The organism is Natrialba aegyptia DSM 13077, from assembly GCF_000337535.1.
GTDB classification, from domain to species: domain Archaea; phylum Halobacteriota; class Halobacteria; order Halobacteriales; family Natrialbaceae; genus Natrialba; species Natrialba aegyptia.
Window position 1 is genome coordinate 1 of record NZ_AOIP01000056.1, and the last position, 56,560, is coordinate 56,560.

At 52.5% G+C, this 56,560-nt stretch carries 56 protein-coding genes and 7 pseudogenes (1 of these 63 cut by a window edge); 35 read left to right on the forward strand and 28 right to left on the reverse strand.

Going from position 1 to position 56,560, the window contains the following annotated elements; translation table 11 throughout:
- Positions 1 to 686 precede the first annotated feature (686 nt).
- Entirely contained in the window at positions 687 to 851 is a 165-nt protein-coding gene (locus C480_RS23555; protein WP_161607025.1) for a hypothetical protein, read from the forward strand.
- A gap of 472 nt (positions 852 to 1,323) precedes the next feature.
- On the forward strand, positions 1,324 to 1,959 hold the full coding sequence (locus C480_RS19365) for an undecaprenyl-diphosphatase (protein ID WP_006667341.1): 636 nt from the start codon (positions 1,324 to 1,326) through the stop codon (positions 1,957 to 1,959).
- Between the two features lie 135 nt (positions 1,960 to 2,094).
- Here C480_RS19365 and C480_RS23275 read toward each other — a convergent pair whose 3' ends face one another.
- From C480_RS23275 to C480_RS19380, 3 genes and pseudogenes are all read right to left on the reverse strand, one after another.
- Entirely contained in the window at positions 2,095 to 2,910 is an 816-nt protein-coding gene (locus C480_RS23275; protein ID WP_152424110.1) for a helix-turn-helix transcriptional regulator, read from the reverse strand.
- A 216-nt stretch (positions 2,911 to 3,126) separates the two neighbouring features.
- A pseudogene (locus tag C480_RS19375) lies at positions 3,127 to 3,639 on the reverse strand (IS5 family transposase); the annotation flags it as partial.
- Positions 3,640 to 3,850: 211 nt separating this feature from the next.
- Positions 3,851 to 4,483: pseudogene (locus C480_RS19380) on the reverse strand (IS110 family RNA-guided transposase); the annotation flags it as partial.
- A 236-nt stretch (positions 4,484 to 4,719) separates the two neighbouring features.
- Between C480_RS19380 and C480_RS19385 the strand changes: the two are divergent.
- Positions 4,720 to 5,019, forward strand: a complete 300-nt coding sequence (locus C480_RS19385; protein WP_241433881.1) for a HalOD1 output domain-containing protein — start codon at positions 4,720 to 4,722, stop codon at positions 5,017 to 5,019.
- Between the two features lie 349 nt (positions 5,020 to 5,368).
- Here C480_RS19385 and C480_RS19390 read toward each other — a convergent pair whose 3' ends face one another.
- From C480_RS19390 to C480_RS19415, 7 genes and pseudogenes are all read right to left on the reverse strand, one after another.
- Positions 5,369 to 6,241: a hypothetical protein gene (locus tag C480_RS19390; RefSeq protein WP_006667346.1), complete on the reverse strand. Its 873-nt coding sequence runs from the start codon at positions 6,239 to 6,241 to the stop codon at positions 5,369 to 5,371.
- Positions 6,242 to 6,452: 211 nt separating this feature from the next.
- Positions 6,453 to 6,710 carry a hypothetical protein gene (locus tag C480_RS19395; protein WP_006667347.1) on the reverse strand — a complete coding sequence of 86 codons (258 nt, stop codon included), beginning with the start codon at positions 6,708 to 6,710 and terminating at the stop codon, positions 6,453 to 6,455.
- Positions 6,653 to 6,961, reverse strand: a pseudogene (locus C480_RS24825) (hypothetical protein); the annotation flags it as partial. The gene C480_RS19395 and the pseudogene C480_RS24825, both read right to left, overlap by 58 nt.
- Positions 6,962 to 7,078: 117 nt before the next feature.
- The gene (locus C480_RS19400; protein WP_006667348.1) at positions 7,079 to 7,651 is read right to left on the reverse strand and encodes a hypothetical protein; all 573 of its coding nucleotides are present in this window, start codon (positions 7,649 to 7,651) and stop codon (positions 7,079 to 7,081) included.
- Positions 7,648 to 8,028, reverse strand: a complete 381-nt coding sequence (locus C480_RS19405; RefSeq protein WP_006667349.1) for a hypothetical protein — start codon at positions 8,026 to 8,028, stop codon at positions 7,648 to 7,650. Before C480_RS19405 ends, C480_RS19400 begins: the two co-directional genes overlap by 4 nt.
- Before the next feature lie 202 nt (positions 8,029 to 8,230).
- Positions 8,231 to 8,515 carry a PadR family transcriptional regulator gene (locus tag C480_RS19410; RefSeq protein ID WP_006667350.1) on the reverse strand — a complete coding sequence of 95 codons (285 nt, stop codon included), beginning with the start codon at positions 8,513 to 8,515 and terminating at the stop codon, positions 8,231 to 8,233.
- A 95-nt stretch (positions 8,516 to 8,610) separates the two neighbouring features.
- A complete protein-coding gene (locus C480_RS19415; protein ID WP_006667351.1) occupies positions 8,611 to 8,874 on the reverse strand; it encodes a hypothetical protein in 264 nt (87 codons plus the stop codon).
- Between the two features lie 681 nt (positions 8,875 to 9,555).
- Between C480_RS19415 and C480_RS24685 the strand changes: the two are divergent.
- Positions 9,556 to 9,984 (forward strand): annotated as a pseudogene (locus C480_RS24685) (DUF6884 domain-containing protein).
- Positions 9,981 to 11,372, forward strand: a complete 1,392-nt coding sequence (locus C480_RS19425) for a GIY-YIG nuclease family protein (protein ID WP_006667353.1) — start codon at positions 9,981 to 9,983, stop codon at positions 11,370 to 11,372. Before C480_RS24685 ends, C480_RS19425 begins: the two are co-directional and overlap by 4 nt.
- A gap of 150 nt (positions 11,373 to 11,522) precedes the next feature.
- Here the strand turns inward: C480_RS19425 and C480_RS19430 are convergent, their stop codons facing one another.
- From C480_RS19430 to C480_RS22555, 4 genes are all read right to left on the reverse strand, one after another.
- A complete protein-coding gene (locus C480_RS19430; protein WP_006667354.1) occupies positions 11,523 to 12,005 on the reverse strand; it encodes a hypothetical protein in 483 nt (160 codons plus the stop codon).
- Positions 12,002 to 12,661: a nucleotidyltransferase domain-containing protein gene (locus tag C480_RS19435; protein WP_006667355.1), complete on the reverse strand. Its 660-nt coding sequence runs from the start codon at positions 12,659 to 12,661 to the stop codon at positions 12,002 to 12,004. Before C480_RS19435 ends, C480_RS19430 begins: the two co-directional genes overlap by 4 nt.
- A 203-nt stretch (positions 12,662 to 12,864) precedes the next feature.
- Complete coding sequence (locus C480_RS19440; protein WP_193787816.1) at positions 12,865 to 13,854, reverse strand: HNH endonuclease; 990 nt, start codon at positions 13,852 to 13,854, stop codon at positions 12,865 to 12,867.
- A gap of 269 nt (positions 13,855 to 14,123) precedes the next feature.
- The gene (locus C480_RS22555; protein ID WP_083873427.1) at positions 14,124 to 14,462 is read right to left on the reverse strand and encodes a hypothetical protein; all 339 of its coding nucleotides are present in this window, start codon (positions 14,460 to 14,462) and stop codon (positions 14,124 to 14,126) included.
- 308 nt (positions 14,463 to 14,770) lie between these two features.
- On the opposite strand from C480_RS22555, the gene C480_RS19445 reads away from it, so the two are divergent.
- Complete coding sequence (locus tag C480_RS19445) at positions 14,771 to 15,709, forward strand: ArdC-like ssDNA-binding domain-containing protein (protein ID WP_006667357.1); 939 nt, start codon at positions 14,771 to 14,773, stop codon at positions 15,707 to 15,709.
- Complete coding sequence (locus C480_RS19450; RefSeq protein WP_006667358.1) at positions 15,702 to 15,914, forward strand: HalOD1 output domain-containing protein; 213 nt, start codon at positions 15,702 to 15,704, stop codon at positions 15,912 to 15,914. The genes C480_RS19445 and C480_RS19450 overlap by 8 nt, the downstream gene beginning before the upstream one ends.
- 379 nt (positions 15,915 to 16,293) lie before the next feature.
- Here the strand turns inward: C480_RS19450 and C480_RS24355 are convergent, their stop codons facing one another.
- Positions 16,294 to 16,647, reverse strand: coding sequence for a hypothetical protein (locus C480_RS24355; protein WP_241433882.1), 354 nt, complete (start codon positions 16,645 to 16,647; stop codon positions 16,294 to 16,296).
- 389 nt (positions 16,648 to 17,036) lie between these two features.
- Between C480_RS24355 and C480_RS19455 the strand changes: the two genes are divergently transcribed.
- The 3 genes from C480_RS19455 to C480_RS19470 all read left to right on the forward strand — a co-directional run bounded on the left by C480_RS19455 (position 17,037) and on the right by C480_RS19470 (position 21,157).
- Complete coding sequence (locus C480_RS19455) at positions 17,037 to 18,227, forward strand: restriction endonuclease (protein ID WP_006667359.1); 1,191 nt, start codon at positions 17,037 to 17,039, stop codon at positions 18,225 to 18,227.
- Between the two features lie 297 nt (positions 18,228 to 18,524).
- Complete coding sequence (locus tag C480_RS19460; RefSeq protein WP_006667360.1) at positions 18,525 to 19,763, forward strand: hypothetical protein; 1,239 nt, start codon at positions 18,525 to 18,527, stop codon at positions 19,761 to 19,763.
- Entirely contained in the window at positions 19,760 to 21,157 is a 1,398-nt protein-coding gene (locus tag C480_RS19470; protein ID WP_152424113.1) for a hypothetical protein, read from the forward strand. The genes C480_RS19460 and C480_RS19470 overlap by 4 nt, the downstream gene beginning before the upstream one ends.
- Positions 21,158 to 21,887: 730 nt before the next feature.
- Here C480_RS19470 and C480_RS22565 read toward each other — a convergent pair.
- Positions 21,888 to 22,412 carry a GNAT family N-acetyltransferase gene (locus C480_RS22565; RefSeq protein WP_161607026.1) on the reverse strand — a complete coding sequence of 175 codons (525 nt, stop codon included), beginning with the start codon at positions 22,410 to 22,412 and terminating at the stop codon, positions 21,888 to 21,890.
- A gap of 128 nt (positions 22,413 to 22,540) precedes the next feature.
- Here C480_RS22565 and C480_RS24620 point away from each other — a divergent pair, with 128 nt between their 5' ends.
- The 3 genes from C480_RS24620 to C480_RS22570 all read left to right on the forward strand — a co-directional run bounded on the left by C480_RS24620 (position 22,541) and on the right by C480_RS22570 (position 24,709).
- A complete protein-coding gene (locus C480_RS24620) occupies positions 22,541 to 22,666 on the forward strand; it encodes a hypothetical protein (protein WP_275040291.1) in 126 nt (41 codons plus the stop codon).
- 38 nt (positions 22,667 to 22,704) lie between these two features.
- On the forward strand, positions 22,705 to 23,712 hold the full coding sequence (locus tag C480_RS19475; RefSeq protein WP_006667363.1) for an HEXXH motif domain-containing protein: 1,008 nt from the start codon (positions 22,705 to 22,707) through the stop codon (positions 23,710 to 23,712).
- A 208-nt stretch (positions 23,713 to 23,920) separates the two neighbouring features.
- Entirely contained in the window at positions 23,921 to 24,709 is a 789-nt protein-coding gene (locus C480_RS22570; RefSeq protein ID WP_161607027.1) for a YcaO-like family protein, read from the forward strand.
- 477 nt (positions 24,710 to 25,186) lie between these two features.
- On the opposite strand, the gene C480_RS19480 is transcribed toward C480_RS22570, so the two are convergent.
- Positions 25,187 to 26,428, reverse strand: a complete 1,242-nt coding sequence (locus C480_RS19480) for an MFS transporter (protein WP_161607028.1) — start codon at positions 26,426 to 26,428, stop codon at positions 25,187 to 25,189.
- Positions 26,429 to 26,510: 82 nt separating this feature from the next.
- Between C480_RS19480 and C480_RS22575 the strand changes: the two genes are divergently transcribed.
- The 3 genes from C480_RS22575 (at position 26,511) to C480_RS23560 (ending at position 29,499) form a co-directional block, all read left to right on the forward strand.
- Positions 26,511 to 27,380, forward strand: coding sequence for a phytanoyl-CoA dioxygenase family protein (locus tag C480_RS22575; protein ID WP_083873431.1), 870 nt, complete (start codon positions 26,511 to 26,513; stop codon positions 27,378 to 27,380).
- Between the two features lie 20 nt (positions 27,381 to 27,400).
- The gene (locus C480_RS22580) at positions 27,401 to 29,134 is read left to right on the forward strand and encodes a carbamoyltransferase family protein (RefSeq protein WP_083873432.1); all 1,734 of its coding nucleotides are present in this window, start codon (positions 27,401 to 27,403) and stop codon (positions 29,132 to 29,134) included.
- 215 nt (positions 29,135 to 29,349) lie between these two features.
- Complete coding sequence (locus C480_RS23560; RefSeq protein WP_161607030.1) at positions 29,350 to 29,499, forward strand: hypothetical protein; 150 nt, start codon at positions 29,350 to 29,352, stop codon at positions 29,497 to 29,499.
- Positions 29,500 to 29,767: 268 nt separating this feature from the next.
- Here the strand turns inward: C480_RS23560 and C480_RS24360 are convergent, their stop codons facing one another.
- The 3 genes and pseudogenes from C480_RS24360 to C480_RS24365 form a co-directional block, all read right to left on the reverse strand.
- Positions 29,768 to 31,348 carry a minichromosome maintenance protein MCM gene (locus C480_RS24360; RefSeq protein WP_006667369.1) on the reverse strand — a complete coding sequence of 527 codons (1,581 nt, stop codon included), beginning with the start codon at positions 31,346 to 31,348 and terminating at the stop codon, positions 29,768 to 29,770.
- 166 nt (positions 31,349 to 31,514) lie between these two features.
- Positions 31,515 to 31,751 (reverse strand): annotated as a pseudogene (locus C480_RS24020) (PadR family transcriptional regulator); the annotation flags it as partial.
- 93 nt (positions 31,752 to 31,844) lie between these two features.
- A pseudogene (locus tag C480_RS24365) lies at positions 31,845 to 32,094 on the reverse strand (hypothetical protein).
- A gap of 572 nt (positions 32,095 to 32,666) precedes the next feature.
- Between C480_RS24365 and C480_RS24025 the strand changes: the two are divergent.
- Complete coding sequence (locus C480_RS24025) at positions 32,667 to 33,077, forward strand: hypothetical protein (protein ID WP_161607031.1); 411 nt, start codon at positions 32,667 to 32,669, stop codon at positions 33,075 to 33,077.
- A 55-nt stretch (positions 33,078 to 33,132) separates the two neighbouring features.
- Here the strand turns inward: C480_RS24025 and C480_RS19515 are convergent, their stop codons facing one another.
- On the reverse strand, positions 33,133 to 34,167 hold the full coding sequence (locus C480_RS19515; RefSeq protein WP_193787817.1) for a hypothetical protein: 1,035 nt from the start codon (positions 34,165 to 34,167) through the stop codon (positions 33,133 to 33,135).
- A gap of 93 nt (positions 34,168 to 34,260) precedes the next feature.
- Positions 34,261 to 34,728 (reverse strand): response regulator, encoded by a 468-nt coding sequence (locus tag C480_RS22600; protein WP_006667374.1) that lies wholly within the window; start codon positions 34,726 to 34,728, stop codon positions 34,261 to 34,263.
- A gap of 394 nt (positions 34,729 to 35,122) precedes the next feature.
- On the opposite strand from C480_RS22600, the gene C480_RS23290 reads away from it, so the two are divergent.
- The 14 genes and pseudogenes from C480_RS23290 to C480_RS19575 all read left to right on the forward strand — a co-directional run bounded on the left by C480_RS23290 (position 35,123) and on the right by C480_RS19575 (position 45,084).
- Complete coding sequence (locus C480_RS23290) at positions 35,123 to 35,617, forward strand: hypothetical protein (RefSeq protein ID WP_152424114.1); 495 nt, start codon at positions 35,123 to 35,125, stop codon at positions 35,615 to 35,617.
- A gap of 55 nt (positions 35,618 to 35,672) precedes the next feature.
- Positions 35,673 to 36,095, forward strand: a complete 423-nt coding sequence (locus C480_RS19520; protein ID WP_006667375.1) for a universal stress protein — start codon at positions 35,673 to 35,675, stop codon at positions 36,093 to 36,095.
- A gap of 242 nt (positions 36,096 to 36,337) precedes the next feature.
- Positions 36,338 to 37,456, forward strand: coding sequence for a chloride channel protein (locus C480_RS22605; protein ID WP_161607032.1), 1,119 nt, complete (start codon positions 36,338 to 36,340; stop codon positions 37,454 to 37,456).
- Positions 37,457 to 38,100: 644 nt separating this feature from the next.
- On the forward strand, positions 38,101 to 38,301 hold the full coding sequence (locus C480_RS19525) for a hypothetical protein (protein ID WP_006667376.1): 201 nt from the start codon (positions 38,101 to 38,103) through the stop codon (positions 38,299 to 38,301).
- Positions 38,298 to 38,603, forward strand: a complete 306-nt coding sequence (locus tag C480_RS19530; RefSeq protein ID WP_006667377.1) for a hypothetical protein — start codon at positions 38,298 to 38,300, stop codon at positions 38,601 to 38,603. The genes C480_RS19525 and C480_RS19530 overlap by 4 nt, the downstream gene beginning before the upstream one ends.
- Before the next feature lie 12 nt (positions 38,604 to 38,615).
- A pseudogene (locus C480_RS24370) lies at positions 38,616 to 38,949 on the forward strand (DUF7558 family protein).
- 88 nt (positions 38,950 to 39,037) lie between these two features.
- A complete protein-coding gene (locus C480_RS19535) occupies positions 39,038 to 39,397 on the forward strand; it encodes a MarR family transcriptional regulator (protein WP_006667378.1) in 360 nt (119 codons plus the stop codon).
- Entirely contained in the window at positions 39,394 to 39,735 is a 342-nt protein-coding gene (locus C480_RS19540) for a type II toxin-antitoxin system PemK/MazF family toxin (protein ID WP_006667379.1), read from the forward strand. Before C480_RS19535 ends, C480_RS19540 begins: the two co-directional genes overlap by 4 nt.
- A 265-nt stretch (positions 39,736 to 40,000) precedes the next feature.
- Complete coding sequence (locus C480_RS19545) at positions 40,001 to 40,303, forward strand: hypothetical protein (RefSeq protein ID WP_006667380.1); 303 nt, start codon at positions 40,001 to 40,003, stop codon at positions 40,301 to 40,303.
- Entirely contained in the window at positions 40,304 to 40,816 is a 513-nt protein-coding gene (locus tag C480_RS19550; protein WP_006667381.1) for a PIN domain-containing protein, read from the forward strand.
- Between the two features lie 114 nt (positions 40,817 to 40,930).
- Positions 40,931 to 41,437, forward strand: a complete 507-nt coding sequence (locus tag C480_RS19555) for a hypothetical protein (protein ID WP_006667382.1) — start codon at positions 40,931 to 40,933, stop codon at positions 41,435 to 41,437.
- A 1,293-nt stretch (positions 41,438 to 42,730) separates the two neighbouring features.
- A complete protein-coding gene (locus C480_RS19565; protein WP_006667385.1) occupies positions 42,731 to 43,627 on the forward strand; it encodes a hypothetical protein in 897 nt (298 codons plus the stop codon).
- A gap of 170 nt (positions 43,628 to 43,797) precedes the next feature.
- Positions 43,798 to 44,799 carry a homing endonuclease associated repeat-containing protein gene (locus C480_RS19570; RefSeq protein ID WP_006667386.1) on the forward strand — a complete coding sequence of 334 codons (1,002 nt, stop codon included), beginning with the start codon at positions 43,798 to 43,800 and terminating at the stop codon, positions 44,797 to 44,799.
- A gap of 66 nt (positions 44,800 to 44,865) precedes the next feature.
- Entirely contained in the window at positions 44,866 to 45,084 is a 219-nt protein-coding gene (locus tag C480_RS19575; RefSeq protein WP_006667387.1) for a hypothetical protein, read from the forward strand.
- A 179-nt stretch (positions 45,085 to 45,263) separates the two neighbouring features.
- Here C480_RS19575 and C480_RS19585 read toward each other — a convergent pair whose 3' ends face one another.
- Positions 45,264 to 49,040, reverse strand: a complete 3,777-nt coding sequence (locus tag C480_RS19585; RefSeq protein WP_006667389.1) for a P-loop NTPase — start codon at positions 49,038 to 49,040, stop codon at positions 45,264 to 45,266.
- Between the two features lie 135 nt (positions 49,041 to 49,175).
- On the opposite strand from C480_RS19585, the gene C480_RS19590 reads away from it, so the two are divergent.
- Positions 49,176 to 50,102 (forward strand): transcription initiation factor IIB, encoded by a 927-nt coding sequence (locus tag C480_RS19590; RefSeq protein WP_006667390.1) that lies wholly within the window; start codon positions 49,176 to 49,178, stop codon positions 50,100 to 50,102.
- Here the strand turns inward: C480_RS19590 and C480_RS19595 are convergent.
- Positions 50,099 to 50,587, reverse strand: coding sequence for a hypothetical protein (locus C480_RS19595; protein WP_006667391.1), 489 nt, complete (start codon positions 50,585 to 50,587; stop codon positions 50,099 to 50,101). The two genes, C480_RS19590 and C480_RS19595, sit on opposite strands and share 4 nt — an antisense overlap.
- A 16-nt stretch (positions 50,588 to 50,603) precedes the next feature.
- Positions 50,604 to 51,155 carry a DUF7342 family protein gene (locus tag C480_RS19600; RefSeq protein WP_006667392.1) on the reverse strand — a complete coding sequence of 184 codons (552 nt, stop codon included), beginning with the start codon at positions 51,153 to 51,155 and terminating at the stop codon, positions 50,604 to 50,606.
- A gap of 136 nt (positions 51,156 to 51,291) precedes the next feature.
- Here C480_RS19600 and C480_RS19605 point away from each other — a divergent pair, with 136 nt between their 5' ends.
- A complete protein-coding gene (locus C480_RS19605; RefSeq protein WP_006667393.1) occupies positions 51,292 to 52,188 on the forward strand; it encodes a biosurfactant protein 1 in 897 nt (298 codons plus the stop codon).
- Positions 52,189 to 52,580: 392 nt separating this feature from the next.
- Here C480_RS19605 and C480_RS19610 read toward each other — a convergent pair whose 3' ends face one another.
- On the reverse strand, positions 52,581 to 53,615 hold the full coding sequence (locus tag C480_RS19610; protein WP_006667394.1) for a threonine ammonia-lyase: 1,035 nt from the start codon (positions 53,613 to 53,615) through the stop codon (positions 52,581 to 52,583).
- Positions 53,616 to 53,673: 58 nt separating this feature from the next.
- Positions 53,674 to 54,408: a helix-turn-helix domain-containing protein gene (locus C480_RS19615; RefSeq protein WP_161607033.1), complete on the reverse strand. Its 735-nt coding sequence runs from the start codon at positions 54,406 to 54,408 to the stop codon at positions 53,674 to 53,676.
- 390 nt (positions 54,409 to 54,798) lie between these two features.
- Here C480_RS19615 and C480_RS19620 point away from each other — a divergent pair, with 390 nt between their 5' ends.
- Together C480_RS19620 and C480_RS24830 are read left to right on the forward strand one after the other, a co-directional pair.
- Positions 54,799 to 55,731 (forward strand): DUF1152 domain-containing protein, encoded by a 933-nt coding sequence (locus C480_RS19620; protein ID WP_006667396.1) that lies wholly within the window; start codon positions 54,799 to 54,801, stop codon positions 55,729 to 55,731.
- A 26-nt stretch (positions 55,732 to 55,757) separates the two neighbouring features.
- The gene (locus C480_RS24830; RefSeq protein WP_161607034.1) at positions 55,758 to 56,276 is read left to right on the forward strand and encodes an MFS transporter; all 519 of its coding nucleotides are present in this window, start codon (positions 55,758 to 55,760) and stop codon (positions 56,274 to 56,276) included.
- Positions 56,277 to 56,419: 143 nt separating this feature from the next.
- Here C480_RS24830 and tnpA read toward each other — a convergent pair whose 3' ends face one another.
- Positions 56,420 to 56,560: the end of an IS200/IS605 family transposase gene (tnpA, locus tag C480_RS19630; RefSeq protein ID WP_049904059.1), read on the reverse strand. 267 nt of this gene lie beyond the right edge of the window; only the last 141 of its 408 coding nucleotides appear in the window; the start codon falls outside the window, past its right edge; the stop codon is at positions 56,420 to 56,422.

The following is a 56,560-nucleotide window of genomic DNA, read 5'->3' on the forward strand; positions in this document are numbered from 1 at the left end:
CGAAGGAGCATCTCGCAGGGTCGCTGAACACATCTACCTCAGTGTTCACCCTGCTCTCTGGTATGGTAACTGTTCTATGACGCCCTCATCAACAGGTAATTGACAGAGTGGACACTTTACCTTAATTGTTGAACAGTCAGTTACAATGTAGTTAATGCCCAGAGAGTGGGCATCTGCTTTCTATCTTGCATGCTCGGAATCCCGTGGTTTGGTGGCCAAACCGTGCATCACAGAATCCTGTTGGATCCAATTGTCGTCACGTGACGTCGAAAGCAATGCACCTGCGATGCGGTCGTCGAAGACCGGTTCGCGGCGAACAGTGAACACAGCGACTCGAGTGACTCTGTCTCGTCACCGCTGTAGAGCGGGTATCATCGGCGGTGTGATCACGCGGTGACCTCACCCATCTCGTGATCGTTTTCGCTCCCCGGCTACTGGAGACAGTCGGTTACTGTTTTCGTGCGTTCCCGTGGAGGACCGTGTTCGTGCCTGTCACAGTACCTCTCTCGATGCTCCTCGATGGTTTGTTCAATCGTTTTCGACAGTGGTGTGGAATCGTGCAACGGCGTTTCGTCCTCTCAAAGTGGGATACTCAGGGGTGAGACGCGCATCTCCAGATTGGCATTCCCTGACAAGACGTAGACGTACGCGTCTGTCACTCTGAACACGCCGGTGGCGACCCGTACGTGTTCCGGGATCCGTGCCACGAAGTCGACGACGACCGGAGCAGTCGCCTCGATCTCTCGTTCGAGGCCCGGGCGTTCGTTGCGGTCACCCTGTACGTGATCGACTCGGATATCATCCGCGAAGGGAGTTTCCTGCCGATCCCTGTCAGGAGAGTGACGTTGTAGTCGTGTGGGAGAAACTCTTTGGCTGTGTGTTGACCGATAAAACGCGTGTCGCCACTGAACAGTTCGGAACCCACCATCTCTATATAGAACGTTTTTCTCATTAATTCAGTTTTAATATATTGAAAAATAAATCTCCGAAGAATTCCTGTTAACAACCTCCGAAATATAGTGGCTTCGAAGGCTACTTACTCCGCGTGTCGGATTTGTCAGAGGGGCTAAGTCACGGACCGCGACAAGGGCGACAGACACAGGGCGAACAAACCGATAATATCGATTTTCGGCTTCTATAGAGAGCCCTGTAGCGTCCTATCGCGTCATTGAGCGTTGAGACCGGCGAATACAGCGCTACATTCTCACCGGACCCCGTACGCTACTGCGACGAGCAGATGGGACGCACATGATATATTTGTTAAAAACGATGTCCTGTTTTTAATAGCGGTTGTGAAGGATCTACGATCGCATGACATCACTAATGTCGGTTGACCTCGCACGGCATTACGAGGATATCTTCACGACCCACGTCGGAAACCCAGACCTTAATGTGGTAATGATATTTGCAGCCGAACACCTTGTCTATCTAGTCCCCCTCACGCTCCTTTATCTCTGGTTCGCTTCCGAAGGGAGCCGAACGAACTTCGAGTTCGGAATGCCGCTCACGTTATCCCGGTTCACGACCGAAGACGGAAAGATGAGATCGGTGTTCATTTTCACCACGATCGTCATAAGCGTCGCCATCTCGTACGCGATGGGGCAACTCTATAGCCACCCCGCACCGTACATGGTCGGGTACGACACGCTGTTGACCGAAGCACCAGAGAATTCCTTTCCGAGCCAGCACACGACAGTCGTATTCGCCTTCGTGTGGCCGTTGTTGTACCTACAGGACCGGCGGCGAACCGGACTCGTAGCATTAGTACTCGCCTCGCTAGTCGGCATTAGTCGCGTCTACGTCGGCGTCCACTATCCGATCGACATCGTTGGCGCAATTGGCGCATCTTTGTTCGGGTTCACACTGGTGTACGCCGCCAGAGGTCTTGTCATGGAGTTCGCGGGACTGTGTATCCGTATCGAAGACCGATTTCTTCGGATTGTGTCCCAAGTTCTCTGATACAACGATCCAGATCGTGTTACTCTAAACGAGTACGGGAGCAATCGTTTTGCGAAGATTGTATAGTTCTACCAATGACTGTTGCTCCCCAGGAGCTGTTGGTACTGTCGGTAGTTTGCGAGACCGAACCCAAGGCTACAGTGGGCCAGTAGATCGTCTCCTGTACTCCTCATACGTCGCTTTTCCCCATTGAACTAACTCTATACCGGTTTCCCTGATGAGGACCTCAATTCGACCGAACTCGTCATTGGCTGTGAAGATTACTTCTTCGTTATCTAATATGAAAAGGCTGAACGGGAGTTGGTCCTCATACCCTAATACTTCTAATTGACCATTCCCTAATGACTGCAGATACTCGTTGATGTCCTCAAAGTTACTGTAGTTTTGGATGTCGATCGCTTCTGTCGACACTATGTAACTACCGCTGTAATCGTTCGTGTCATGAATGCTCTGCAGATGACTGTAGAGGAAGGGAGACATGATCGACAAAAACCCGTGAATCTCTGAGGACGATTTTAACCGTTCAAGCAACTCGTTTACGAGACAGTATGGCTTGTCCGGTTCTGGTACTGAAACTTCTGGATTATCGAAGGCGCCTAGATCGATCGTATCCCATGATGTTATATTCTGGAGGAATGATGATATTTGATCGATGGTTTCTACTTTTTCAGCAGTTTCTGTGAATTCTTGAATAAGCAGTCTACCAGTCGGCGTAATTTTGTATCCGTGCTCTGTTTCTTTGATCCAACTACGTTGAACTAGCGTGTTGAGATTTCGTTGAAGAGTCGATCTAGGTATATCAGGTTTCCTGACCAGTTCTCTGAGATCAGCCTCCGTAGAGTCTAATTTGTTTAAAATCCGCACCCTACTCTGTGAACTACTCATATATTTAATTATCTCTATTCCGTCATTCATTCTTGCTATAGAAAGAACTCCAACTATAGTACCCATATATTTTTTGGTGGGCGGGTGGCATAATAAATTCGGTTGGAGGGATGCCTTGTTTTGCCGCCGAGTGACGACAGTCTCAGACGGTCTCACTGTAATATTCCGCCAGATTAACCGGGAAATGGACGCCGTCTGGCGATATGGCATCGCTCAGACGGCTAGCGTGGATGTGTCGAAAGCTTGGGGCCGTGGTGAATCGCCATACGGTGTTGGATTTGCCTAGCTCACAGCACGCTTGATATTGTAGACGATACACATCAGGACGATTTCACGGAACTCACGGTACCAACTTAGCGCACGCACGGCGTCGCCGAGCGTGCGCTTGATCACGGAGAAGACAGTCTCAGACAGCGCTCTCTGGCCGTAGAGAGTTCCACCGATCCGCGCGTTATGCGCGTGATCGATGGGACGAAACTCTCGATGCTTGATCAGCGGTCTTACGTCCTCTTCCCGGAGTTTATCACGTAATCGTTGCCAGTCGTAGCCTTTGTCGGCAGCGAGGCTGTGCAACTCACCCGCGTTGCGGCGGGCGAGTTGCCAGCCGATCTGTGTGTCGTGCCGTTTCTCAGTTGTACAGTGAACGTCGAGGATAGCTTGTGACTCAGTATCGACGAGAGCGGTTGTTTTGAGCGTCTGAACGCGGTAATTCGTCCGTCGGCAGTAGTGTTTGCTGGCGTTTTCGCGGTCGAAAAACGTCGTGTCCATCGCAGCATGACCAGACGGCTCGTGCACCTATGGAAACGCTGCTGGCCGACCAAACCACCGCTGACGATAAAATGATTGGGGCATACTGGTGTTTGTTACCCTTTACAGCCGGCAGGCGGTCGGTATCTTCTGCTGTGCGGTCGTTGTGGTGAAGTTGCTGTTGGTGATAGCAGTCGCTCACGGAGGGCCTCAGCCGGCCACTGAGGGCCGTCCATTCGGCGGCCCTCAGATCTCTCGGCTACGCACTCACATCTGGTGGATCATATACTTCACCTCGGTCAAGCATGTGGTAGATCGACACCAACATCTTCCAAGCTGTTGCCACGATTGTTTTCTGTGAGTTCTTCCGGCTTGCTAGCCGCTCGTAGAAGCGGGTTAGATACTCGTCGTTAGAGGCATGCACTGCGGTATGAGCTGCCTGGACGAGCAGCCACCGGACCCGGCTTGATCCACGTTTCGAGATACTGCCTTCGATCCGCGAGTCGCCTGACTCGCGGATCACCGGGTTCAATTTGACATAACTGACGACCTCTTTATCACCGTCAAATCGGTCGATCTCACCCAGCTCTGCGTAAATCGTCAGCGCCGTATAGTAGCTTACACCAGGAATGGTCATCAGGAGCTGGTTCTCCTTCAGAGATCCAGCGTACGTTTCAATCTCCGCATCAAGCTCTCGAATTTCTTCGCTAAGCGTCTCGATTATTTCGAGATATGACTCCAACAACGTGTCCCACGGTGCTGGGAGCGAGAGTTCCTGCAGGAACTCTCGCCCCTCCACGTTGAGAGGTTCCACATCCTTCGTGATACCATGATAGGAGAGGAGTCCATGGATCTTGTTGGCGTACTTGGTGCGGTTTTCGACCAATTCTTCTGATCAGGATGTCTTTGTCGATGCAAACATCTTCTTCGCCATCGGTCATCCATCAAACCCAAAATACGCACGGTTTCGGAGTGCTGTCCGAAACGCTGATGTTGTGTGCAAACTCCCCCGGCGCGTTATTTACAAATCTCCTTCTCCTTCAAAGACTGACGTCAACTGATGGGGTGGGTCGAGTGCCTAGCGTTCTCATGTTGGTTATTTAACCACCAATCGTGTAGTTGCTGAGGATGGCTCAACGTAACGCTAGTTTGTCAACTCAGGTAGTGTTCACTGTAGCCAAGGTGATTGGCGAGGATCCCGCGGAACTTCCACCGCTCCAAAAAACGATCAGTAGTGAGGCGCTCAATAACCTCTTCCGCGAAGACACGTCACTCCCCGGAGCGTATCTGGTGTTTCCATACTGTGATGTGTGGGGATTGTTCACAGTGATAGAACCGTTGATGTCTTCACGGAGTACGCAGCGACCACTGCCGTCGACGACGTTCCTACCGATAGTGAAGGTCAACCAACTGACGACCAGATGGTAGTCTTGCATGCTGAAAACGGACGACACACATTCGCTGATGACGAACTAGAGACACTCCACGAGATCGTTGAAGAGGCCGACGATACGACAGAAGCATGGGAGGATACTATCGACTACGCTGAGGAACGATAGACCCTCTCTATCCGTCTGTATTTCGCCCGCCAGCGCCATTCTTACGCAGCAATACAGTCGGTATCAGGAAACGATTCCGAGATCCGTCTACGATCGGCTCCGACGCTAAACATATACGGGAAAACAAGGTGATCTTGGACAGGCTCATCAATGAGTGGAGTCAGCTGGCGTTGCCGAGACGCATAACAATGGAACGACATCTTGATCGACACGTCGAACTATCGCCGAAAGATGGACCGAATAGCGCCCTGTAGTCGGTGCAGCCCAGTGATGAATCGTGAGATATCAGTCTCCTGACCCGGCATTGGCTCGGACGTCTGGGAAGGTGATCGTTCCGGAGTGTCGGTCGCTCGGGTTTCCGAACGCGATGTTGTCTCGTCCTGCGGCGTATCCGACCCCTCGGGACCGTCCTTCAAGTTGTCCGCCCACCCCGTCGGGAAATCGACGAAGAGATTTGACGCGGCGACGCCGGAAATCAGCCCCATCGAGGACGCCAGCACGGCAATTTGTAGTTCGAATCGACCGAACTCCAGCGAGTTGGACTGCAGGAGCGTCCACACCATACCGGAAACGAACAGCACCAGTCCGCTGACGGTTAACCACGTGTCCGCGACGGACAAACTGTCTTCCCGTTGCGTGAGTCGAATTACGACAACACCCGTGACAAAGTGGACGACGAACACTGCGAAGAGGAATCCCACGGTTGACAGTACTTCGAACGGGTTCCACGACGGGAGCGCCGACATGAAACTGGCAAGCAGGTCGGTCGGAACGAGACCGGCGACGAACTGCACGAACGCCCGAAGCACCGCGGAAATCAGGGAGTCAATCCCTGTGAGCACCCGAATTGTGAGTCGAACCTCGCCGTCGAGGAGCGCCCGTGCGAGGTCACGAACCAATCCACTGCCGAGGAGTTCGGCGAAGAGAAAAAGGCCGAACGGCGGAATCACGCCCAACACGAAAACCCAGCGTGCGACCCACGAAAGGACGCCGCTCCAGAGGACGGTTCGCGCGATGAACCAAACGATAATGGCGAGCGGAACGATTGCAAGCGGCGATTCCTGAAGAACGCTGAACGTTGTCTCGAACATGGACACGGAGCAGTAGACGTATTGAAATTGGAACGAGCGTGTTGAGAACTTTTCGGCGAAGATTGATACCCATTTCACCAGATAATATTACAGGTTGACAACATTCACAGATGATAGAGGTAACCGCATACGTTTATCGGATCACACCGCCGTAGTAACGTGGCGTCGTTGGTTTCTCGTCGCCGCGCTCTTTGTAGCCTGCGGGAGGCAGTCAGCGTATCCGTTCGCGCTTGGCAGCCTCAAGTTCCTCGGCGTGTTGACCTTCTAGACCAGCGACCGTCTTGGCCTCGGCGAGTGAGTTTCCAGACTGTCCGCTGTCGGTCTCGATTCGGTCGTCTATCGCCGCCGGTTCCTCGACATGGTCAATCACCCGCTCGAGCGAGAGCGACTCGCCGATCACCAGACTAGGTGTCACATAGACGCCCATTTCCTTCCTATTGAATGGCTTGATATCGGCCAGAGTCCGCATACCCCTTCGAATTGGTTCAGCGATCGAATTCTTGCGGATGGTCCCTCCGAATGTCGGAAGGTAGCACGTTGAAACATCAGAGAAGGCGTCGGCCTCTTGAAGATTGGGACGACGGGACGAAGGCATAGCGCGAGGAAGACTTGTACTCGCGCATGAACGCGGCCTCAGGCGTGCGTTCGCCCGAGGCTGCAGTCCTTCACTGATTCGTTGGTTCGTTCGACTCCAGTACGATGGTTGTACGTCTCATCCACCTCAGCGTTCACCTTGCTCTTTGGTGTGCTACTCGTTCTATGACACCCTCTGGATGGTGCAAAATCCTCACTCTGTTCTCGATGAATTCATGGAACAGTTGGTGAGCGCAGGATTCATCACTCCAACTGGGCGAGCAATTGGGTAACGTACGGACTATTCTCCCAACTTCGATGGGGACTAATCGTTGTGATGAGTGCTTGTGCCTTCTCGGTGGTCATGTGATCATTCCGAGCGTAGTCACAGATGAGTCGAGGTGTTGGAACGATACGGGGGCCGCGAAGGGCTGCATGAACGAGCGCAAAGTTCGTTCCGCCGAACTCGTCAGTGAGAACACCGTCGACATCAAGTGCATTCGCGAGGACGATACCGTCTGTTTCACCGTCGTCCAAGCCGAATGTCGGTCGGGAATCTGGCGTCTCCGCCTGCTTATAGGGGTCCTCGACAGTGAAGTGATTCTGCGCGGCGAGTACATTAGTGGCTGCCGCCCCATGGATATCCTGGTACTGGGCAATATCACGGAGCTCTAAGATGACTTCGGGCGGGACGGAGACAGTACACGACGTCAGCAGATACTGGAGTGGATCCGGGTTGGAGTCGCTATCGTAGCCCGCATCAGCGCGAGGAACGCCGAGGCTCACGAGGGCACTTGTATCAGCGACTACTGTCTGCAGTTGGAGCTGGCCGCTCATCGGTCGTCGACATTGCCCGACGTATTCTCAGGGTCGGCTGTTTCGGTATACTCCTCATAGATGTCGATATCATCAGGAGCAGCGAGGTCAAGTGGCTCGCTGTGGAGATCTGCTTTGAGGAGGCGGAGTCGCTGAGCGGTTTCAGCGCCAACCAACTGTTTGACCGTGTCGAACTCCAATTGATCGTCGTAGTACTTGGTGGCGACCAATTCCTGAAACGTTTCGCTCTCTGCTGTCTCCTCGATGTACTCGCGGATAGCGTTCACGAGAAGATCGGTCCGATCTTTGTCGAAGAGATCAGCAATCGCGTCGAGCCGGTCGACGAGGTACTCCGGTGACTGAAAGTGAACTCGTCGGGGGTCGTCACTTTCACTCATCTCATGTGCATATTCTGCACACAGGTGAATAGGGGTTTCGCTTCAATGCACATATCTTACACATGACCACAAAATCGGATCCCATATAATTCGTCATTGACGGTCAGAACTACACGTCAAAGACACAGTATTTCTTGAGGCCACGCGTCCAGTACGTCGCGGGCTCGGAGAGCAATGCTACGAGAACGTAAAGACGTTGGTCCTAGCTATTGTCGGGATTGACATACTGATTTTCCCACTCACGTCGGGCCTCAATCTCACGAGTTCCGCGACGCGTCACTGCGTAGAAGTTCGTTCGGCGATCTTCTTTCCCTTTCTCGACGAGGCCCTTGTCGACGAGTGTATCGAGGTTCGGATAGAGACGGCCGTGATGAATCTCTCCCTCATAGTATGCTTCGAGTTCATCCTTGATTGCGAGTCCGTGTGGGTCATCCTGTCCGGCGATTGCGTACAGCAAATCTCGCTGAAAGCCGGTAAGATCGTACATACCTGATCTAGAATAGATTGCTAGATAAGACTATCTATTGAAAGATAGCCTGTGGATTCACATAAGTACTGAATATAGCGATTAAAAATCACAGCTCAGTGTTCTGGTGTCGTCACACGGAGTTCGTCGTCGACTGCATAGAAGTAACCCCGTTCGAGAAGGCGAGTAAGTGCATGATCCGCATCGCCAGGTTCGAGCGCGAGTTCATCAGCACTGAGAAGAATCTCACGTGCCTGCTCCCGAGGAACCGACTGTGCGCCTTCGTGATTCCCAGGATCGGTTCCGTGGGCACAAATGACATCGTAGGCATCCAGAATCCACTCTGGGAGCGGCGGCCGTGGATCGATGATGTCGGTCATCGCGTCTTCGTACTGGATTCTCCATCGTTGTCCGCTTAAGGATATCCCCGATAAGCCGTCGATCCGATATCAAGAAAAAGTAAACACAGAAATCGTATTTGTATAGGATCCTCCCAATCTATTTCGTTCGGACTGTGACCGTTCTGAGGAGTGGTCGCGGTGACTGCACGCAAGTTCCTACAGTTTCAGTAGAATCAACACGAACAGGTCAAGAGAAGCAGCGAGAGGAGCCTTGTTGAACCGGATGTGTTCCATAGTTGTGGGACCGTCTCCTAGGATTACTGAACTTGTATTACTGGAATATTATATACTATTTCTTATGACTAGCTACTTGTGAGTTTTTCTAACATCGATAAGACTAACTCACGGAAGTTCTAGCACTAACATGGGGTCTTGCGTGCCATCGGTAACTATAACGTGAGACCCCGTTCCATTCGTGATTGGGCTAAGACTAGCCAGACCGGTCACATGGTTGTGTTTTGTACGTGATCGATGGACTGGCAACCGGTAGAACAACTTGACATCCCCCCGCCCTGGAGGGCGTGGCCTTCTCCTCGCACTTCCGTAAACTTCTGTATCGGATCACTCAATCCTGTTCCTCAGTCACCGATTACAAATGAACTTTACCACTCAGTCTATAGATCGTTGACTAATTAACAGATTGGGTGAAAATGTATTTTCATGACTGAAATCGGATTGGTTAGCTGCACAAAGACGAAACTCGAGCAGACAGCACCACCAGCAAAACTCTACTCTCCGTCAACCTTATTCAGCAACGTACAACAATATTGTAAGCAACAGCACGACAACTGGTATATTCTTTCGGCAAAGCACCATCTGCTCGAACCAGACGGCCCACCGATTGAACCATACGACGAGACGCTGACCGGTGCGCGAGTAGCGCAAAAGCGAGAGTGATCCCAGACAATGTACAAGGAGCTGAAAGCAGCAGATCTGCTCAAGTCCGATGTCACACTCGTATTCCATGCGGGGAAGGCGTACTACGAGGAATTGCTTCCGTTGCTTGAGGACCACGACGTTACAGTGCAGATCCCGGTGGATGGGCTATTGATTGGAGAGCGACTGAAGTGGTACAATCGGCAGATATGAGCGATCAAGAGCAATATTCAGATGATTCGACGAGCAAAGCAGCAGTGTGGGAGTCGTGGCTCGAGAGTACGCTCTTTCGAGATCTCCATTCTGATGAAACACCAGATCCAGTCCCGCTTTTCGAATCTACTGACAACGGACTCGAGACAAGCAGTGCCCTGGGGAGCTACAAGTGGGGAAAGAACGACGGTGACTACCTCTATCTGATCTATCTCTTGGACGGGCCGACCACAGACGTTCAGAACGTAGTCCCGGTGTACGTGGGTGAATCGAACGATATCAGCTCGCGGATCGGACAACACTCTCGAAAGATTCGCGATGCACTTCCCATCACAGAGTGGGAAGACGACGGCCAATGGGGGAGCTTCTCCAAGTACGATCAGATTGCAGCCATCTCGGACCTTGCAGACAGCCCATTGTACGTGTGGATCATCGACGTTGACGATCTCGAGTACGGCCCGTACGGATACGAAACGTACCGGCAGGAACTCGAAGCGAAGCTCGTTGGATTGGTTCATGATCAGTCCCAGTACGAGCGGGTTTTTGCCAATCGCGAGTTCATCCCGAATCGGATCCTACACGAAATCGGACAAGCTGGGCCAGAATGGGTAGCAGACGAAATCGTTTCCCGGTCAGCGCAGTCACACCATAACACGGAGACAGAAAATCGTCCTCTCACAAAGTCTGCGTGCTGGAACGAGTGGGCAACAGAATACATGCTAGCTGATGTTCGTAGTGAGGACCAATTGGATCCGATTCCGCTCTTTGACGTGACCGCTGACTTGCAGGTCCGAATGAACGATGACGGGATACTCAAGCGTGCTACCGAGATTGATGCACGAATCCGTCGTGAAGGCCGGAAATGCGTCGATAGCGATGGCATCCGTGAAGATGGCTACGACGGATTACTATACATACTGTATCAGCTTGAGAAACCAGCAGAGACAGCAACAGCCGCAGATATTGTACCTCGATACATTGGGAAGGCAGAAGCGTACGGAAAGAAGCGGGAGCTCAGTTCTAACTTCACAGAGATCGCCCATGAACGGGATGCAACACGAAGCTTTGCACGGTGGGGCGACGGAAACTACTGGCATATCGGTGAACTCTCGCTAGCGCTTACCGGAGAAGATGAGCGCAAACACCACTGGGTAGAGGCTCTCTTCGACTCTAACTTGCGAACGTTGTCTCAGCAGACGTATCTCTGGGTCCATGCATGGGATAGCGAGGAGGATATCAGTCCATACGGAACTCCTGCAACGCTGGCAGAAGTCGAACCATTGCTGATCGGTACAGCGTACGATTCCTACCCAGAGTATCTCTTGAATAAGAGCGGAACACCAGATGACGCGCCAATCAAAACGGAGGCGCCAACATCTGCTGACTAATATGTGACAGCGGCTCGCTGGTAGTATGTTTTGAGATCCACTGAGAAAGGTGGCGATCCTCTTGAAGTCAAGAAGCGCTGAATTGGATAACAGCTATGAGCATGAGTGCCCAGAACTTGTTCTGCCTTCATCGCTGGTCCAGTAACGTCCTCACTTGCAGAGACAGTCTCGAGTCTGAGTCAACTGAACGATCTCTTCGTGAAGCTGCACGGCGAGCTGGTAGATCGTTTGAGCGCGATACTCGCCGGCGATACCCGTCCGGTAGTAAGACTCTGACCGATTCTCGATCCAGAGTTCTTCAAGTCGGTCAGCGATGTCCTGTGAGAAGAGGCCTGCCCGCACCCCCAACTCGTAGACCTCGGTGTGACGTTGGCCAGCAACATCGTATCCTTTCTTCTCAACATAGAATTGGATTGAGCGTTCGATGGAGACGAAGCAGGCTTCAATGATAACTGTGAAATGGCCGTTGCGATCGAGGAGGAAGCTCGCGGCGTCGAGGAGCCGACACGACTTCCGCAGCTGAAGGACAGCCGGGTCAGAGATATACTCAAGTCCCACTTCAGGGTTTTCAGGCTTTCGCTGGAACGCGTCTTCCGCGTCACCGAGCGCTGTCTCGAGTTCTTTCGAGGTCACTCGACGACACCCCCGAAGAGATCATGTTTTACCTGCCAAAGCGTCTCACTCTCCTCAAGAACGATTCCTTCCTGGAAGATCAGACGGAGGTCCTCTCCCCGCCTGCGAGCACTTTCGGGTGACTCGACGAAAACCTCGAACTCGTACCGCTGACCGTCGATGGGTTTCTCCTCAAGCTTACGCGCGATGTCAGAGACGGTTCGCCGTGCGGTCACCAGTTCGCTGTCATCATCGACGAGTACGAAGACATCAAGGTCGCTCACACGGTCGGCTTCTCCACGCGCTACGCTTCCGAAGCAGATGATTCCCGCAACTGATGGGAGTTCCTCACTGATCCGGTCCGAGAATTGCTGGAGTGGCTCTCGGAATTCCGCTTGTGGGATCTCGAGGAACGGGTCATCAGCCCCGTGTAGTCGTCGCTCATTGATCCGATAGAGTGTCTTGTTTCCGACGTCACGTCTGATAACTAGTCCCAACATCTCAAGCAGCGAGAGCGCCTTCGAGACACTCGGGCCGCCGAATCCAGTGAGCTCCTGCAAATCTCGGTTTCCGAATTCAGCGGACGGGTTTTGGGCAACGATTTCGAGAATATCGTCCATTGCCTCATACCTGAATATCTGCTCCTCTGGCAGCGGTAGTCGCACTTCAACGTTCATCTATTCTACTACACATAACGCGTTATACTACATATAACGATTTCCGTATCAAGTTCATGTGTACGAATATCGAATGGGACCGTTGCGCGTGAGAGTACCTTCCTCAAGGGTTGACTCCGGGTAACTCACCTTGTTTATCTAGAGATCAGTGAGATGGGATCAGCCAAGACAATAATATCGGAAATACTCCGAAGAAAGAAGAATTAAACCCACTCGAGCGTTGCATTGTATCTCTGAAGATACTCAGGGTCAATCGCCTTATCTGGCAACGGAAGTCGCTCTCCCTGTTGATCATAAATTGTCTCTTGAAGTAGCGGACTGTCGGTCTCGAAATCTGGATTCACTCGGAGACAGTATTCTTCATCGATAGTAAAGAAACCACGATCAAAGGCAGCGTGATGTGTCTTGCTCAGTGGGAGAACGTTCCGAAGGTCAGCACGAGACTCTGGATATGCGGTCCACGGAAGGATGTGAGCAACATCTAATAGGGCCGGATAGTCGACACCAGATACTGGACAGGTCTGATCGAACTGTGAAAGTGCTATCGCCCTAAATTCCGGATCAATTGATCTGGCCTCGACCGTTGTCTCATACGTTCCGGCTGTCATCGGATCTGCTGTGACTGCGTCATCAACTGTCGTGGACCCAGCCCACGTTTCAACAGCTTCATCGATGAAGTGGTAGCCGTCAGACGTTAGTGCGTATTGCTCACCAGCTGTGGTAACGAGACCAAAACTCCGAAGCCAATTGATACGCTGGAGGGCCATGTCGTCATTAGCCGGATTCCAACCCAGCTCCGGATGTGTCTCAAGCTGCTGACGACCAACTTCTTCAATCGACATTGGTCCGACAGACAACGCATAGAGCAGGCTCCGAAGCCCGAGATTCCGTCGACACATGATTTCGAGTAAGGTTTCGGTCGATTGGTTCGCAAGATAGCGTTCTCCTTCTGAACCAGTCGTCCATTCGTTAGCCTGAACCGCAAGAAAGCCAACGTTCTGGAGATAATTACACCGTCTCAAGATCGAATCCTGACTCGAGACTCGCTCAAATCTCCCTCGATGCCAGCCGACGAGTTCATCCGTCGTTGGCTGTTGAGAATTGACGTATTCGATAATTGCATCGAGTGTTTCAGCATAGTTCGTCGCTCCACCAAACATTGGAACGATACTCCGGAGTCGTTCAGAAGCCATTCTATATCTCCTTTTTAGCGTGCATATATCACTATTATGGAGAATCCTCCTACTCACCTTCGAAGGTTTTTGCGTTCCTGAGGTGGCTTCAAGTTCCTTTTGAGATTGTCTACATGAGAACCAATGAAACAAGGACCGACTCAATTATCCAGGTATACGAAGAATCTGTCTCTTGATTCAGCATGGAAGTATCATAGAACTATCTGCATGGCGTTCTTTTCACCCAATCAGGGGTGAACTATCCGTTCACTACACTTGCGAACACGCCGTTAGGAGGACAAATCATGGTCTGAGGGGTCACAAAGTGCAATACGCACTTTATCGTTAGAAACGCTGACTATCACGACGTGTAACCCGTGTCTTTCAGCGATGTTCTGTATACTTTCCGGGGCATTTTCCGGGTTAGCATTCACAGCAGCACTACCCGGTAGGTAATCGCAAATACGTATCAAGAGCGACTGGTTGTCATTTTTCAGTTCTCCCTCCCGTGAAACCTTACCAATCAACCACTCTCCAGAGAGCCCCGGTACAGCGGTTTTTCCGCTATTGAACTCGAACCCAGCATAGCCCGCATCTCGTAGTTCCTTCTTCACCCGTTCCCAATCCATCGGTAGTCATCTAATCGAGCGATGATGATAACTCCTTGTCCTGTACTTACCGTTTGTCGGGTAGTCACAGAGAGAGGATGTGGGAACTGTTCTATGACACCCTATCAACATGGGAAAATTCGCTGTCGACGGCACAACTACGCTGAATGGGGTTGTCTCCTGACTCGCTAGCGTTTTCTGTAGCGTTGGAAGCCCCAATATAGGTCTCTCAGTGAAAGATCTTGTAACTGCTCGCTGCCGGCGTGTTTTTTGAGACCCCAAGGGGGGTGAGGTCTTCTCGAGTTCATCTCGGGAAGCACTGATCGAACATGGCTACGAGCAGCAGCAATCGGGAATCGTTCGACGATTCGGACACCCGACATGACGAGATGCATCGGACGATCGAAGCGTGGGCTGAAGACCTCGTTGACGAAGTCGAGACCGCCGCTTCAAGCGACCAGTTCAAAGAATGGTTAGACGTCCAGAGTCGCTTCCACAATTACTCACATCGAAATACACTGTTGATCAATCTTCAATGTCCGACCGCAATACGGGTTGCCGGCTATCGAACGTGGCAGACCGAGTTCGATCGGCATGTCAAAGAAGGCGAGAGTGCGATCTGGATCTGGGCGCCGATCATCGCCAAGCAGTGTCCCGAGTGTGAGAACTCACCGTCGTACCACGAGCGAAGTGATTGTGAATACGACGATACACCACCCGAGGAGTGGTCGAAAGGACTTGTCGGCTTTCGGCCAGCGCCAGTCTTCGATATTTCTCAGACGAAGGGAGAGTCACTTCCCGAACTCGAAACGGAGGCGACCGGGGAGGCCGACGAACTGGTGCTAGCGCTCCTCAAGGGGGCACCGATGCTTGACATGGAAGTTGAGGTCGTTTCTCCAGCGGAGTGGCCTCACGGTGATGCCAGAGGCGTGTGTCAGTACCGCTCTCCTGTGGAGCGACCACTAATCAAGGTTCGCGATCGAGAGAACAGTGCCGACCTTGCCGTAACGACCGTCCACGAGTATGCCCATGCACTCTTGCACGGTGACGTCGACGACAAGACTGAACGCTCGAAACGCGAACTCGAAGCCGAAGCCGTGGGGTACATTGTCGGTCGGTATTTCGGGCTGGACACGAGTGGGTCGGCGTTCTACCTTGCTGCGTGGCAGGGTGAAGAGTCGGAGGTCGTCCTCGACCGACTCGAGCGGATCAGTTCGACCGCTGCGGAGATTATTGGTGTCGTCGACGAGGGGATCACAGATGAGTAATCGGCACCTCCTCTTCGAAATCGTCGACGCGCTCGAAACGGCGGGACTCGATCGTGACGAGTACCAACTACAACAGGTGATCGACGTCGAAGCACTCGAGCAACTCGTGGACTCGGCGAACGATGACCTCGAGATTAGATTCTCGGTCGGAGAGTTTCGTGTGCTCGTCACGCAGTCCGATGTACGGGCCCTCACGAATCCGTAGAGTGACTCTGGTGGAATCCTAACCTGTGGTAGTTTCTATACTACCAATCGCTCAGTACGGGCAAAGGTGTTACCAGAACAACTACCTACCTCTTTGCCGGAGTCCTCCGGTTTAAAATACTATTCATCAAACAAGTATCATGAACTGGACTGATTTCCTGGACAACCAAATCACGTATCTGCTCGTCTTCGAGGCCTTTGTCACGATCGCTATGTTCGGAGCCTATCTCGGCGTATTCTGAATGCTGGGAGAAATACCACAACTCAGTTTCATCTTAGAGCAATTTCTGAGTGAATATGGAGTCGTATTCTTCGCCGCCTTAGTCATCGTCAGAGCGGGGAACAAAGTCATGAACACAGCAATGCGAGGAATGTAGTATTCAAATCCGAGGTTCAGATAATGGATACGGTAGCTGTTCAAGAAATCCACTGTCAGATACTACAATACCGCCGTAATCTCTGAGCCGATACTCGCCATTATACTGTCCCCAAGCATTGATCTGATAGATCTCTGGCTGTCCAGTTCTACCTCCATGACTTACAAACTCTATATCCGCGTCCTCAATTTGATCAGTTAGAGGTGCAAGCCCCGCAGTGACTTCCTGAGACTGTGGTAATGTCTCGGCATAGGGCATAACGATCCAGAGGCTATCTTCATGATGGTCGACCACTGGGACAAGCAATTCAGTTAGTGGCTCGAAATCCGACAAAATAACCTCGTGCCAATTTGCCATCCACCCTTCGGTATATTCAACGGGTATAGGGCATCCTCTGTCCCTGATTTCCCGGGATTCGGAAGTGCGAATTTAACCACAAGGCGTTGATCCCCGTCTACAACCTTAGGAGGAACTTCGTATACAGCACGGCTGTTGCCGTTATCGAGATGACTGAAATGCTTCTCCAGGGTTTCATGCGCCTTCTCAAATTCCTCTTCTCCATGGATTATTTCTGCTGATTTATCGAAGAGTCGTCTAAAAGAGTCATCGACTATTCTGGGCGGCACCATAATACGGTAGTTGGTATACAGATAGGTTAGGAATCTTTCGGGATATCTCTATACAAGGGAGGAACCCTTCCTGCTCAGAAACAAATACCTATGTGAAAAGGAACGAATCAACCGGGTATGGACGAACTGGAGTTCGCTTTGGAGAACATCGATGGCCATGCTTTCGAGGATTTTGCGATGGCGTTTCTACGCGAGGAAGGATATGACGTCCACGAAAGCGGAGGATCCGGACCTGACGGAGGATGGGATGCACAGATCGAACTCGGCGGGAGAACAGGTATTGCCCACGCAAGCGTCCAGAAAAGATGGAAACGAAAACTTCGGAGTGACGCAGAGAAAGTAGCAGACCTGGAGGAAGACCGAGGCGAAGACTACGACCTGCTGGTCTTTGTTACGAACCAGGATGTCGGTGGTAGCCAGGAGCTGGATATGGAGGACGAGATCAGGGAGGAGTACAACTGGACCCTGAAAATCCATCACAGAAAAGAGATTCTGGGAGAGCTCAGGCGGAACACTCAGGGATTGGCCGAGGATTTCTTCGACATCAACCTGCAGAAAGACAGTGACCACGTCAAGGAGATCGAAGAACTATGCAAAGATCAGCTGGACGCAATCCAGGCTCGGGAAGGTTATGCCAGTGACATGGCGGAAGGCCCTGCAGTCGTCCTCCATATCATCCCGAATGGAATACTGTCGAAGAGCAGGACCAGTTCCAGAAGCATTCCCGATCCCTCCGTTCTATTTGAAAATCTTACGACGTACGGCGAGACCAAGGGTAAGTACACGATCGCCTACGGAAATAACGGCACAGTCGATGAACAAGGCTCCTACGCCGTACTAAGGAACGACGGCCTCTACGAATCTGCTTCTGCCTCCGCTTTCATACAGAAGCGTGAAGAAACATGGATTCAGGGCCATATCCAGTCATCCATCGGTATAGGCCTCGACGCTCATGTCGTGTTAGCAGCAAGGAGTACAATGGAGAAACTTTCCGAGATGGGTTTCTCCGGTACCGCTTTTGCATGGCTTTCTTTCCTTGATGCTAACGGTGTCCAGCTCAACGTTCCGAACAGCCGTCAACGGGCAATCGGCTATACTCCGGCGACACTCGAGACAGATCGATATACGACGGAGTACGCTACACTGCAGATAGGAAGTGAGGAGGTCATAGCGGATCTTGAACCTGTACTGGATGAGGTATGGCGGGGGTTTGGTGAAGACGGGACACCGAATATTGAGGACGGTGAGTGGGCGCTTGGCTCGTACTCGATGAATCGTGAAACCATCTTAGAGGAAGGCGACCGGTAATCCACTTCTTTCTCTCTTGACTCAGTTTTAAAAGCGTATTTTGGAAATGTTCTACGTGAGAACGCTGCTGAAGCTGAATTACAGAGCGGATACAGATATCGTCAATCGTGGAGCGTCTGATACAACTGATTTCTCTACAGATCCTTCTTCAAAAGGCGTGATCACCTGCCAATTTGCATGCTTCCTCTTCCCTTATCATACGTTGTTATTGTATGTCATTAAGTTAGATATCAAGAATTAGAAGATGGAGATACTATCACCTTGAATTTAATAGGGAAGGCTACATCTTCTCCGGTAATGAGTCAACAAACCGCATCCAAATCTAGTCTTCCGATATCAGAGGACGATTGGAAGGAACTGATAGTCCCATACGGGAAAATCAAGAACAAATGGGACTCTATCTACGATTCAGAACTGGAGGACGACTTTGAGAGAACTCCTGGCGTGAAGAAACTGACTCTACTATGCTATTATGAATATCTGGACATAGATGAAAAGATCAGCAAAAAGGAAGATGCTTTAGAGAAAATTCTGGATAAGAATGAAAAACTGAAATATGATTTGTATGCTGTCGTCTACTTTAGCAAATACTGTATCACCAGTCCAAGCACGATAAAATCCTGTTTTGACAGGTGTGAGAGCCTAGTTGACGGCACTGATTATGAAGATCTGTACGACGATATTTCTGAAAGCCCTGACCAAGTTGCGAGGGCAGCTCTCCTCCACTTCATAGACTACAATCTATTGAAAGATATCATTGTCTTAGACCATTGCCACGGTCAGACTCCAAGTACGCAAGCAACTATCGGGAACAGCGACAAGGCGGACAAGATAGTTGATGAAGCAGGGGAGATCAGGGACCACATGGAACAGTTTGAAGATAGAGATATTGATATTTGGCATGACTTTGAGCATGAGGGGGAACACTATGTGGCGATCTCAAGAGAGATCGGTGACGATGTAGAGCAACAAGTGGAGGAGAATCTTGAAGAAGCGCCAGCAGAACTCGTTACACTTCGTACTAGAGACGGACGTTTGGAGGTTATGGCTAACTCTGGGAAAATTGCTTCACGGGCTCGAAGCGGATTGGGGAAGTCAGATCAGGATTTTGATATAGAGATGGATCCTCCCTCTACCGATAGCAATGATGTCTCTGGTGCGATTTCAACACTGGATAGTACCGAAGGCGATTCTCCTTCTGAAATGACTCTGAGAGGACTTAAGAACAAAAATTCGCCTCTGCATGGGAGTCCAACTGTCGAGATCCGGGGGGAGTCAGATATCTCGATGGCGATTGAACAACTTCGTGAAGAGGGATATGACCTCACAGAATCGATTGGGAATGTTGAGAGGTTTGATGTGAGGTATGACGGTAAAACATACAATCTGTATCCTGAACCAGCCGGGAGTGGGTCTGACGATGGTGGTTGGATCGTTAAGTATGGTGCTCAGGGACTGAGCGACACTGAGAGACGTGATTTTGAAGAGCAGGCGGAGGAACTTCTTGACATCCCTGTTATCTACGAGAAACGATGACGGACCTAGATAGTCTGTTAATTCCTAACAGAGAGCTGAATCGGTTAGAGCTTAAAGAAGTCAAGGAACTTGTAGACGATGAATTGACCGGTGGTGAGGTGTATATTGAGGAATCTGTTAGGTATCAGTGTGTGGATCCTAATGACGATGATTATCAATTTGTCCACAGTAATGACTGTGGTGCCAGCTTTGAGGTTGAAGAGGAGACAGAGGATACGAACTGCCCGGGCTGCGATAGGCACGTTGATCTCTCGCAGAAAAACGGTGAACCAGTCTACAGATTAGGATTTGATGAGAGCAGGATACGGGACTACGTTCGTAACTCTACAAAATCGTTGAATGGGGTTCCGAGGTGTAGAACGAAGTCTCGTCACTACATAACTACAGATGTTGAGCCGATTCTTAACGTAGAGTATAACGGTGAACGTATTTTGATGCCGCTGCTCTTTGACGATGTCTCTAAGGATGTCGTTGATTGTATGTTCGTCTATAACGAGCCTGTAGCTCTATTCCTTACAGGAAACTCAATCCGCCACAAGAAGCGGTTGGAAAAAGATGATATTCCGTATATCACCTTCGGGGAGTTGGTGGATTCAGAGAGGAGTTCTGATTTGCTGAAGCCTGTCCTGGAAGACTCTATTGACAAGTTCCCCAGCAGATCTGTTAAGCAGAAAGCGGATGCTGGAATTGATCTATATAAACGTAAGAAGGAGGACCTGACTGATGATGACTATGAACGAATCGTACAGGCAGTATTGAAGGAGATACTGTTTACCTCAGTCTTGTACGAAGAGGATGTGAGCGGTGTAGAGGTCCCGGACGGTGCTTTAACACTGAGCTGGAAAGATAGCGAGAATATCTACGTGTGGGATGCGAAATTTGTTGACAATTGGGAGAATGGTGAGACAAAGCTATCTGGAGAGCACCATAAGATAAAGAACCATTTGGATACTTTCCAGCGTGAATCTGATGCCGATGAATTTGGCGGGTTAGCTGGGTTTATCATCTTTTCACCTCAGGTGAAACTCTCGAATTTGAAGACGCTGAAGCAGAGATTAGAGGAAAGAGGGTTCAGATTCGACTCAGAGTTTGGAGCGGTATGCCACTTCCCGATGATATCGCTACTCTATCTACATGAGTTGGTCGACCAGAACCATCAAGATGTGAAAAGCAAGCAAAACTCGTTCCGAAAACATCTCCATAGACTGATCGCCCATGCCTCAAATCATGCCCACGAGCCAGAGGAAATCGAAGATCTGGACAGAGTAACTGACGTGAGTAAAGAGGATATAGACAAGCTATTCGATTATCATCTATCTGCTGCGAGGAAGGAGTTTGAAGAGCCGAATAAAGAGCGCTATCTTCGGAACTTGGAATCAACCATATTTGGTTGATACTGAAGGCTTTTTAATTATACTCTGACAATCATCTTGTATGAGGCTCCTTGGTGAGAGGCTTCTGCCTGTAGCTGCAGCACTCGTTCTCCTCGTTTGATGTGTCGTACTGCTCGGACTGTAGCTCTTCCAGTTCGTTGATGGTCTCGACGATCCGGTGAAGCGTATTGTCCTATATAATTTCGTCGTAACGTTGTTCGAGAGGATCTCCGCATCGAACCGGTCGGACTGACAACGCGCGATCTTCTTGACGCGCTTGCTCGTCCGGCGGCTAAACAAGGACATTACTCGCTCGCCTCCTCGTCGTCGCGATCGTGGACGCGCTCTGTTGCTGCACTACCTCAATTCCGCAATCTGCCTCGGCTAGCGATCGCAGTTTACTTGGCGGAACACGGTCGGCCTCCGGGCCCAGTACGATCTCGAGTACGCGACGACCGTATGACCATGCTGATCAACGAGGAGTGAACTAAGTCTCGCTCTTATGTAGAGCCGAACGACGGCAGTATCGGCGCGAGTACATGCGGGAACAGTTAACGGAGGCGTTTGAAGACTGATTACAATGGTGTATGGAAACTACGACCTGGCGTATATTCAGCCGAGTTTGAGCTATGTGAAAGAAGTGTGAGTTGATTATTTATCCAGAGCCTGATAGGCTGGTAGCATAGAGGTTGTAACTCAGGTGGTTTCACCGTTGGCATCTTTCCTTGAGACTCTTCCAGAGAGCAACCAACTACTCATCTAGCTGTTGATATAGTATTACAGTATTAAGCGACTGACCATAGAGATCGATTGTCCGGCTATCATACTCTTTGAATTCTAGAGATGAGTAGAACTTTCGACCGCGGCAATTCATCTCGAGACATTCAACGACTACCGTTGGGTAGCCATCAACGTGTTGGAGACTATTCGTAACGAGTTGTGTTCCGACACCGTCTCGCCACACATCTGGATGGACGTATAATGATCGAATCTGTACGGCATTATCTGGGACAAACTCCTGCGTGTTGTGGCTTCCCGAGCAGACGTTCACAATGCCAACCACTTTTCCCTCAATAGCTCCTACCAAGTAAATGAGTTCTGAGTCAGTCCGCTTCTTATCAAATCGCTCTTCAGGATAGAACTCGGTTGGATCAGTGGTCAGGTTGCGTAATTTCTCTTCAGGTATGATTCCATCGTACCCATGTCGCCATGAGGCCACCAAAAGTTGTTGTATATCCTTAATATCCTCGTTGTACGCAGGTCGAATTTCAACCATCGTCACAATGAATATTCTACTTGGATAAGTAGCTTGATGATCATAACCATTAGAATCCATCTCTAGATATGTAGATATCTTATGACCATTAGAATTAAGTAATGCCAATATGTTTTGTGAGATGCAGTATGAGTACAGAAGAAATTGACGTCGACTTCGATGTCGAGGACGAATCGGACGACGATGAGATTGAGTTCGCTGTACCAGATGAAGACGCCGTGAATAAGGCTCCTCACCTGGTCCAGATCAAGTAAAATTCACCCCACTGATTTTTTAATAAACCAACGAAATAATGTCTAAATCCCAATCCCAGATAGACGAATTGTTCCATGTAGAGCCTCGTGAGGGGAATGCCAAGGAAATCCATCGATTTCTCCGCGAGAATATTAAGACATATTACGTCAAGTTATTAGAAAATATTGAGTCTGAATTGACTAACGCAGGTTACGAAATCTCGCTTGATTCTGCGCGTGAACGAGCTGAGAACCTTGATCTTTCCCGCTCGTTTGCACCAGGACTGTACGTTCATCACTCCCAATTGGTCGGTGCGATGAACCAGAATAATACCGGAACCGTTCTCCATGAGGTAGGTCGATTCCTTGGTCTTTCTGAGGATGAAATCTACCGACAGGAGAAGAGCGTCTCTATCGAGAGCGCGCACACTGATTGGTGGGAAGACTATGCACTATCTGGCGCGCGGAACAGTCCACCAGGTCTATCGGTAGCGTTCCCTATCGGCGATGACCGGCTCGACATGTACCGGTCTGATATTGACCGTGCTCTCAGCCTCATCAAAGACGTTGATCCAATAATCCATGAGGAAATTGAGGAGTACGTTGACTCGGTAAAACTGTTTACTGGGGAGAACTTGATTGGTGCAAGTAGCGCGAACTTCTACGGGAATATCTATCTACAACGTCCTGAAGACGACTTCGATCGTGATGAACGGGTGGCGTACTTTATCGAACACATTGTCCACGAGGCGTCACACCACCATGCAACTGCACTTGAAATCCACGATGAGATGGTCTTAAATCCACCTGAAAAGCGATTCGATGCACCAATCCGGCCAGATCCGCGTCCTATGTCTGGTATTTACCATGCTACCTTTGTGTTGACTCGCATCTCCCGAGTCTTCAGACGACTCTACGAAGAAACTGGTATCGAGGTGTTTGAAGAATACCGAGATCGAACCGAGACTGAGTGGAAACACGGCTATAAGGACGTAGTCAACCACGGAAATCTGACTCCCCGAGGAGAGCAGATTTGCGAGGAGTTCGAAGAGGTCTTGCGTGAGTGAGCTCGTACGAACTAAAGTCGGTGAGTGGGATGTCCCACTTCGAACCGAAGTCCGTAATTTGTCACTCCTTGAAGATAGCGTTGTAGCGCGTTCACTCGTAGAGTATACTGATCCACACGGTGAGTCTAACCACATCCCTGGGTTCTCCGTGGCTGAATCAACCGAACGCGCGCGTTGTGTTTCTCGGTACGAAGTATTGGAACGACTAGTGGCAACTTACGATTTTCAGGTAGGAAAACTTGGCCGCCAAGAGTTTGAGACATTTTTGTGGCCAAGTGGTAAACCAGTGGCTTCGGCAAATCCCGATGATGTACTGATATCAAATAATGCGCCGCAGCAACTCGATATCGACAACAACGCTAATGGGCTGGCCCACCACGCTACCCTTGACGACGCGGTCCGACACGCTATCTGTGAACTCGTTGAACGCCACCTCTTTACCCAGGTCTGGTGGAGCGACTATCCGCTTATAGAGACAACATCCCCAACCGTTGCTCCTGATTATCGTGTAGAATGCTATCGGCCAGCTACTGATCGCATTCCGTTTTGTCTCGCGGTCGTTAAAAGCGAGTCAGAGGATCTGTGGGTGTGCGGAACGGCTGTCGACTTCTCAATGACTGCAGCCCGGCGACATGCAGTTGAAGAGGCATGTATGCTTGCAGAGAACTATATCCGTGGTATGACTGAACTTATCTTCCAAGAGGACCAGGAGAAAGCAAAGCGACTCAAGTCGATCGCTTCTCCGCTTTCTCAGGATCGATCTAAGCATCTGATCTCTCGGATTCGTACTGACATCGCTGATCCACCCGAACCCCTCCACACAGATAGCGTTGAAAAACTTGTTTCAACCGTCGTTGGGGACGCATCCATCTTAATCACTCCCCTCTGGGATAGTTCCAATCGAACGGTAGTCAGGGCGCGTTCACCCGACCTAAACAGTGTTCGTGAAGTTCGGAAGAACAACAACGAACAGGCACCGATGGATCCCTTCCTCTAACTCTACGGTACGTCATATCTATTATGTTCTCTGGAGCGAGGGTATCGTTCAATATGAGGGCGCGCTCGTTATACGCTTCCCACTCAGTGAAGTACATTTAAGAGTCGTCATCGGGATCGTACAGCGGAAGTGTCTGATATTTCTGGTTCTCAGCCGGTTCGCCTTCTAGTAGGAATACCTCGCCGCGTCGAGACTCAAAGTTGATCATCTTAGTCCGTGTGTCGGTGTAGCGAACAGCGTATGTCCGTCAATCGGCGTCGGAGGTGTTTGCGTATCTGCATGTAGTACCGCTGAAGATGGATCGAAACATCTCCTAGTTCAAGTTCGATATCGACGGCATCATTTTCCTAGTACTCTGCTTCTTCAAGATTTACTCCCTTGTCATCATATTCGTCGATTTCGAACCACAAGAAACCTATTTGGATTTAATTTGTATTGTATTCCAGCCATTCCTATAAAAGACATTACTTAAATGTATTATTGTACTGGTGATCTATTAGTATGAGGTTTTGAGAAGCGTATTAGAAGAATTGTACTCCCACCAATAACCACCAAGATAGCTGCCATAGCGCCAAACACGATAATCACATTGGTGGCGACAATAGTCATGCTCGCAATCGCCACGCCGATGATCTGGCCAATCCGAATGGTACTCTCATATGTACCAAGTACCCGTGACATGTACTCAGATGCGGCCGTTTGTTGAATCAGCGTCTGGAGATACGTGATGGTCATCATTGATCCGACACCCGCAATAAGTAACGACATCCCTGCTATGAGTAGTGACGGAACCATAATTAAGAGGGAGATTGCACCAGCGTTCAGAAGAAGGCCGATCGCGTAACCGAGTCTTTCGTCTTCACCAGAGAGCCAACTTACGAGTAGTCCTCCTGTTGTTGTTCCTGCCGCAATGACCGATGCGAGGATACCCAATCCAGTTGCATCTCCGCTGAGAACGTCCCGTACGTAGAATGGAAGCAAAATATCAAGAGTTCCGAGGGTTCCGTAGACGATAACGCCAACACCGATAAATCCAATCAGAGCAGATGATGAAGAGACATGTCGACAGCCGTCAAGGAACTCTGAAATCGGTGAACTATCACTCCCTTCTGATGGTGACGGATACGAATTCATTCGGTAGAGGAGAACTGCCGAAATAAAATATGAGACAGAGTCGGCCACGAGAAGCAGGCGGGGGTCGATGATCACGACTAAAGCGCCCGCAATAGCCGGGCCGACCAATTCAGCTGTCGATTCAGCTGATGAAACGAAGCCATTTGCGTTCGAAAGATCGTCGTCATTGACAATACTAGTTATTAGTGACCGTTGGGCTGGAATGACGATAGCGGTATAGGTTCCGATAAGGAACATTACAAGGTAAGCAGTCTGGAGCGACATAGAAACGAGCGGGAGGAGTACCGTTAACCCGCCGAGGAGTTCAATCGCAATGAGCGTCTTGCGACGACTGACACGGTCAAGAATAACCCCAATGACTGGACTAACAACTACATTGGGAATTACTAACAAGAGTCCGAGTAGACCGATCTGCAAGACGTTAATCTCCGTATCAAAGACAAAGATTGTTGTTATCCCAATATAGGTTAGGCTGTATCCGAATCGAGTTACGAGTCCTGAGATAGCAAGGGCCCGTAAGTCCCGATCACCGAAGAGTTCGAACCGGCTGCGTAGCAATTTGATCAAGTCTGTGGACACACTCACGATTTTTCTCCGTTTGTAATTAGTCTAATGTATCAAGACAGTGCAAAAGATATTTGTATAGGAAATAACTGGTATAGATACAATGGATACTACCCAACGAGTAAGAAAAAAGTTCAAGCGGGATGGATTCGTCATTGTTCGAGATGTATTGGACAAACAAACTGTTGAAGAGGGCCGACAACTGGCAGAACGTATTCGAAAGCATAATCACGAGGTTGATCTTGAAAACCCGAATTCAATAGGAGATGCTCAGGCAGTTCGACACCCGTTCCTAGCAGATCTAGTCAGCGACGAACGAATCCTTGAGCTTGTCGGAGCAATTCTTGACGATATTGTTCATCTCCAGTCAACCTACTTCATTAAGAAGCCACAGAGTGATAATCGAACACTTTGGCATCAGGACGGGGCTTACTGGACCCAATTCATCAATCCGCTTCAAGTGATCTCGGTCTGGGCCGCTTTCGATCGAACAACGCCTGAGAACGGTTGCATGAAGTTTATCCCTGGAAGTCACAAGGAAGGATATCTCGAACACGACATCTCAGGAGTTGTCTCTGACGGTGACAAGGATGACGATGAGGAAGTAAATCTTGAAGAAGCAGGATACGACGAAAGTGACGCTGTTGACATTGAACTCAAACCAGGGGATATCTCCATCCATCGACCTTCTATCCTTCATGCATCGTATCGAAACACTACAGACCGATGGCGGCGCGCGTATGCGATCCGCTATACTTCTACAAGTGTTAATATGCTCCGACCCGGTCAAGAAGGGCAGAAAGGCGCGTTCTTGCTTCGGGGTGAACCTAGTGACCCGCAACAGTATCGGAAACTCCCATTATACGATCCCGATGATGACTCTCAAATGCACTTCACCGGGTGGGAAGCGTATAACGAGCGCGCCCGTACACTGAACGATAGTCTTTCCCCTGACAACCTGATGGACGTGTGAACCAGCTCTAATTCTTATTAATGTCAACTCGAACTCTTGGTTTCAAGATTGGTATTACTCGGTTTTGGGGAGTAAATCAAAGTGTCTGCTTAGCCGTGGATGGGAAGCTTTCTTTTGCAGTTGAACAGGGTCGCGTTGTTCGAGATAAGCACGGCAATGGCACATTCCCAAACCAGACGATCCAGACAGCTCTCATGCATCAGAACACCACATTATCAGATATTGATAGAATTATTGTTGGTTATCACCCAAAACTGGAGTCAACACGGTTCATGAATCGCCTTCGCCATATTATGACAGGCGTTGAGGGTACCCGTGAGCGACTTGGACTCTTCCGGTCTATTACAGACCACTACATTGAACAGGCGGTTGGTACGCGACGTTGCATTCAACGCCATTTGTCAGAACTCTCTGACTCCGTTCCGCCCATTGAATTTCTCTCTCACCATCAAAGCCATGCCACAAGTGCGTTCTACCCATCTGGGTTCAACAATGCGATTGTTCTTACAATGGATTTCGCTGGGGAGTATGATTCTACTGTTGTTTGGAGGGGTAGTCCCAATGGACTCAATCGTATTCGAACATACCCGTTCCCAAACAGCTTGGGATTTTTTTACAGTATTGTTACGGAGTTTCTCGGGTATCAGGCATTGAACGGTGAAGGGAAAGTGATGGGATTAGCCGCGTACGGCGAGAAAAACGACCAGATAGCGAAAACTCTACGAAGCGTTGTAGATGTCGGTGTTGACTACGATATGACGGCGATCACCGATGGTCTACGCCTTGATACAGGAGTTGAACGGCTGGAGAAACTCTTTGACAGAGGTGCAAAAGAGACACCGGAACAGTTCACGCAGTGGGAGAAAGACCTTGCGTATGAAACTCAGCGTATCCTCGAAGACTGCACGGAAGCTATTGTTGAAGAGTATATAAATAAGTCTTCATGTGACAATTTAGCGTTTGCTGGCGGAATAGCTCTTAATTGCAAACTCAATAAGAGACTTAGAAATAATGATTTTGTTGAAAATATATTCATCCAACCGATTGCTGGCGACGCCGGTATAGCTATTGGGGCGAGTCTCTCTAAGTTCGATCCTAGACAGGTCGAAAAAATGGGCCCACTCTACCTTGGGCCATCTTATGACCCTAACACAATACAGGAGTATCTTTCCCAGAATAAGATTCCTTATCGCTGCCCGTCCGATGTTGAACATGCAACGGCCGAACTTCTCGCTAATGGTTCACTTGTTGGTCGATTCACTGGTCGTCTCGAATTCGGACCGCGTGCACTCGGCAACCGGAGCATCCTCGCTGACCCTCGAACAGTGTCGTCACGCAAGTCCGTGAATAAATACGTAAAACATCGTGAAGACTGGCGTCCTTTTGCACCATCAATACTCGCTGAAGCCGCTGATGAGTACCTTTGCGACCCGGTTGTAGCCCCATATATGGTGCAGACTTTCGATGTAGAGCCAGAGAAGATAGCGGAAATTCCAGCTGTGGTTCACCCAGGAGATTACACAACCCGACCGCAGCTTGTAACGCGCGACCACAATCCACAATACCATCAAGTGATTGATTATTTCGAAGATATCACTGACATCCCTGTATTATTAAATACATCATTCAATGACAATGGAGAGCCTATCGTCAACACACCAGCTGACGCTATCTCTGCGTTCTTCTCTATGGGGCTAGATGCACTCGTCCTTGAAGATGTAATAGTTGAAAAATCAGCTCTCGCTTCTCATTAAGATTTTTCCTGTACAAGCGTCGAACACGTCTGCTGCCTCAGTATACTTCTCGTTAAAGTTGTCAAGTCACCCCATAGCAATCTATCAACGGCTCAACGGCCATATCCGATATGTAGACGTAGTAGTGGACCCCCGAACGTGGATACGGTTCTCTCGCATTGGTCGACGTCGTCGTTCCACAGGCGAGCGAACCACTCGCTTTCGTGTGGTTGACGATGTCCCCTATACATCGGGTCGCGACACCGTCCCTGGATCAACAGATCGTCAGCGTCGACATTGGACTGGTCGGCCAGGCCGTCGATCGACTCACGGAGTGCTGCTTGGTCGCGATGCTGTGGCTCGTCGTGATCTGGTGGCATATCTGAACTCGAGCGCGGGTCTCTTGGTGTGGTCGTTCGTGGTCCCCTCAGCAACCGCCGCCCCTGGACGCCACGGCGTCTGTCCGACAACCCTGTTCTAATCGAGATGGACTTTAGTGTGTATGGCGTACCTGTCTGGGCGCCCGGGACATGGGGACAACCTCGAGTCACAACAACGCGAGATCGCCGCGTACGCCGTCGTGACGCTATTGTTCGTGTCGCATATACGAAGGTGATAGACACGAAACGACACTGCAACAGGTGAATGAGGGTCTTAGATGTCGAACAGTTTCGACCCTTCCGCGCCAATTTCGTTGGCTTCGATCAGCGCGTCGATCTGGTTTTCAACCTCCTCGCGCCGGACGCTGTACTGCTCTGCAACTGCGTCGACGATATCTGCCCGTTGGACCGCGAAGCTATCGACGGTCGTAATCTGCTCGGTCAGTTCCTCAATCACGAACTCTTGGATCTCGCTCGCACCGTAGGTATCGATCTCCGTGCGTTCCGTGATATCGAGATCAAGCGCTTCGATGTACGTCGAGACCGTCGCTTCGCTTTGCCCGTCGAACGTCTCGTAAATTCCGTTGAGCGTCATGAGGTCACTGGAGCCGACCATATCGCATAGATCGTCTTTCAAAAATGCAATTGTCGCAGGCGGTTCCTCGAGATTGCTGTCCGGGGGCACGATGACGATTTTCTGTAGATCGACAAGTACGGACTGGTCCCGGTTGAACCGGAAGCTGGGGTTCCCGTGGTCACACTCCGGACACGAACTGGGTTTCAGCATATCGCCGTAACTCTGCGGTATCCGGACGAGAGAACCGCAGACATGACACTCGAAGGCGGCCCGTTCGGCATAAGGCTGGACGCCATCCCTATCGATGACCTTCCCACGAACGGAGAGTAACTTTCCCAGTTGCCGGGTCCGGTACTTCCCAACACGGTACTGGCGGGGTTCGGGGAGATTGTAAATCCGGATCGTTGCTCCGAGTAGGTCGACGTCATCGACATTCCGAATCCCCTCGCTGGCGATCTTCCGGAGGCTTTCAGGACTCTCGAGGAAGTCGTCTGCAAGCGACGGGTCATAGTCATCAAGATCCTCCCAGTTGATCCGCAGCGTTCGACCATCGGGGTTCGTATCTTCAAGTGCTTTGACCTCCTCGTGATACGGCCCTTCGAAAAACGCAGCGAACGACTCGAGTGGTGTACTTCCTGCCATCGAGATCACCCATTTCATCTCCTCCATCACGACCTTCCACTTGATTTCAGCCGCTCGCTTCCCGACGGGGGTGAGTTCGTAGGTACCGTCGGATTTGGTGATGCACTTCTCGAGACTGTCGCTTTTGCCGAGATGGGTCGCCAACGTACTCCGTGTCCAGTCGATGTGGTCAGCGATTTCTGTCTGCCGAGAGAGGTCGTTGTGTTCGTTGACGGCGCGGCAGGTTGCAACCAGTTGCTCACGGGTCGGGGCCTCTTTCGAGAGCCACGGCGCGATTGCTTCGGGGATGTTGTGCCGTTCGACGACCTCTGAGAGCGTCGTGTCCCGGTCCTGCTGTTGGAGTGAGAGTTCACGCTGCCGGTCGCCGAAGCCGGTCGACTGCAACGAGAGGTCGGACTTGACCGGGTAGTCGCGCCGCCGCTCGAGGGCCGCATTGATCGCCTCTTGGTCAACCTCGTCAGCCTCAAGGTCGCCCTCGAAGTCCTCGGGGAGTAGGTACCACGTTCCGACGTTCGGTTTCGTGTCGTCGGTGACGACGGTCCGGTCGGTCAGATCAACCCAATACCCATCGTCGCCGTGCTTGTCGCCCCACCCGTCGTACTCGGTCTCGCGAACACGGGCCCCATGCCTGTCCATACCGGTCCAACCAGTGACGATCGCCGAGCCCGATGCCACAGGGTGCGCCCCACAACTCGATCGGCCAGTAGGCTTCGCCACCGTAGAGAATCATCCTCTGCCCGATATCGAACTCCGAGAGTTGGTTCATCTGCTCGTCCGAGAAGTTGTACGAGCGGTCCAGTGTCTCGATTTCACGAGTTCCGCGACGCGAGGCTGAGTAGACGTTTGTTCGGCGATCTTTTTGGCCCTTCTCGACGAGGCCTTTGTCGACGAGTGTATCGAGGTTCGGATAGAGACGTCCGTGGTTAATTTCCGTTTCGTAGTGGGCTTCGAGTTCATCCTTGATTGCGAGTCCGTGTGGGACATCCTGTCCGGCAATTACGTACAGCAAATCTCGCTGAAAGCCGGTAAGATCGTACATACCTGATCTAGAATAGATTGCTAGATAGACCATCTATTGTAAGACACTCTATAAATTCACATAAGTTCGAAGTATGGCGATTAAAACCACAGTTCAGTGTTCTGGTGTTGTCACACGGAGTTCGTCGTCGACTGCATAGAAGTAACCCCGTTCGAGAAGGCGAGTAAGTGCATGATCCGCATCGCCAGGTTCGAGCGCNGAGAAGAATCTCACGTGCCTGCTCCCGAGAAACCGACTGTGCGCCTTCGTGATTCCCAGGATCGGTTCCGTGGGCACAAATGACATCGTAGGCGTCCAGAATCCACTCTGGGAGCGGCGGCCGTGGATCGATGATGTCGGTCATCGCGTCTTCGTGCTGGATTCTCCATCTTTGTCCGCTTAAGGGTATCCCCGATAAGCCGTCGATCCGAGATATCAAGAACAGGAGAACACGGAAATCAGATTTGTACAGGCTTCTCTCTTGGTTTATCTCCCCCAGAAGGGGTGCGGGGCTTGCATGAACCACCCGCAGATATTGATGAAACCAACCAACAGTAAAATAACACCAACAGACGCTGAGAAACGTCACTTCTTGAGACGAGGCACCCATCGATAATGACCCGGACTGAATGCCGACTTCCGACCTGTTCAGCATCTGCCCGAGATCGAGCAGGGTACAGCGGACGATTCTGTTCGGACAGCTGTGAGGTCCGCTACGAACATCTCCAAGCAGATGCTCATGATGCTGTTCAGGAGGCCGAGTTCTAATGGCCGACCAGGTCACCCCTCACAACAAAGATCTCTCAGCCAGTAACGTCGTTCTCGAACGCCGATCGTGGAACTACGCGTATCTCGGTGAGGATCAGAAAGGTCGACACCATCACGTTGATCGCAAGCAGGAGCGCATCATCGTGACGAGAACTCGCGCCGATCGTGATGATTCTGGAGCCGTGCCTGTATTCAGGATTCAAGGACCGGTTCTCCATACAGAAGACATCGTCCTCGCTTCGAATGGAGCCGGTGGAGACGATGTTCGACGCTGGATCGAGTTCATCGGAAGCGAAGTGTGCGGTGATGGTGATGAAGACGGCTGGAAATCTCGCCCCGTCTCGGTGGCTGACCAGCTACAGAATGTATTCAAAGACGAACTCTGAAATGGGGATATCTGAGTCTCAGCTATCGCTCGACGAAGCGAACGCCGTTGCAGGGATGGAGCAACCACCGCTCTTGTACGAGGGGTCTGCGAAGATCAAGGTGTTAACAAGGGAAATTGAGGCAGCCAGTAATCGCGATGGGATCCCCGTCGTGATTGTTGATGAACTCGAGCGGCGGCGGAATCGTCTCTGATGAGCACTTGAGCAGGTAACTAGGATGCGACAGATAGCTACCCGGCTTCAAGCGATCATTCCTCTAATACAGTTTCTCCAGTATTTTCCGATGGGCGAAGGATAGATGGACCGATTGAGAGCGTTCGCTTGGCAAGTGTTGTGAGCCGAAAGATGTAGGCAGCGAGTAGCAGAAGCGGCAGTGCTGTAATTGTGAAGGCACCACTTACGACCCATGTCACATTGTCGATCCCAAGCGTCATTCCTGGGAACATCCCAGGGTCGGCGAAGAATCCCATTCCGGCTGCAACAACCAAAGCGGGAAGTCCAATAAAAAGAATCTGCTGTGAGAGGTTCACGAGGTCTGCTTCAAAGTACAGTGACTTGATATGCTCACGAGCGGGGGCGAAGAACTGAAGTACAGTATACAACTCGTTGATCGTCTTCCGCTGCTCGTCGGTGAGGATATCCGCATACTCCTTCCGAATTCGACGGAGTTCGTAAATATGCCATGAATAGTTGTAATCCAGTGCTGCTTGCATAATAGCGAAGTTACCGAATTGCACATCACGTAGCTGCTCAGTTACAAGCTCTGCGTTCGCCACCAGATTATCACTGAACTGCGTCACATCTTCTTGGAGTTCGTCGTCGCTGTTCGCAACAATGTCCCCGAGCCGCTCCGCCTTGTCGTTGCTCAACTCAATAAGTACGCACAAGAATGCGTTCGGTTCCGGAGGACTGGCCGTCCCGAGAAGTTCCTCAACGTCTTCGCGGAACGATTGTTCGCCCTCCATCCGCTCGCGCTGATCGCCGAGTGGACCGAGTTCCTGCGCAAGAACAAGCTGACTGATTGTGACGACGAGCGTTACTGAGGTAGTGATTGAGAGTAGCATCGTCTGAAAGGCCGATCGGACTAGTCCGCTGGGCCCCATTGTTTCGCGCAACGACAGTTCGCCGAGAGTACTCATTCCGACGATAGCGCTGAAAAGCCCGAGCGCCAGCCCAGCGGTCAGTACATACCGGTCCAGATTGAGCAGGAATTTGAGACGGAAACGCTCATAGCGACTATCGATCCGCTCATACATCCTGTTTTCCGGCGCTGAATCCCCCATCGTAGCTACTGCTATCTGCACCTTTGTAAGAAGCCTTGGCTGTCATGCACAATGAGTTCAGTCTTAACAGGTTGAATAGATGAGGTGAGAGTGCTATTGATTGGATGGCAGCTGCACCTGCTTAATCCAGAACTCCTCAACTGCTTCCATCATGGATATAAGATCAGTATATTTAGTTGGTTTTGTCAGATATGCATTTGCAGCAGCTTCATAACACTGTAGAATATCTTCCTTTGCTTCAGAACTTGTGAGTATAATTACTGGAAGGTGCTGCAGTCGGTGGTCTTCACGGATTGTTTTAAGGATCTCGTTTCCGTTCTTTCCCGGGAGGTGAAAGTCTAATAAGATAAGATCAGGAAATGATTGTGGATTGTCTTCTAAAAGATGATCCAGTGCATTTTCTCCATCACTGAAAGTCTTCAGTGAATGGTCAATTCCAGTCTCATTAAGCGCCTCCTTCGTGAGGCGAATATCGCCAACATTGTCATCAATAAGTAAGATATCTATAGGATTTCTATTTGTACTGTGATGAGTTTCTGACTGAGTACATGAGCACCCCATCGTAACAGTACGATCGACGAATACACATAAATCCTGGTTCAAATTTATTCAATAGCAGACAAATAGAGTTTCTACTACTCATTCCGAAACTATAAAATTATTTACTATTTTAGTGGTGTTCCATTTCCCTATATAGTTTGGGGAATTTCATGATGTTTACATCGACACCTGCAAAACACACTAATCACAGTCATAGTAAGGGATCTTTATCTTCTACCCATTCCAAGAACAGTTTTATCGTGTTTCAGATATCCAACTCTATTGGAATAAGATATTGATATCTAGAGAAATCCACCAAAGATCACAGATACACATTAGAGTATTAGTAAGATAATATACAAGAACAGTCAAAGAATACCGTGAGATGTTTCTATAGGGGGTTCTGAGACGAACTATGGTCCCGGAAGCACGGAAATTCATATATGGTGGGACACTTACTGTCGCCGTTTTGGCGACTGCGCTTCTTTCTGATTACTTCGCAATTTTACTGGCACTTGGACCGACTGTATATCTTCTCTCGCTAGGGTCAAGACCCGATGAGATCTCAGCAAAGGATGTTCTGATTAGTCACCTCACCGCAATAATCGCAGGATGGATAGCCTATCTACTACTTGTTCAAGGGATTGAGCCAATGACTGTTGCCCCTCAATCTATCGAATCATTCCGCGTCATTGCGAGTATGACGTTAGCTACCGGGTTAACAGCGATCGTTCTCGTTCGATTTACCGCGCAAATCATAACTGCCTATGTTACAGCAACAATTGTCGCTCTCGGCATCCTCCCCTCTCTACCAGCAATTGGGGCACTTGTTGTCGGCGTCGCATTACTCACAGGTCTTCATGCGATCTTTCAAGATGTTGGTGAATGGAGCAGCGGAGTTCCTCCCTGAAATAAATCAATTCTCTGTAGCAGTCTATTAGTCCCCACCCATGGTAATATAAACCATGTACGATACCCTTCTTGTCCCAACTGATGGCAGCGAGGCTGCGATGGATGCGGCCAAACACGCCTATAGTCTCGGTGAGCGCTACGATGCAGCTGTCCACGTGTTAGCCGTTGTTGAGCAAAGTGAAAGTGCGTCAATCGTTGGCCAAGGTGATGAGAAACTTGAAACACTCCAAGAAGATGGCACAGAGGCAACTCAAAAAATCATCGAAGAGGGCCTCTCACGGGATATCGAAGCAATTGGTGCTGTGAAGGTTGGCGACCCAGATAGGGTTATTCTTGATTATGCCGCCGAGCACAATGTCGATATGATTATAATGAGCACGCATGGCCGCTCAGGTGTTGGTCGATTTCTCATGGGTAGTATCACAGAACAGGTGATTCGAGGCGGAGAGATCCCCGTTCTTGCCATTCAACGATAATATACCCTTAGAATTATCTGACAGATAGTGTTATATATAATATCACAATGGTACCGAGAGTATAGAAGAAAACGCAAATCACGCCTTGTCCCTATTCCTATCTCCACATAATGGAACACCCTCGCTTGACAGAGCAGCGGTTTCATCATATGCTAATGGTTGCCGCTATCTTGGGAGTCGGTGTTGGTCTCGTAGCAACCGCATTTCGTGTCATTTGGCTATTTATCAAGCATCATCTTTGGATGACACTGACTGCGACATACTGGCGTGTTCCAGTTAGCATTGGCGCAGGTATACTCATTGGTACAATACTCTACTCAACGTTCTACCCGGGCGCTCTCTCTGCACTCGTCCAGCAATTTCACAGTGAAGGTCGTGTTGAGCTCGAAGAGAACATACCCATTCTCCCTGTTGGCCTGATCGGTTTAGTTGCAGGGCAAAATGCTGGACCAGAGGGGGTAATGTCAGTTGTCGGTGGCTCATTTGGAACGTACGTTTCAGAGCTATTTGGATTCGAGAACTCAACAAAACTATTAACTTTAGCGGGCATGGGTGCAGGATTTGGGGCCATCTTAGGAGCGCCAATTGGTGGCGCACTTCTATGGTTAGAACTTCCCCATAAGCGTGGATTAGAGTATTATGAGGCTATTATCCCAACGTTTGTTGCATCGTTTGCAGGTTATTTAACCGAGGCAACGATTGGTGGGATGGAGCTATTTCCGGCATGGAATACGAGTTCACTTGTGCCCCCTACACTTGGAAAATTAAGTTGGGCGATTGGTATTGGACTTGTCTGCATCCCGTTTGGACTTGTGTATTCACGTTTGTTCTCTAAGATTGGAGAGACATTTCGAAATTTATCTGTTGCAATATACATTCGCACAACGATTGCAGGTGCTATTATTGGGATCCTTGGATGGCTTGTTCCACTCTCGTATTTCTATGGGGGGACAAAGATGAATACTCTACTAGAGGGCAGTTTTTCAGTACCAACGCTCCTGCTAACCCTTGGTGCAGTTATGGTTGCCGCAGCAGTAACGATTCACGGAAACTGGATTGGAGGGCTAATCATCCCGCATATGTTCATGGGCGCTCTTGTTGGTCAAGCCACAGCATTAATTGTTCCCGGTCTGCCACCGATGTTGGCGATGCTCGCGGGGATGGCCGCATTTAATTCTGTGGTGACCGGAACACCCTTATCATCAGCCCTGATAGCGATCGCCTTAACTGATGGTGCAAGCATTACACCCATATTTCTTGCATCCCTCATTGCATTTGTAGCAAGTCCTTCGATCGGGTTCCTTACGGAAGCAGCACCACGGTCTGAACCACCAGATTTCCACATATCTGAGAGCGATTAAAGCCTATCTCCCGCCATCATTTCACTATAATATCATTTAAACTAATAGTTTCAGAGGGATATGCAGCTATGGATTGATTGCCGATTCACAAGAACAGTAAACGGGTAACATCGTTGCCAAGTACTGGCGTAACTCTGCTTTTGAAACAGGATGTCATCAGCTAATTAGGCGGAGTCACGTGTTCAAAGACGCATATCCGATTTTCTATATCTATAACAAGTTCACCACTACACATATCAGAAAACACCGGGCAGAAATGAACTGGCTTGACCACGAAAGGTGATAGAACAGATCGCCTTCTCACCGATCAGCGGTAGATATAAGTCGCTACCGATCAACAATTAGAACGGAAGCCATTAAATGGGCACGAAAGTGTCCCGGATGCTGAGACATCCGAGACGTGGCTTCCAAACCCGCCTAGGGTTTGCAAGCATGTTTGCGTACATTCTCACGGGATATAAACATCCCGCACGATTGATGCATCGAGCGATTCGACCAGTAGCAAGACTCTTCTACGGTATTGAAGGCTCTATGGGGGTGCCTCTCAGCATGACCGCCGGCACCGGTTGCTCAGACTACGGTGACATTCGAGACGATCACCGGCACACAGACGCTCAAGATACCGCCCCGGAGGCTGTATACTGATGCTCGAGCAGATCGATCCTCGGGGCAAGCACTTCACGATCGATGGTGAGGACATCGTTGACGAAGCAGCAACCGATCGTTGTAGTCAAACCAAGTCATTCGAACACCTGAGCAAGCAAGAGTTCTGCAAACTCGGGCATGCAACGGCAGTCGCTGGACCAGTCGATGTGCATCTCGCCATCGAGGTGTTCGAGCGATGACCGCAGACGATCTTGACCCAGACACTGTGTCCGGATCCGACCAAGCCCTCGGTGTTGATGACCCGACTCCCGACTTGGTGTACGATGATCAAGAATACCAGTCGGAAGGCGACGCCGTCGATGGCGAAAAGGTGACCACTGATGGTCTTCACAAAGCACTTCGCAAAGCTGAACGCGACCTGAGAGAGATCGATGAACAACTCCCCGACCCACTGACGCTCAACGACTCGCTCACTGAACTTCGCGCCACCACAGCTGTGTATGCTCGGCTCGGCCCTGAGCACTCCAATCGTGGGGACTAACCACCGGACATAGTGCAGCAAACGCTCGTTGGCTGTGCCTTCTGTGACGCCCCACCCGGCACCGAACTGGCGAGGCGCACACTTGGGGACAGGACGAGCGAGTCACCCATCCGATCTGTGTCGACTGTGCCATCCAGACGCGGCCAGACCCCGACGAGCACGACCACCACGCCTACGACGGGTGCGAACTCGTCGTCGACGCGCTCGCAGCACTCACGCGGTTCCGCGTGGAGGTTAGCTATCTCGAAGGCCCGGTTGCAACTGTGCGAGCGGTGTAGTCCGGGCGGGCTGGCGACATACTGGACGCGACCTGGAGGAGCATCTCATCGCGATGCTAGCGGAGTGACCGCCTCCCGCATTTCTGGGCACGGAAACGCCCATCCACGGTAACAAATGTGCCAACAACTATGTTCCAACAGTCCCAACACTAGTCTATGTCGAGCGGCACCATCGATATCGACGAGTTCGAGAACGCTGACGCCGATGAATTCGAGGAGCGGAATGATACCGAGCGGATTGTGCTGTTCCTCGACAAGAATAACGACAGGGCGTGGAAGGCGGCAACGATCGCCGAGCAACTCGGGCTGGATACAGACGCCGTCAGTGCGATTCTCTCGCGATTAAAAGAGCGCGGTCTCGTGCGGCATAAGCGTCCGTACTGGGCGATCACAGATGACGAGGAACGGCTCCAGTCAGCCTACCGGCTCCACCGACGCTACGAGACTGCAGACGAACAGTACGGTGAGGAGCGTCTTGAGGACCTCCAAACCGACGAGATGGAAGAAGTACAGTGACTGCGTTCGAAGAACTGGAACACGGCGACATCGTGTGGGCGACCGACCCGCTCTCGGAGAAAGGTCGCCCAATGCTCGTGCTGGGAGCGCCTCAACTCCCGAACCATGGTACCCAACTCATCACAGTTCTACTCTCCACGAAGACCTACCACGAGGAGGCACTCACACTCCGAGACGACGACTACGAGGGTGACCCACTCGGAGAACGAAGTCACGTCCTCCCGTGGTCGCTCGCGACCCTCAACAGTGCTGCGGACGTAGATCACTATCTGACCTCTCTCGTCGACGAACGAACTGAGGATGTGGCGAGCCAGTTGATCGACTACATATCGTCTTGAGGTGACTCTTCGTTGCGGAGCATCCGTTCGTCGACGGGAACAAACCAGCACTCGAAGACGAGTGAGTCAAAGGGTTCTCAGCGCCTCCTTAGCTATCGACGACTGCTTTGCTACCCAGTGACGACGCCTCGTGGCCAACCGACCATCACGACGTGCTGACGCTTGTCCTCGACGAACATCTTGTGGACGAGTGACGATTGGCCGAGTGAGGCTCACATCGTACACACGAAAACGGCTAAGTGCGTTGGCTCACAATGTACACATCATGAGCACCAAGAAGAAGCGCGTGCAATTTCGGGCCCCCGATCGGCTCATCGACCGCGCTGACGCACTGGCCGCAGTCCTCGGGGAAGACCGAACAGACATCCTCGTGACCGCGCTTCGGGAGTACCTCCAAGACGCCGCTCACGATGACGCACTCACCCAGGAGATCGCCGCCGCCTATTACGACGATGAGATCAATTTCGAGCAGCTCAAAGCGCTCGTCGGCGTCGAGGAAGCGGCAAACCTCCGAGTGTTGAAACAGCAGTTGGACGAGGACTTCATCGACGAGGTCGCCGACGCATAGATGTCGCGGCTTATCGCAGACGCCTCCGCCCTCGTGAGTCTCGGGATCGTTACTGGCGACGGTCCCGATCCACTCGCACTCTGTCTCTCCCAGTACGAGATCGTCGTCCCAACGGCAGTCATCGATGAACTCCAAGAGATTACCTCGTACGATGATGTCCATGGGCACGCCGCGTCCGCCGTACTCGACCAAGCGGAGTCATTCACGACACAGTCGGTCGACCTCGATGCCGAGTTTCCGCTCGATGACGGTGAAAACGCGGCGGTCACGCTCGCGAACAATCTCGAGGCTGCGCTCTTCTTCTGTGACGAGTTCAACCAACTTGGCTTGATCCATGCCTCACTCGCTGATACCCGGCTCGTCACGACACCGACACTGCTCTCGGTTCTCGTTCGAACTGAACAACTATCTACTGCTGATTCGCGGCTGCTCCTCGATGAGATTAGTGATGCTCGTAGCTGGGGCGCGAACAGTTATGTGCAGCGAGCTCGCTCATTGCTCGAAGAGCCCTGACATCGAGGCTGTCGCCTCTCGTTCTCAGACACCTCTCCGTACCCGGTACTAATCGACTACCGTGTGTAACTGCCACATTCCTCCGCTATCTTCAACAGATGAGTATCCCTTGAGATGACTATGGACTACCCCGCATGCGGCTCGCCTGTCACGCACGAGGTCGAGCCGCACCGGCCGCTTTCGATGTCGCTTTCCGACGTGCTCCTTGCAGCCGATAAAGACGAGCGTATCGAGATCACAAATCACAGGTATTGGGGGATGGCGCTCGATGAGATGTATTCGGTGTTGAACGAAGGCAGCCGAATCCGGATTGCTGAGGAAGGAGAGATGTATCCGAACTTCGAGACGTGGTTCGTCTCAAACGACGTTGAGCGCGAGGCCCTCTCGAATCCCCTCACGGTTACATTCGACGAGGGTCAGATCGGGATCAGCCCGCTCGAACTCCAAATTGCATATATACTCCGACTCGCACAAGCTGCAGACAGCCTCAGCGGGAAGGATTTTGAAGAGGCACTCCACCTATACTTGACCTTCGAGGAACGATTTAACACGGAGCAGCTCGAAACGTACGTCAAAGAGCTTGGAGTTAAGGACTACTATGCTGAACTCACAGGAGTTTGAAGATGATCAACGCCGGAACACGGAGCAACGGCGTGCAATGATCAAGCGCTGGGCCGAGTACATTCGGACACACGACGATAGTGAGTGGTCACGCCAGCAGAATCGCCTTATCGACTCCCAACTCCAGTCGGCGAACGAGATGGCTGCAGCTGGCGACACGGATCCTGTTCAGTTTGCGGCTGCTCAAGATCGACTGCGCGACCGGTGACTGTCCACAGATACTCTTCCTAAGGACCCTGCGACAGAATGACGTCTACCACTACTTCAGCAGGATCAAGCGACGACGAGGTCCACTAACTCTACGAGCGGTATCAGGCGACTGAGAGCGACGCCGAACGTCGCGAGATCTCCCTCAAGGTGGGGGAGCTCGATGGACGCCGCCACGCGGAGATCTACGCAGCGCTCGAAGACGAGTGAGGGTCCTTCTTCTAGGCAACCGTATGCGAAGTCGTTCAGGATTGGCAACTAGCTGGTTTTCGATCGAGGGTTGTCGCTAGCTGGATTCGGTCAGCCGCAAGATCCCAAGCATCGAGTTCGCCAGCGGGATACTGTTTTCCCTGACGAGTGATGTCGTAGATGCCGTTGCTGAGATGAACGAGAAGGTCGTCGGATTGGGACGTAGAAGTACAGTTCACGATGGAAGGAATTTGACTTGCTGTGACGCTGGAGAACGTCGACATCCTAATCGGCGAAGAGTCCTACTCAACGGACGAGTAGTAGAATCGTGGTCGGTATCCGAGAGCCTTTCTGAAAGCCCTCAACTGCTCGACATCCCGCGACGGCCGCTGCACGCCTCACTTCACTCGGTGCTTACGGGGTCAGGGACGACTGAGACGGCCTTGCCCTTTCTGAGTCCATCAGGAGGTGGGGAGGGTCACCGAGCGTCGGAACTGGATGGCCGGGTGTTTCTCGACGGCCCGCCCCGCTCGTCGCATTCCGCCCTCCGCGTCGCTCGCGACCGACCATTCCGGGCATGCGGGCGCTCTCCGCACCGCGAGCGTCCGTTCCGAGCATCTGGTCTCGACGCCAGCGGGTATCCCCGTCGGTTGCGCCCCTCACGGGCCGGACACGAGCGGGCATATCCCGCTGGCCGCTCGCTCCGGGCGGGTCGGCGCGCAGTTCTGGTTGGATGACCTCCCCGAGGCGCGCTCTCGCTCGCGCCACAGGGGGCGCTCACGAAGGCGCGAGCGAGAGCGCGTAGATGGTTCTGTCGGTCGTTGTCGTCGGAAAACCGCGATGTAGTAGCATCGCGGTGTCGGCGCGTGAGCGCCTTCGGAATTTTGGAGAATTCCAATGTCAAGTAAGAACGTTACCAGTGAAGTAGTTTCGGTCGATGAACAGGCATTCGAAAAAGCGGACGAAGCAACGGTCAACGAAGACGGCTTCGAGATCGTCGATGAGACACCGAAGTTCCAGGCAACGGTGCAGATGGTGGTGCAGGCGAAAGTCGATGCCAACCACCCGGACGGGATGGTCAACACCGATGAAGAGCAAATCTACGGTGCGACCCTGGCTCAGGAAGAGCGCATTTGGGCGCGAGAGGCGGAGCTGGAGCGCATCAATGCCCAGGCAGAGCTGGGGACGCAAGAAGGTCGGGAGAAGCGGACGCGAGACATCGCGGCGAAGCAGAGCGCTGAGCGACGTGTTGAGTTCCAGAAACGGGCGGCGAGCGTGAACCCGTGGGCGGACCCGGAGCGAGACAATCCTCGTGCAGAACTCACGCAGGAGCAGTTGGCGGCAGTGAACAAGCAGTCAATGCGGTTGGCGGAGAAGCTGGATGGCTGGTCGCGAGCGGCGATTGGTCGGCGGCTGGGTGAAGCCGTCGCCGGTGGGAAAGACCTGATGAGCGCGGTCGTCGGGGTGTTCGAGGAGTTGCAGACGGCGCCGGGGCAGGTGGTTCCCATCGGAAAGCTCGAGGACGTCAATCGCAAAGAGGTGAGTATTGAGGGTCGTGTTGAGGTGCTCTGGGATAGTGGCTCACCAGCCATCGCTCAAGTTGGACTGATTGCGGACGAAAGTGGGAAAACGAAGATGACGATCTGGGAGAAATCGAATGCTCCGTGGATCGAGGAAGGCGAGCAGGTGCGCATTCACGGCGCGGCTCGGAACTGGTACGAGGGACGCGTCTCACTGGCCGTCACTGGGTGGTCGACCTTGCATTTCCCTGAGCGCGGTCGGTGGTGGGAATAGCCGGTCATCGCGGGTCTCTTTTTTTTGCTACGTGCCGGACCGACCCTGACCCCGCCTCCCCACCCTCCGCTCCGTGCTCGCTTCGCTGCGCGCGCAGCCACGACCTCCTGATCAGTTTATTTGGCGCCGCGATGGGTGCCGGCGCAAGCAGACCGGCGAGTGACACAGAGATGTACGAATGCGATTACTGTGATGCCACGTTCGAAGCGGTCAGCAACCTCGGCGGCCATGTTGCCTCCGCACATCGGTACGGGGAGTACGAATGCGAGACGTGTGGTGAGACCTTCACCTCGCTCGCATCCTATCGCGGTCACCTCGGTGGCCAATCCCCGATTGGACGTGAGGTACTGAAAACTGAACTTCGACGCTTCGCTGAGGAGCTCGGCCGGCCACCCACGCGCGAGGAGATGAATGCAGACGGGGCGTATTCGGCAACGGCGTACCGGAACGAGTTCGGCTCGTGGTGTGATGCTATCCGCTCCATCGGACACAATCCAGTTCAAGAACGTCGGGTTCCGGACGAGGAATTGTTGAAGGCGATTCGAGACTTAGCTGACGAACTCGGACGGGTGCCGAGCGCACCAGAGATGGACGACCAGGGCGCGTACTCGCAACGAACGTGTGCGAACCGATTTGGGTCGTGGGCGAACGCCGTGCACGAAGCTGGGCTTGAACCGGCTGGCAAACAGAATATTCCCAAGCCGGAACTCCTTGCTGAAATCGATCGGCTTGCTTCAGAACTCGGCCATCCCCCAACGGTCGAGGAGATAAATTCTGAGGGACAATATCACGTTGCGACCTACTACGACCGTTTCGAGTCATGGCGACAGGCGAAACGCCGTGTGGGGTACGTTGAATCACAAGACGAGCGAGTTGCGTGGAAGCGACAGAAGTGGAGCGAGACACGGTGGCACCGGCAGCGTCAGCGAGTGCTTGAGCGTGATGACTACTGCTGCCAGACGCCCGGGTGTGACATCGATCAATGCGAACACCACGCACGCTTTGGAAAGGACCTCCATATCCACCACATCAGACCTCGGCGTGAGTTCGTTGATGCGGACGGTCGATATGATGCCGAGGCGGCGAACGCGCTTGATAATCTAATCACACTCTGTGCTGTGCATCATCGCTTCTGGGAACAGTTCGTTCCGCTTCAACCCGATATTCGCTAACCGCGTCCGGTGGTGTTTCTCGGCCCCGGCGATGGGTGCTGGGGCCACCAGTTATCCCGTCACATTATGACTGAAGACACGACACTCCCGGCGCGTGAACGGCTTCGCATTCACCTCCGCGAAGCCCGCCGCACGACCGACTCGCCGATCGTGGAAGTACAGTTAGAGGCCGCGCTGGACGCCTGGAACGACCTGCCGCCGACACCCCTGTGGGAGTGTCTCGTCTGTGGGAAGGTCGGGCTGCCTGAACGAATCCAACAACACAGGTGTGGGTCCGAGCGATAGAAGCCTTCAAACCCGAACGGTCTCCGACGACGTCATCGAAGATATCTCAAAACAGGTAGCCGCGAACAGCGGGGACTGCTGGGAAGCACTAGAACAGCTCTTGAGGGTCGGAAGACTGGCGGATCAGGATGGTATGAATGAGGTGAAGTTAGTGAGTCTTGATTTCTAGCGAAGTGGGATTAGAAATCTTCGAGTGTGTTTTCACGTCGTTCTACATCATCGAGCAGGTAATCCTCAGCCTCTTCGACAAAGACGATGGCGGAAGAGGGTAGTGAGGCGTCTTGTTGCCATCCTCTCAGCATCTCCAACTCGTCCTCTTTCAGATCTATACCCATGCTTGGTGTCGTCAGAGGATCTGAAGAGAGCGCCGTGAGGATTTCATTTTTAACTATTTCAGTACTGTTTATATTTTCCACCCCTTCCGTGATGATTGTGAGGTAGATCTCTTCGATGTCTTCAGTAATCGGGTATTGTCTACAGTACCAGATGATATGCATTAGCTCGTCTTCGGAGCAGATCGGTATTTCTGGTATGAGTCTTTCTGCGAGTTCTGATGTGGGGAAGCAACGGGTTAGGGTAGAGAACCCTATCGGGTTATAGTAGTCGGCATCGAGAATGCGGCTGGCGACTACATTTGTCGCAGTACTGTAACCGTCAGCTTGTTTCATTCTCTCAGAGTCTATATCAAGGTGGGTTGGGAGAAGCGAAGTCCCTACGTATTCGTTTTCCAACCGCTGGAGGCAGAAGTCGACGAACTGATCGGGGTTCCGCTCAGCGACTTCTGCGATTACGAGTTGAAGACCGTGAGGTTCCTCGGCGAAGCTTTCGCTGTCTTCTGCGTAGTCCAAGACTGCATTCAGAAGCTCTTCATCTACTTCTCGTGAACTATCTTTGTGTAGCGGGAGAGGTCGGAGTACTGCCTTGATTAACCCGGGATCAAGTGATTCTGCATCTTGTAGAAGGGTGAGAAGGACGTTTTCTGTCCATTCTTGGTGGTCTTCCCAGTATCCGTGTACTACCTGGCTGAGACCGGACACGAGTTCCCGAGGAATCTCGGATCGATCTTCCAGTAGTTCGTCGATATGCTCTTTGGTGAAGTCTAGGTCTTGGGTGGCTAAAGCACTGAGTCCTGCGGAGATCAGGTCGAATCGCTCTTTTTCGGTGTACTGGTCTACAAGTTCTTTTCCTCTCTCAGGGTCGGTGGAGCAGATCCCCACGAGTACCTGCGGTTTACAGGAATTGAGATCCGGATCATCTGCTTCGAGAAGGATTTCTCCGTACTCCGGCCGCTCGTCTGCTAGGACTCTGAAGAACTGGTTGAAGGATGTATCCGTGAGTTCTGAGAGGATGTCTGAGAAATCGGAGGGGGCGAGCTCCTCTTCGTCTAAGTCTTCCGCGAAGCTGCGGATCTCGGCTTCCCGTTCCTCCATCTTCTTGGGAGGCTTGTACCTCATATTTTGGAGAAGCTGGTATCTCTCGTTTCCCGCTAACGCCTCTTCGAGATCCCGCACTTCGGATTCGATACCGAATTTTTCTGCGTTTTCACGGTCAGCTAACTTGCTCAGGGTATTGATACACCGCAAGTCTTCGTCCTGTGAGACGTATTCAGAGGCAAATTCGAGAATCCGGACAAGTTCGTCCTCGCTGATTACTTCTTGGTGTTTGCCGTGGTATCTGGCCTGTGAGTTCTCGAAGTTCACCAGTTTCTCAGCGGCTTTCTTCCGCGCCTCTGGATGGGGGTCTTCTTGGATGATGTCGGTAAGAAGCTCGACGACTTGTTTCCGCAGTTCTAGCTGTGGTTCCGTCATTCGGACGTCTCCCTGCCAGGATCGCATCTGGGAGCGGTCGATGGGGTCGATTGAGAAATCGTGTATCTGTATTTTTGAGGTTTCTCCGATGATATCGAGTAGGTCAAGCTGGAGGCTCTTCTCGATTTCTTCGGAGAGGAAGTTTTCCCAGATGACCTCCAGTATCTTTTGCTGTGCGGCAGGTGCCCTCCGAAGGCCGGGCCGCATCGCCTGCTTTAGCTTCTGTTCTACACTCTCGGTTTGAAGCTGAGACTGTAATGGGTAGTCCACCGCAATTCGGAGCAACCATACCGTCGCTTCTTCTGGTTCTCCCTGTAGGGCGTTCGACAGCAGGTCTATGGATTCGATTATGAGGTCTCCGGCCGGAGACGCCGTGTACATCGAGCTACGTAGTAACTGTTCATCTTCCTGGTGTTCAGGCAGCTCTTCACGCAACGCTTTTTTGACGAGTTCTATTGCGTGGTGTGGATGAGTTGATCCTATAATCTTGAATCTACGGAGGAATTTGACCCTTTCTGCGAAGCCGTATTCACTAAGCTGGTCTAATTCTGAATCAAGGGCACTTCGAATTGTTTTCCGGGCTTCTCTACAGTCGTACCGTCGATGAATAACTGCCAACTGATTGATCTGGTTCCTCCCTGTGAACTCGCTGAAGTTGCTGTAGATTTCGTTTTGGTAGTTGCGTGGTGACTCCGAGAGGAAATTGTTGTAGACTATGTATTCTTGCAGGGCGTCGGGTTGGATGGTTAGGCGACCCGCGTGTTCGGCGACCAGTCCGATGTTTTCCGTAAGTGTTTCCCGGAGGTTTATCTCAGTGGTTCTATCGATGTTTAGGACGTCTCGGAACCGCTGTACTTGTTCCTCGTTGTCGCTATCGAGTTCTCCAACAGCAGCAAGGTATTTGACGTAGGTCTCCAGATCTTGTGGATTCCCGATTCCTTCGTGTTCCGCCAGTCTTTGGATATCATCGAGGATGTCTTCGAATACTTCTTCGAGCACATCTTCCTGTGCAACAGGATCAGTATCGGATTGTTCACCGCTGGAGATTTGTTCTGCGAGAAGGTGCGCGAAGAGCGGGATTCCTTCGCTGATCGCTACGATCCGGTCAAGCGTTGACGGATCGGTGATTCCGTAGTATTCTCGTAGAATCCTGTGTACGTCGTCGGTATCCAGCCGTGGGAGTTCCACCGTGTCTATGTCGATGTCTCGGAGTCGGTTTCCGTGGCTTTGCAGTGTTGAGATGAAATGAGGTCTCTCCGCGAAGATTAGTTTGAGATGTGGCTGGTGCTGATCCACGAGGTCGAATAAACGCCTAATTTGACCAGTATCTCGTGCATCGTCAACGAAGAGAATCGTGTTCCTCTCCTCATCCAAGCCGAGTTCTTCGAGGCCTTCGTCGATGTTTCCGGCATCTATGTCTGTCCAGTATACTTGCCAGTCCGGGTGTTCTGCTTCGAGGAGTAAGCTGCCTTCGACTACCAGCCGTGTCTTTCCGATACCGGCACGTCCAGTGAGTATGAGTACGTCTTCTTCGGCGTCCGGGAATTCTGTTATTTTATCAAGTTCGTCTTCCCGGCCGAAGAACGGGAGGTCGTATCTGTCGTACCTGTGTTCCCCGTTCAGCCTTTGGTGGAACCGTTCAGATATCGGTTGGAAGACCTCGTATCCCTTGTTGGTTGGAAGCCGTCCCTCTATCTCCTGTAGTTCAAGCAGGATTTCTTCCTGCCCTTCTTCTAGATCTTCGGTATATCGGTGGATTCGCTGGGTGTACTCCATAAGCAACTTGTGGCCGATCTCTTGGTTCTGGCTGATCTCCACCTCTAACTGGTTCAAAAACTCTATCACCAGTTCTTCCGGCGAGGCTTCGACTTCTTGGTCGAGTAAATCTTCATCGAACGTGTCAGCTATTTCTTCAGGGGTGATCAAGTTACCTCCAGCATCGAACTCTTCTACCAGTTCAACTACTTCGTCGTCATCGAATATAGCGATGAAGACGTTAGAGTCCAGTCCATCGTATCTTTCCGCTACTTGAGAGGCCGCGTTTTCGACGGCTTCATTCAAGAAATGCATACGCTTTCCTTTGCCGTAGAGATGCTTCGCCGTAGACGAGACCAGAATACTCGCACCGATGGAGACCGGGTCAACCATAGTCAGCGATACACAGGTGAGTGATTTAATAATGGTTCTTAGAAAAACGGATTTCGTACTCGATAGCGTTTATTGTCCCCTCGATGGGTGAGGGGCTCGCTGTACAGGTGGGTTCCCTGAATCACGGTGAGAACAATGGCAATCAGAGACATCTACGAAAGCGAATTCGACGAAGACGTCCGAACGGAGTCGAACGCGAACCAATGTCCCGAATGTGACGGACAGGTCACCACGAACGCGGTCGAAACGGTCTGCGAGGACTGTGGCCTGGTCATCGACGAACAGCGTATCGATCACGGGCCGGAGTGGCGGGCGTACGACAGCGAGGAGTGCGAACGAACGGGCGCCCCACTCACTGCAGCTCGCCACGATCGCGGCCTGTCGACGGAAATCGGTCGCGGCACCGACGCGAAGGGGAACGAGATCTCTGGGCAGAAGCGACGGCGGCTCGCCCGAATGCGCCGGGAACAGGCTCATGGCCGGTTTCAGTCGAAAGCGGAACGGAACCTCGCACACGGGCTGGGGGAAGTGCGCAGGCTGGCGAGTGCCCTCGAACTCTCCGGGTCGGTCCGCGACCAGGCGTGTCAGCTCTTCCGAAGCGCCCAGAACGAGGATCTGCTTCGTGGCAGATCCATCGAGGCCATCGCCGCGGCCAGCGTCTACGGGGCCTGCCGGTGCAACGGCCGCTCGCGGTTAGTGGACGACGTCAGCGAGATGGCCCGCGTCGCGGAGTCACGGGTCACGAACGCGTACAAAACGCTGAACGAAGAGCTGAGCCTCCCCGCTGAGCCCGTTGCCCCCAGCATGTTCGTGCCGCGACTCGCCTCGGACCTCGAGTGCCCGGACGAAATTCGACAGCGGGCCCGAACCCTCGCAGAGCAGGCCGAGGAGCGCGGCGTCACGACGGGCGTTCATCCGGCCGGGTTCGCCGCGGCCTGCCTCTACAAAGCGGGGCAGGAACAGGGGCAGTGGGTAACGCAACGCGATGTCGCGGAGTCAGGGAACGTCACGCCAACGACTGTCCGGACGCATCACGAAACGCTTGATGAACTCGCTGTCTAGACAGGCCAGGTAAGAAGCGAGGGCGTGCCATTCTCCCAGCGAATCGCCTCTACCGCCGCCGGGAATTGCTGTAGTCGGTCATCGAGGACGGCGAGTGGGTGTGCATCGAGAAACGTCGCCTCATGCCGGTCAACGGGCTTGTCATCGTAATTAAGTTGGATGTGACAGGGACCAAGGTCCGGATGGTCGGCGTCCTGGTGGAAGCCGAGCATCAGATTCCGCTCCGGTTCGACCCAGTTGATGCGGTAGTATTCGTGGTCGACGCCGGTGGGGTACCAGAAGCGAATCTCGAGCCGTGCGGTCGCCGCATCGTAGGAGTTACTCAGGAACGTCGTCGGGTCGACGTCCGCGATGACGTACCGGGGTCGGCGTCGAGACGGGCGATAGCGTACATCCTCACACCCTGGCTGGTTCGTCAATCGGTCGTGAACGTCGCGGAGGAGGGTCCGCTGTGTATAGCGGTCGCGACCGGCGAGAAAGATCATTCTGGGAGAGAAAGGATTAGCTCGTGGCGCGGTCGGCCACGTCGGTCATCTGTTCGCGAGCGGCTTCGACATCGGAGTAGAGTTCCAAGGCGTGCTTGATGAGGCGACGATCCTCCTCGTTCTCACGCCAGAACGCGATAACGTCGCGGCGGTCGCGGAGCTCGGCACTTGTGAGGTCGCCGTCGGCGAGCGACTGTTCGAGCTCTTCCCACGTCTCGACGTTGTAGGTCGCCTGCCACTCCTCGATCTCTTCTGTAATCGCCGCCAGTTCGTTGCGAAGCTCTTCGCGCGTGTTCTCCTCGATGAGCGTGCGGATTTCCTCGAAGAGCAGTCGCGTGTAGTCCGGCTGGTAGCGGGTCGTCTTGCCGGCCTCAACGCGGCGCAGCTGTCCCTGATCGACAAGATCCTGGAGTTCCTCGTTGGTCGTACTCCAGGCGGCGTCAGCCTGCTCGCTGATCCAGTTGACCGACCGCGGTTCGCGAAGCGTCTCGGCGACCGCTCGAATACGGTCGCGGGCGCTCATCGACTCAGTCCACGACTGGGCCCCATCTCGCGAGGATTCGGACATACTTGGCACCTCTTACGACAGTGTTGGCGCTGAACTCCCATATATGTTTGCACTCTCTCACATAATCAAGAGTACGTTGCGAGCGAAGGCGTCCGGACGTTGAAATGCGATACCGACAGAACCTACGAACCAACCGATGCACAACCAATATACTGACTTTGAGGAACTGCGGCCGACTGGCGAGGCGTCCCACATTCCGGACACGAGGCTGGGCGACGGGTGTGAAGGTACCCCCCGACGGCAACGCGTCGCGACGAGCTCTGGTGGCTACCCTGATGCACCGACGGTAACCGACGGCGAGTGCCGGTCCTGTGGAGCGTCAGTCCCAGACGGCCAAACGAAATGCCGGTTCTGTCTCACTAACCATCTCGGACGTGGCGCCACCAACACGGACGAGTTAGAGTCGACGACGTTCCTCGACATCATCCACCTGGTCGTCGAGTCAACCACGTTCTACGGCGCCGTGGCGAAGGGCGGCGCCGCGGCGAACCTCTTCACCGCCAACGACGCGGAGTCGGCCGTCGACGACTACACGCTCATCTACGACCTCGACGAGGCGCCGGCGCGCCAGCTGGCCGAGCAATGGCCCTCACTCCCCGACGCGGTACAGGTGTCGTCAGGAAAGGGAGAGCGGCTCCTCAGTGCCGCCCGTGACCGAACAGGCTGGAACGGGCAGGGAGCGTCGGAACGTCAGGAGCAGACCCCGACGCGACTCTACGACCAGCGGGGGAACGGCATCATCGACGCGTCGCGTCTCACTGAGGTCCTCGACGACGCCGAGGACGTGGTGTGGCTGGTTCCAGCGATGGCGCTGGCCGAATCTACCGGCGAAGCGGCGGCTGATCGCCAGGTGTCGTCGGTACCAACGACTCAGGAACTCGACTATCAAAACTGTGAGCGGGTAACCGACCACCGATTCAAGGCCTATGAATCGGTCCCAGATGAGGCGTGGACGGGACAACCGATCTGGGAGTGCCGGGTGTGTGGCTCGACTCGCTACGGACCAAGCAGATCGGCACAGTCCTCGTCTTAACCAACATAGCGACACAGAGGCACACCAATGTTGGTTAACGAGCGGACTCAGTCCTACAGTTCTCCACGAGTGGAGAGGTTTCTCTACACCGTGAACCGGGGAGGTGCTTCAAATGGACCCACGCAACAACCCCGGATGTCGACTGCACCGTTCACTCCCCAATCTCAACCGCATCGAGACTGCCAGATTCAACGACGTAGATCAAGAGCGGATCGAGACAGCGAGATCTCTCCTACAGTACGTGAGTCTGCTCTCCCAGCCGGAACACAGCGGGGGCGCCGAAACACAGCGCTCTCGGTGAGGAACTGTTTGACCAAATTAAGGCAGAGTATGAACAAGAGATCGGACGGTCATGTCAACTATAATTTACTAAGTACAGAGCTACCTGAATACTAACGTCTGGTGTTCTCTTCTTCGAGAAGCACCTTTAACGCGTCTGGGGAGATGTTTCGCCCTGAAATAGGAAAGACTACTGTCTGCCCTTGAAGTTCGTCTTGTCGCCGTCTTATGGCCGCAAGGCTCGTTGCACTTGCGCCCTCCGCAGGAATCCGCTCTTCGGAAAGCAGATCACAGACACCGCGCTCAAGCGCCTGCTCGCTCACGAGTTCAAACTCGTCAAGTCGGTCTCGAAGCACATCCATCGTTAGCGCGAACGGAACTCGCGTCGCAATTCCCTCAGCGAAGGTTTCCATCCGCTCGTGAGGGGCGAGATGCCCTTCTGACCACGCAGAGTGCATCGCTGGCGCAGCTTCCGACTGCACACCGATCACGGCTGCGTCCGTCAGTGCACCTACGGTGAGACAGTATCCCGCTGCGCTCGATCCGCCGCCAACCGGACAAAACAGGTAGTCGATGTCGGGAATGTCCTCGACGATTTCGAGCCCGGCTGTGCCGACGCCAGCGATGAGTGCCGGTTCGTTCGCCGAGTGGACGTACCGGTAGCCCTCGTTCGCAGCGAGTTTCTCGGCGTGTTCACGAGCATCGTCGAAAACATCGCCATGAAACTGGACTTCCGCCCCGAGCCGTTCAATCGCCATCACCTTCGAAGGATTTGCATCTTCGGGCACAACGATGGTCACCGGGGCGTCAAACGTGCGGCCAGCGTAGGCGACCGACTGTCCGTGATTTCCCGTACTAGCGGCAATCAGTCCAGGGTCACGAAACTCCTCGTTCAGCTGTGAAACCAGTGTCACTCCACCGCGGACTTTGAAGGCACCCGTTGGGAGGATATCTTCACGTTTCAAATAGATGTCAGCGTCGAATTCAGCAGAGAAGAACTCACTCCGAACCAGCGGTGTCCGAGGGAGATGCTGGCTGACGATCTGACGTGCGTAGTAGATATCGTTCGTCGTCGGTGGCGTGAGATCGTGATACGGGAATACTGTCGTCGCATCCGGTGATTCGACTGGTTCGTACGCTGGAGTCATACATCCACCTGAAGCGAGAAGACACAAGGACTCTACCCTGCTATGATCGGGTCAGAGTCTATTTAGACGATTCCTTCGTTTCTGGCGGATTAAGAAGCTGGTTTTCTGCCAATCGGAGATGCTCAAGGAAGGTCGTTTTTGAGACATCGAGAGTGTCAGCAAGTTCTTGAACACTCGTATCCCGGGGCCACTCGTAATATCCGTTTTCGCGGGCTAACTCGTATGCTTGACGTTGGCGGGGAGTAAGTTCGTCCAACCGCGCCCGAAATGCTGGCCGAGAACGACCTTGCTCTGCTGGAGTAACGCGTTCAATCGTTATATCCGCCTCGTATTCCGCCTCAATTGCCTCAATCTGACGACCGAGGGCAGAACGATCCATCTGCACTAAGAGCGGCCAAACCTCACGTCCGTCTTCCATTTGTGATGCTCCATCGAGTACGAATCCTCGAGAGAAGAAGGCTGGTCCGATGCCCTCAGTGAACCTGTATTCGATAAATACATCCTGTGTGTGCGTTCCGATAGCAGACTCTGGAGAGAGACTCGCAGCTGGGGATGACTGCACTTCTTGAACCTGTCGTATTCGGGAGGAGTTTTTGGCGGCCTGGATTGCCTTTTCGACATGATCAGGGGAATCGCCGTAGATTGTGCACCGTTCGTAAGCCCGGCGACCGTCCATCACGCTTCCATGGCCGAGCACGCCTGCGCCTGTCTCTTCCATCACTTCGGTAGTCCAGCATTCCGGATGCCATAACTCCAATTTCACGCTCAGGAGTTCCTGCTGCGGTACTGCCATTATGCTAACCACCCTCTCGGAGAGTGAAAAAGGCGTCCGCTGAACCCGACTATATGAGGGGTAGTTTCTCGTTGTGACATCGCTCTTCATCTCCATGATGATCGAACGAGAGCGTGACTGATTTAATGCATCAACAAATGGATTTGAATTAATTCAAATGGGTGCTAGGATAGATACTACCACTTGGCAGGAAGTAGGTAGTGACCTCCACGCTTCGAATCCAGTTCCTTCCCCGAAGAGCAGGGAGTGTGATAGTATTCTCACCGAATCTGCTTCGTTCAACGCAGTCGTGGGAAACAATGGAATCAGTCACGAATCGCATATTCATCGTTGGAAGATGGCAATTCAGGAATCACCATGGTTTTTCGGCCGTCACAAAAAGGCTGCACTATGAAGACCATCGAAGACGCCTTCGATAAATCCCGTGCGCTCGTATTCGGTGTCGGTGGCTGCGGCGACATCGTGAGCACGGTTCCGACCGCCCAATTCCTCGAAGCCCACGGCGTCGACGTCATCCTCGGCGGCGTTGCCTGGGAACGAGTCGTGGTCGATCCCCAACCCGGCCCCCGTCACTTTGATGACATCGAAAACATCGACCGACTCAACGACTCGGTTGCCCTCGCAACTGACGAGACGCGAACCCACGACGGCATCGAGTTCGCCGAGACCAACGTCGCCCGACACTATGACGAAGACGTCATTCTCATCGATATTGGCGGCGGGGCCCGCGGCGTTGCTGCTGGCCTTAACGATGCCTGTGACCAGCTCGATGTCGACCTCGTTGTCGGCACTGACGCCGGCGGAGATGTCCTTGCGGCCGGTAATGAACCGGGTATCAAGAGTCCGCTGACGGACGCCGTCATGCTCTCGGTGCTCACTCACCTGGAGGTCGACGCATGCCTTGGCATGTATGGCTACGGAAGTGACGGCGAACTCACCCTCGACGAGGTCAAGGACGGCATTTCCCGGGCCGCCAAGCGTGACGGCTTGCTCGGCGCATGGGGACTCACACCCAAAATCGTCGGCGAACTCGAGGACCTCTTGGACGTCGTCACGACGGAAGCCAGCCGTCTCCCCGTCGACGTTGCCCGAGGCAAACTCGGCGATGCCACGATTCGAGACGGAGCTCGCTCCGTCGAACTCACCCCGGCGAGTACAGTAACGTTCTACCTCGATCCAGAGGCGATCGCCGCAACGTCCGATCTCGACGAGCACGTGGCCCATACCGAGAGTTTCGAAGCAGCCCACGAAGCACTATCGAGTGCCGGATACGACACGGAACTCGACCTCGAACGCAGCCTCGTCACCGACGATCAAACGTAATCATTCGCCCCTATGAGAGGCTCTCAGTGGATCGTACTGGCTGGCGTTCTGGTCGTGGCATTGAGCCTTCGTCTGGCAGTCGCGTCTATCTCGCCGGTCCTGGAAACGGTTCGCGCCGACCTTGGACTGACCTACACTGCAGTCAGCCTTCTTACGACGATTCCCACCCTCTGTATGGGGTCTTCGCACTTTCGATTCCAGCGGTCACTGACCAGCTCGGTCGGGAACGAGGCATATTCTGGGGGATTATCCTCATCACTGTCGCGACAGCGGGCCGCGCCTGGAGTCAACACCACCTCGTGCTCTTCGGTAGTACGCTTCTCGTCGGCGTTGGAATCGCAGTTACACAGGCACTGCTCCCCCCGCTCGTGACCGAATACTTCCCGGATCGTGAATCGTTCGCCACGGGGCTCTACACAGTAAGCCTCACCATCGGAGCGGCACTTGCCGGCGCCGTGACCGCGCCAATCGGTGATCTCTTCGGGTCGTGGACGGTTGGACTGGCCGCTTGGGCAATCCCCGCTGCGGTGACCGTTCCGATCTAAACGAAAAGCAGCGCGAGTTCCCCGCCCCACCGTGGGCGGGGGTGAAGCGCGTCACTCCGGCGTATGTTCCGTCTCCTCGATATACNATCTAAACGAAAAGCAGCGCGAGTTCCCCGCCCCACCGTGGGCGGGGGTGAAGCGCGTCACTCCGGCGTATGTTCCGTCTCCTCGATATACCGTTCAACCACTTCCTCCGATACTGCTCCCGTCGTTCCCACGTAGTATCCAACCTTCCAGAATCCGCCGCCCCAGAAATACGACTCTCGAATCTCGGGATACCGTTC

What these genes read in the sequence shown, in the direction of transcription:
- C480_RS19545 (WP_006667380.1), top strand. Translation starts at nt 40,001, where the DNA reads ATGAGCACCAAGAAGAAGCGCGTGCAATTTCGGGCCCCCGATCGGCTC.
- C480_RS22605 (WP_161607032.1), top strand. Translation starts at nt 36,338, where the DNA reads ATGACACTGACTGCGACATACTGGCGTGTTCCAGTTAGCATTGGCGCA.
- C480_RS19445 (WP_006667357.1), top strand. Translation starts at nt 14,771, where the DNA reads ATGGCTACGAGCAGCAGCAATCGGGAATCGTTCGACGATTCGGACACC.
- C480_RS19390 (WP_006667346.1), bottom strand. Translation starts at nt 6,241, where the DNA reads ATGTTCGAGACAACGTTCAGCGTTCTTCAGGAATCGCCGCTTGCAATC.
- C480_RS19585 (WP_006667389.1), bottom strand. Translation starts at nt 49,040, where the DNA reads ATGGTTGACCCGGTCTCCATCGGTGCGAGTATTCTGGTCTCGTCTACG.
- C480_RS19590 (WP_006667390.1), top strand. Translation starts at nt 49,176, where the DNA reads ATGGCAATCAGAGACATCTACGAAAGCGAATTCGACGAAGACGTCCGA.
- C480_RS24620 (WP_275040291.1), top strand. Translation starts at nt 22,541, where the DNA reads ATGAGTACAGAAGAAATTGACGTCGACTTCGATGTCGAGGACGAATCG.
- C480_RS22600 (WP_006667374.1), bottom strand. Translation starts at nt 34,728, where the DNA reads ATGGGGTGCTCATGTACTCAGTCAGAAACTCATCACAGTACAAATAGA.
- C480_RS22575 (WP_083873431.1), top strand. Translation starts at nt 26,511, where the DNA reads ATGGATACTACCCAACGAGTAAGAAAAAAGTTCAAGCGGGATGGATTC.
- C480_RS19535 (WP_006667378.1), top strand. Translation starts at nt 39,038, where the DNA reads ATGTCGAGCGGCACCATCGATATCGACGAGTTCGAGAACGCTGACGCC.
- C480_RS19400 (WP_006667348.1), bottom strand. Translation starts at nt 7,651, where the DNA reads ATGAGCGGCCAGCTCCAACTGCAGACAGTAGTCGCTGATACAAGTGCC.
- C480_RS19435 (WP_006667355.1), bottom strand. Translation starts at nt 12,661, where the DNA reads ATGAACGTTGAAGTGCGACTACCGCTGCCAGAGGAGCAGATATTCAGG.
- C480_RS19555 (WP_006667382.1), top strand. Translation starts at nt 40,931, where the DNA reads ATGACTATGGACTACCCCGCATGCGGCTCGCCTGTCACGCACGAGGTC.
- C480_RS19520 (WP_006667375.1), top strand. Translation starts at nt 35,673, where the DNA reads ATGTACGATACCCTTCTTGTCCCAACTGATGGCAGCGAGGCTGCGATG.
- C480_RS19620 (WP_006667396.1), top strand. Translation starts at nt 54,799, where the DNA reads ATGAAGACCATCGAAGACGCCTTCGATAAATCCCGTGCGCTCGTATTC.
- C480_RS19395 (WP_006667347.1), bottom strand. Translation starts at nt 6,710, where the DNA reads ATGCGGACTCTGGCCGATATCAAGCCATTCAATAGGAAGGAAATGGGC.
- C480_RS19610 (WP_006667394.1), bottom strand. Translation starts at nt 53,615, where the DNA reads ATGACTCCAGCGTACGAACCAGTCGAATCACCGGATGCGACGACAGTA.
- C480_RS19405 (WP_006667349.1), bottom strand. Translation starts at nt 8,028, where the DNA reads ATGAGTGAAAGTGACGACCCCCGACGAGTTCACTTTCAGTCACCGGAG.
- C480_RS22580 (WP_083873432.1), top strand. Translation starts at nt 27,401, where the DNA reads ATGTCAACTCGAACTCTTGGTTTCAAGATTGGTATTACTCGGTTTTGG.
- C480_RS19525 (WP_006667376.1), top strand. Translation starts at nt 38,101, where the DNA reads ATGCTCGAGCAGATCGATCCTCGGGGCAAGCACTTCACGATCGATGGT.
- C480_RS19460 (WP_006667360.1), top strand. Translation starts at nt 18,525, where the DNA reads ATGAGTCAACAAACCGCATCCAAATCTAGTCTTCCGATATCAGAGGAC.
- C480_RS19530 (WP_006667377.1), top strand. Translation starts at nt 38,298, where the DNA reads ATGACCGCAGACGATCTTGACCCAGACACTGTGTCCGGATCCGACCAA.
- C480_RS22555 (WP_083873427.1), bottom strand. Translation starts at nt 14,462, where the DNA reads ATGGATTGGGAACGGGTGAAGAAGGAACTACGAGATGCGGGCTATGCT.
- C480_RS22565 (WP_161607026.1), bottom strand. Translation starts at nt 22,412, where the DNA reads ATGGTTGAAATTCGACCTGCGTACAACGAGGATATTAAGGATATACAA.
- C480_RS19470 (WP_152424113.1), top strand. Translation starts at nt 19,760, where the DNA reads ATGACGGACCTAGATAGTCTGTTAATTCCTAACAGAGAGCTGAATCGG.
- C480_RS19450 (WP_006667358.1), top strand. Translation starts at nt 15,702, where the DNA reads ATGAGTAATCGGCACCTCCTCTTCGAAATCGTCGACGCGCTCGAAACG.
- C480_RS19515 (WP_193787817.1), bottom strand. Translation starts at nt 34,167, where the DNA reads ATGGGGGATTCAGCGCCGGAAAACAGGATGTATGAGCGGATCGATAGT.
- C480_RS19565 (WP_006667385.1), top strand. Translation starts at nt 42,731, where the DNA reads ATGTCAAGTAAGAACGTTACCAGTGAAGTAGTTTCGGTCGATGAACAG.
- C480_RS19605 (WP_006667393.1), top strand. Translation starts at nt 51,292, where the DNA reads ATGCACAACCAATATACTGACTTTGAGGAACTGCGGCCGACTGGCGAG.
- C480_RS23560 (WP_161607030.1), top strand. Translation starts at nt 29,350, where the DNA reads ATGTCCCCTATACATCGGGTCGCGACACCGTCCCTGGATCAACAGATC.
- C480_RS19570 (WP_006667386.1), top strand. Translation starts at nt 43,798, where the DNA reads ATGTACGAATGCGATTACTGTGATGCCACGTTCGAAGCGGTCAGCAAC.
- C480_RS19455 (WP_006667359.1), top strand. Translation starts at nt 17,037, where the DNA reads ATGGACGAACTGGAGTTCGCTTTGGAGAACATCGATGGCCATGCTTTC.
- C480_RS19575 (WP_006667387.1), top strand. Translation starts at nt 44,866, where the DNA reads ATGACTGAAGACACGACACTCCCGGCGCGTGAACGGCTTCGCATTCAC.
- C480_RS19550 (WP_006667381.1), top strand. Translation starts at nt 40,304, where the DNA reads ATGTCGCGGCTTATCGCAGACGCCTCCGCCCTCGTGAGTCTCGGGATC.
- C480_RS19425 (WP_006667353.1), top strand. Translation starts at nt 9,981, where the DNA reads ATGAGCGATCAAGAGCAATATTCAGATGATTCGACGAGCAAAGCAGCA.
- C480_RS23290 (WP_152424114.1), top strand. Translation starts at nt 35,123, where the DNA reads ATGGTCCCGGAAGCACGGAAATTCATATATGGTGGGACACTTACTGTC.
- C480_RS24360 (WP_006667369.1), bottom strand. Translation starts at nt 31,348, where the DNA reads ATGGACAGGCATGGGGCCCGTGTTCGCGAGACCGAGTACGACGGGTGG.
- C480_RS19385 (WP_241433881.1), top strand. Translation starts at nt 4,720, where the DNA reads ATGGCTCAACGTAACGCTAGTTTGTCAACTCAGGTAGTGTTCACTGTA.
- C480_RS19415 (WP_006667351.1), bottom strand. Translation starts at nt 8,874, where the DNA reads ATGACCGACATCATCGATCCACGGCCGCCGCTCCCAGAGTGGATTCTG.
- C480_RS23275 (WP_152424110.1), bottom strand. Translation starts at nt 2,910, where the DNA reads ATGGGTACTATAGTTGGAGTTCTTTCTATAGCAAGAATGAATGACGGA.
- C480_RS19365 (WP_006667341.1), top strand. Translation starts at nt 1,324, where the DNA reads ATGTCGGTTGACCTCGCACGGCATTACGAGGATATCTTCACGACCCAC.
- C480_RS24355 (WP_241433882.1), bottom strand. Translation starts at nt 16,647, where the DNA reads ATGGCAAATTGGCACGAGGTTATTTTGTCGGATTTCGAGCCACTAACT.
- C480_RS19595 (WP_006667391.1), bottom strand. Translation starts at nt 50,587, where the DNA reads ATGATCTTTCTCGCCGGTCGCGACCGCTATACACAGCGGACCCTCCTC.
- C480_RS19475 (WP_006667363.1), top strand. Translation starts at nt 22,705, where the DNA reads ATGTCTAAATCCCAATCCCAGATAGACGAATTGTTCCATGTAGAGCCT.
- C480_RS19410 (WP_006667350.1), bottom strand. Translation starts at nt 8,515, where the DNA reads ATGTACGATCTTACCGGCTTTCAGCGAGATTTGCTGTACGCAATCGCC.
- C480_RS19600 (WP_006667392.1), bottom strand. Translation starts at nt 51,155, where the DNA reads ATGTCCGAATCCTCGCGAGATGGGGCCCAGTCGTGGACTGAGTCGATG.
- C480_RS19615 (WP_161607033.1), bottom strand. Translation starts at nt 54,408, where the DNA reads ATGGCAGTACCGCAGCAGGAACTCCTGAGCGTGAAATTGGAGTTATGG.
- C480_RS19440 (WP_193787816.1), bottom strand. Translation starts at nt 13,854, where the DNA reads ATGGCTTCTGAACGACTCCGGAGTATCGTTCCAATGTTTGGTGGAGCG.
- C480_RS24025 (WP_161607031.1), top strand. Translation starts at nt 32,667, where the DNA reads ATGATTCTGGAGCCGTGCCTGTATTCAGGATTCAAGGACCGGTTCTCC.